The organism is Frankia sp. AgB32, from assembly GCF_023243045.1.
Lineage (GTDB): Bacteria > Actinomycetota > Actinomycetes > Frankiales > Frankiaceae > Frankia.
On the sequence record NZ_JALKFX010000029.1, the window covers coordinates 1 to 54711 of the forward strand.

61 protein-coding genes are annotated in these 54711 nt (G+C 72.5%); 17 read left to right on the forward strand and 44 right to left on the reverse strand.

Features of this window, described 5'->3' with window-relative positions; all coding sequences use genetic code 11:
* Positions 1-142: 142 nt before the first annotated feature.
* Together MXD60_RS29840 and MXD60_RS11365 are read left to right on the forward strand one after the other, a co-directional pair.
* Positions 143-406, forward strand: coding sequence for an HNH endonuclease signature motif containing protein (locus tag MXD60_RS29840; RefSeq protein WP_368861215.1), 264 nt, complete (start codon positions 143-145; stop codon positions 404-406).
* Positions 407-1005: 599 nt separating this feature from the next.
* The gene (locus tag MXD60_RS11365; protein ID WP_248818990.1) at positions 1006-1185 is read left to right on the forward strand and encodes a hypothetical protein; all 180 of its coding nucleotides are present in this window, start codon (positions 1006-1008) and stop codon (positions 1183-1185) included.
* Positions 1186-1199: 14 nt separating this feature from the next.
* Here MXD60_RS11365 and MXD60_RS11370 read toward each other — a convergent pair whose 3' ends face one another.
* From MXD60_RS11370 to MXD60_RS11385, 4 genes are all read right to left on the reverse strand, one after another.
* Positions 1200-2453: a hypothetical protein gene (locus tag MXD60_RS11370; protein ID WP_248818991.1), complete on the reverse strand. Its 1254-nt coding sequence runs from the start codon at positions 2451-2453 to the stop codon at positions 1200-1202.
* Between the two features lie 284 nt (positions 2454-2737).
* On the reverse strand, positions 2738-3961 hold the full coding sequence (locus MXD60_RS11375; protein WP_248818992.1) for an RCC1-like domain-containing protein: 1224 nt from the start codon (positions 3959-3961) through the stop codon (positions 2738-2740).
* Positions 3962-4302: 341 nt separating this feature from the next.
* On the reverse strand, positions 4303-4497 hold the full coding sequence (locus tag MXD60_RS11380; RefSeq protein WP_248818993.1) for a hypothetical protein: 195 nt from the start codon (positions 4495-4497) through the stop codon (positions 4303-4305).
* 138 nt (positions 4498-4635) lie between these two features.
* A complete protein-coding gene (locus MXD60_RS11385) occupies positions 4636-6201 on the reverse strand; it encodes a CYTH and CHAD domain-containing protein (protein ID WP_248818994.1) in 1566 nt (521 codons plus the stop codon).
* A 752-nt stretch (positions 6202-6953) separates the two neighbouring features.
* Here MXD60_RS11385 and MXD60_RS11390 point away from each other — a divergent pair.
* Positions 6954-7922, forward strand: coding sequence for an SGNH/GDSL hydrolase family protein (locus MXD60_RS11390; protein WP_248818995.1), 969 nt, complete (start codon positions 6954-6956; stop codon positions 7920-7922).
* A gap of 311 nt (positions 7923-8233) precedes the next feature.
* On the forward strand, positions 8234-8506 hold the full coding sequence (locus MXD60_RS30310; protein WP_248818996.1) for a nuclear transport factor 2 family protein: 273 nt from the start codon (positions 8234-8236) through the stop codon (positions 8504-8506).
* On the opposite strand, the gene MXD60_RS11400 is transcribed toward MXD60_RS30310, so the two are convergent.
* Positions 8391-9029, reverse strand: coding sequence for a GNAT family N-acetyltransferase (locus MXD60_RS11400; RefSeq protein ID WP_248818997.1), 639 nt, complete (start codon positions 9027-9029; stop codon positions 8391-8393). The genes MXD60_RS30310 and MXD60_RS11400 overlap by 116 nt on opposite strands.
* Positions 9030-9218: 189 nt before the next feature.
* Positions 9219-12179: an nSTAND1 domain-containing NTPase gene (locus tag MXD60_RS11405; RefSeq protein ID WP_248818998.1), complete on the reverse strand. Its 2961-nt coding sequence runs from the start codon at positions 12177-12179 to the stop codon at positions 9219-9221.
* Between the two features lie 285 nt (positions 12180-12464).
* Between MXD60_RS11405 and MXD60_RS11410 the strand changes: the two genes are divergently transcribed.
* Together MXD60_RS11410 and MXD60_RS11415 are read left to right on the forward strand one after the other, a co-directional pair.
* The gene (locus tag MXD60_RS11410; RefSeq protein ID WP_248818999.1) at positions 12465-12857 is read left to right on the forward strand and encodes a DUF4326 domain-containing protein; all 393 of its coding nucleotides are present in this window, start codon (positions 12465-12467) and stop codon (positions 12855-12857) included.
* Positions 12858-13407: 550 nt separating this feature from the next.
* Complete coding sequence (locus MXD60_RS11415) at positions 13408-14790, forward strand: pyridoxal phosphate-dependent decarboxylase family protein (protein ID WP_248819000.1); 1383 nt, start codon at positions 13408-13410, stop codon at positions 14788-14790.
* 136 nt (positions 14791-14926) lie between these two features.
* Here the strand turns inward: MXD60_RS11415 and MXD60_RS11420 are convergent, their stop codons facing one another.
* Positions 14927-15568 (reverse strand): NAD(P)-dependent oxidoreductase, encoded by a 642-nt coding sequence (locus MXD60_RS11420; protein ID WP_248819001.1) that lies wholly within the window; start codon positions 15566-15568, stop codon positions 14927-14929.
* A gap of 872 nt (positions 15569-16440) precedes the next feature.
* Here MXD60_RS11420 and MXD60_RS11425 point away from each other — a divergent pair.
* Both MXD60_RS11425 and MXD60_RS11430 read left to right on the forward strand, forming a co-directional pair.
* The gene (locus tag MXD60_RS11425) at positions 16441-16758 is read left to right on the forward strand and encodes a putative quinol monooxygenase (protein ID WP_248819002.1); all 318 of its coding nucleotides are present in this window, start codon (positions 16441-16443) and stop codon (positions 16756-16758) included.
* Positions 16755-17969: a helix-turn-helix domain-containing protein gene (locus MXD60_RS11430; RefSeq protein ID WP_248819003.1), complete on the forward strand. Its 1215-nt coding sequence runs from the start codon at positions 16755-16757 to the stop codon at positions 17967-17969. Before MXD60_RS11425 ends, MXD60_RS11430 begins: the two co-directional genes overlap by 4 nt.
* 19 nt (positions 17970-17988) lie before the next feature.
* On the opposite strand, the gene MXD60_RS11435 is transcribed toward MXD60_RS11430, so the two are convergent.
* The 12 genes from MXD60_RS11435 to MXD60_RS11490 form a co-directional block, all read right to left on the reverse strand.
* Positions 17989-18408, reverse strand: a complete 420-nt coding sequence (locus MXD60_RS11435; protein WP_248819004.1) for a hypothetical protein — start codon at positions 18406-18408, stop codon at positions 17989-17991.
* 32 nt (positions 18409-18440) lie between these two features.
* Positions 18441-19283 (reverse strand): hypothetical protein, encoded by an 843-nt coding sequence (locus tag MXD60_RS11440; RefSeq protein WP_248819005.1) that lies wholly within the window; start codon positions 19281-19283, stop codon positions 18441-18443.
* A 45-nt stretch (positions 19284-19328) separates the two neighbouring features.
* A complete protein-coding gene (locus tag MXD60_RS28725; protein WP_283098201.1) occupies positions 19329-19532 on the reverse strand; it encodes a hypothetical protein in 204 nt (67 codons plus the stop codon).
* 28 nt (positions 19533-19560) lie between these two features.
* A complete protein-coding gene (locus MXD60_RS11450; RefSeq protein ID WP_248819006.1) occupies positions 19561-21675 on the reverse strand; it encodes a P-loop NTPase family protein in 2115 nt (704 codons plus the stop codon).
* Between the two features lie 102 nt (positions 21676-21777).
* On the reverse strand, positions 21778-23358 hold the full coding sequence (locus MXD60_RS11455; RefSeq protein WP_248819007.1) for a hypothetical protein: 1581 nt from the start codon (positions 23356-23358) through the stop codon (positions 21778-21780).
* A complete protein-coding gene (locus MXD60_RS11460) occupies positions 23358-23981 on the reverse strand; it encodes a hypothetical protein (RefSeq protein WP_248819008.1) in 624 nt (207 codons plus the stop codon). The genes MXD60_RS11455 and MXD60_RS11460 overlap by 1 nt, the downstream gene beginning before the upstream one ends.
* Positions 23982-23995: 14 nt before the next feature.
* Positions 23996-24607 carry a lytic transglycosylase domain-containing protein gene (locus MXD60_RS11465; RefSeq protein WP_248819009.1) on the reverse strand — a complete coding sequence of 204 codons (612 nt, stop codon included), beginning with the start codon at positions 24605-24607 and terminating at the stop codon, positions 23996-23998.
* Positions 24604-25038, reverse strand: a complete 435-nt coding sequence (locus MXD60_RS11470) for a hypothetical protein (protein WP_248819010.1) — start codon at positions 25036-25038, stop codon at positions 24604-24606. Before MXD60_RS11470 ends, MXD60_RS11465 begins: the two co-directional genes overlap by 4 nt.
* A gap of 208 nt (positions 25039-25246) precedes the next feature.
* The gene (locus MXD60_RS11475) at positions 25247-25516 is read right to left on the reverse strand and encodes a hypothetical protein (RefSeq protein WP_248819011.1); all 270 of its coding nucleotides are present in this window, start codon (positions 25514-25516) and stop codon (positions 25247-25249) included.
* Between the two features lie 18 nt (positions 25517-25534).
* A complete protein-coding gene (locus MXD60_RS11480) occupies positions 25535-27199 on the reverse strand; it encodes a hypothetical protein (RefSeq protein ID WP_248819012.1) in 1665 nt (554 codons plus the stop codon).
* Complete coding sequence (locus MXD60_RS11485) at positions 27196-27993, reverse strand: hypothetical protein (RefSeq protein WP_248819013.1); 798 nt, start codon at positions 27991-27993, stop codon at positions 27196-27198. Before MXD60_RS11485 ends, MXD60_RS11480 begins: the two co-directional genes overlap by 4 nt.
* On the reverse strand, positions 27993-28610 hold the full coding sequence (locus MXD60_RS11490) for a WhiB family transcriptional regulator (protein ID WP_248819014.1): 618 nt from the start codon (positions 28608-28610) through the stop codon (positions 27993-27995). Before MXD60_RS11490 ends, MXD60_RS11485 begins: the two co-directional genes overlap by 1 nt.
* A 202-nt stretch (positions 28611-28812) precedes the next feature.
* On the opposite strand from MXD60_RS11490, the gene MXD60_RS11495 reads away from it, so the two are divergent.
* The 4 genes from MXD60_RS11495 to MXD60_RS11510 all read left to right on the forward strand — a co-directional run bounded on the left by MXD60_RS11495 (position 28813) and on the right by MXD60_RS11510 (position 32245).
* Positions 28813-29622 carry a GntR family transcriptional regulator gene (locus MXD60_RS11495; protein ID WP_248819015.1) on the forward strand — a complete coding sequence of 270 codons (810 nt, stop codon included), beginning with the start codon at positions 28813-28815 and terminating at the stop codon, positions 29620-29622.
* 178 nt (positions 29623-29800) lie between these two features.
* Positions 29801-30847: a hypothetical protein gene (locus MXD60_RS11500; protein ID WP_248819016.1), complete on the forward strand. Its 1047-nt coding sequence runs from the start codon at positions 29801-29803 to the stop codon at positions 30845-30847.
* Positions 30844-31581: a class I SAM-dependent methyltransferase gene (locus MXD60_RS11505; protein WP_248819017.1), complete on the forward strand. Its 738-nt coding sequence runs from the start codon at positions 30844-30846 to the stop codon at positions 31579-31581. The genes MXD60_RS11500 and MXD60_RS11505 overlap by 4 nt, the downstream gene beginning before the upstream one ends.
* Before the next feature lie 124 nt (positions 31582-31705).
* A complete protein-coding gene (locus MXD60_RS11510) occupies positions 31706-32245 on the forward strand; it encodes a hypothetical protein (protein ID WP_248819018.1) in 540 nt (179 codons plus the stop codon).
* Positions 32246-32353: 108 nt separating this feature from the next.
* On the opposite strand, the gene MXD60_RS11515 is transcribed toward MXD60_RS11510, so the two are convergent.
* Both MXD60_RS11515 and MXD60_RS11520 read right to left on the reverse strand, forming a co-directional pair.
* Positions 32354-33103: a hypothetical protein gene (locus MXD60_RS11515; RefSeq protein WP_248819019.1), complete on the reverse strand. Its 750-nt coding sequence runs from the start codon at positions 33101-33103 to the stop codon at positions 32354-32356.
* Positions 33103-33861 (reverse strand): ParA family protein, encoded by a 759-nt coding sequence (locus tag MXD60_RS11520; protein WP_248819020.1) that lies wholly within the window; start codon positions 33859-33861, stop codon positions 33103-33105. Before MXD60_RS11520 ends, MXD60_RS11515 begins: the two co-directional genes overlap by 1 nt.
* Positions 33862-34180: 319 nt before the next feature.
* Here MXD60_RS11520 and MXD60_RS11525 point away from each other — a divergent pair, with 319 nt between their 5' ends.
* Positions 34181-34642, forward strand: a complete 462-nt coding sequence (locus tag MXD60_RS11525) for a hypothetical protein (protein ID WP_248819021.1) — start codon at positions 34181-34183, stop codon at positions 34640-34642.
* A gap of 327 nt (positions 34643-34969) precedes the next feature.
* Positions 34970-35818: a hypothetical protein gene (locus MXD60_RS11530; protein WP_248819022.1), complete on the forward strand. Its 849-nt coding sequence runs from the start codon at positions 34970-34972 to the stop codon at positions 35816-35818.
* Between the two features lie 435 nt (positions 35819-36253).
* Here MXD60_RS11530 and MXD60_RS11535 read toward each other — a convergent pair whose 3' ends face one another.
* Both MXD60_RS11535 and MXD60_RS11540 read right to left on the reverse strand, forming a co-directional pair.
* Complete coding sequence (locus MXD60_RS11535) at positions 36254-36805, reverse strand: hypothetical protein (RefSeq protein WP_248819023.1); 552 nt, start codon at positions 36803-36805, stop codon at positions 36254-36256.
* Positions 36806-36830: 25 nt separating this feature from the next.
* Positions 36831-37082, reverse strand: coding sequence for a MarR family transcriptional regulator (locus MXD60_RS11540; RefSeq protein WP_248819024.1), 252 nt, complete (start codon positions 37080-37082; stop codon positions 36831-36833).
* Positions 37083-37211: 129 nt separating this feature from the next.
* On the opposite strand from MXD60_RS11540, the gene MXD60_RS11545 reads away from it, so the two are divergent.
* Together MXD60_RS11545 and MXD60_RS11550 are read left to right on the forward strand one after the other, a co-directional pair.
* The gene (locus tag MXD60_RS11545; RefSeq protein ID WP_248819025.1) at positions 37212-37673 is read left to right on the forward strand and encodes a hypothetical protein; all 462 of its coding nucleotides are present in this window, start codon (positions 37212-37214) and stop codon (positions 37671-37673) included.
* The gene (locus tag MXD60_RS11550; RefSeq protein ID WP_248819026.1) at positions 37670-37948 is read left to right on the forward strand and encodes a hypothetical protein; all 279 of its coding nucleotides are present in this window, start codon (positions 37670-37672) and stop codon (positions 37946-37948) included. The genes MXD60_RS11545 and MXD60_RS11550 overlap by 4 nt, the downstream gene beginning before the upstream one ends.
* Positions 37949-38428: 480 nt before the next feature.
* Here the strand turns inward: MXD60_RS11550 and MXD60_RS11555 are convergent, their stop codons facing one another.
* The gene (locus MXD60_RS11555) at positions 38429-39469 is read right to left on the reverse strand and encodes a tyrosine-type recombinase/integrase (RefSeq protein WP_248819027.1); all 1041 of its coding nucleotides are present in this window, start codon (positions 39467-39469) and stop codon (positions 38429-38431) included.
* On the reverse strand, positions 39466-40554 hold the full coding sequence (locus MXD60_RS11560; RefSeq protein ID WP_518467774.1) for a DNA-methyltransferase: 1089 nt from the start codon (positions 40552-40554) through the stop codon (positions 39466-39468). The genes MXD60_RS11555 and MXD60_RS11560 overlap by 4 nt, the downstream gene beginning before the upstream one ends.
* A gap of 230 nt (positions 40555-40784) precedes the next feature.
* Here MXD60_RS11560 and MXD60_RS11565 point away from each other — a divergent pair, with 230 nt between their 5' ends.
* Positions 40785-41270: a hypothetical protein gene (locus MXD60_RS11565; RefSeq protein ID WP_248819028.1), complete on the forward strand. Its 486-nt coding sequence runs from the start codon at positions 40785-40787 to the stop codon at positions 41268-41270.
* Positions 41271-41504: 234 nt separating this feature from the next.
* On the opposite strand, the gene MXD60_RS11570 is transcribed toward MXD60_RS11565, so the two are convergent.
* The 19 genes from MXD60_RS11570 to MXD60_RS11660 all read right to left on the reverse strand — a co-directional run bounded on the left by MXD60_RS11570 (position 41505) and on the right by MXD60_RS11660 (position 54570).
* Positions 41505-42077 carry a helix-turn-helix domain-containing protein gene (locus tag MXD60_RS11570; protein WP_248819029.1) on the reverse strand — a complete coding sequence of 191 codons (573 nt, stop codon included), beginning with the start codon at positions 42075-42077 and terminating at the stop codon, positions 41505-41507.
* 427 nt (positions 42078-42504) lie between these two features.
* Positions 42505-42849, reverse strand: a complete 345-nt coding sequence (locus tag MXD60_RS11575; RefSeq protein WP_248819030.1) for a hypothetical protein — start codon at positions 42847-42849, stop codon at positions 42505-42507.
* Positions 42846-43085, reverse strand: coding sequence for a hypothetical protein (locus tag MXD60_RS11580; RefSeq protein ID WP_248819031.1), 240 nt, complete (start codon positions 43083-43085; stop codon positions 42846-42848). The genes MXD60_RS11575 and MXD60_RS11580 overlap by 4 nt, the downstream gene beginning before the upstream one ends.
* Positions 43082-43669, reverse strand: coding sequence for a SprT-like domain-containing protein (locus MXD60_RS11585; RefSeq protein WP_248819032.1), 588 nt, complete (start codon positions 43667-43669; stop codon positions 43082-43084). Before MXD60_RS11585 ends, MXD60_RS11580 begins: the two co-directional genes overlap by 4 nt.
* Positions 43666-43872: a DUF6011 domain-containing protein gene (locus tag MXD60_RS11590; RefSeq protein WP_248819033.1), complete on the reverse strand. Its 207-nt coding sequence runs from the start codon at positions 43870-43872 to the stop codon at positions 43666-43668. The genes MXD60_RS11585 and MXD60_RS11590 overlap by 4 nt, the downstream gene beginning before the upstream one ends.
* Before the next feature lie 178 nt (positions 43873-44050).
* Positions 44051-44341 carry a zinc finger domain-containing protein gene (locus tag MXD60_RS11595; protein WP_248819034.1) on the reverse strand — a complete coding sequence of 97 codons (291 nt, stop codon included), beginning with the start codon at positions 44339-44341 and terminating at the stop codon, positions 44051-44053.
* A gap of 164 nt (positions 44342-44505) precedes the next feature.
* A complete protein-coding gene (locus tag MXD60_RS11600; RefSeq protein WP_248819035.1) occupies positions 44506-46911 on the reverse strand; it encodes a hypothetical protein in 2406 nt (801 codons plus the stop codon).
* A 110-nt stretch (positions 46912-47021) separates the two neighbouring features.
* Positions 47022-47399 (reverse strand): helix-turn-helix domain-containing protein, encoded by a 378-nt coding sequence (locus MXD60_RS11605; protein ID WP_248819036.1) that lies wholly within the window; start codon positions 47397-47399, stop codon positions 47022-47024.
* A gap of 1022 nt (positions 47400-48421) precedes the next feature.
* A complete protein-coding gene (locus MXD60_RS11610) occupies positions 48422-48685 on the reverse strand; it encodes a hypothetical protein (RefSeq protein ID WP_248819037.1) in 264 nt (87 codons plus the stop codon).
* On the reverse strand, positions 48682-49143 hold the full coding sequence (locus MXD60_RS29365) for a DUF4326 domain-containing protein (protein ID WP_248819038.1): 462 nt from the start codon (positions 49141-49143) through the stop codon (positions 48682-48684). Before MXD60_RS29365 ends, MXD60_RS11610 begins: the two co-directional genes overlap by 4 nt.
* Positions 49140-49811: a hypothetical protein gene (locus MXD60_RS11620; RefSeq protein WP_248819039.1), complete on the reverse strand. Its 672-nt coding sequence runs from the start codon at positions 49809-49811 to the stop codon at positions 49140-49142. Before MXD60_RS11620 ends, MXD60_RS29365 begins: the two co-directional genes overlap by 4 nt.
* Positions 49808-51229, reverse strand: a complete 1422-nt coding sequence (locus tag MXD60_RS11625) for a hypothetical protein (protein WP_248819040.1) — start codon at positions 51227-51229, stop codon at positions 49808-49810. Before MXD60_RS11625 ends, MXD60_RS11620 begins: the two co-directional genes overlap by 4 nt.
* Before the next feature lie 268 nt (positions 51230-51497).
* Positions 51498-51647, reverse strand: a complete 150-nt coding sequence (locus MXD60_RS11630; protein ID WP_248819041.1) for a hypothetical protein — start codon at positions 51645-51647, stop codon at positions 51498-51500.
* A gap of 268 nt (positions 51648-51915) precedes the next feature.
* A complete protein-coding gene (locus tag MXD60_RS11635) occupies positions 51916-52110 on the reverse strand; it encodes a hypothetical protein (RefSeq protein WP_248819042.1) in 195 nt (64 codons plus the stop codon).
* Complete coding sequence (locus MXD60_RS11640; protein ID WP_248819043.1) at positions 52107-52715, reverse strand: DUF6197 family protein; 609 nt, start codon at positions 52713-52715, stop codon at positions 52107-52109. Before MXD60_RS11640 ends, MXD60_RS11635 begins: the two co-directional genes overlap by 4 nt.
* A gap of 89 nt (positions 52716-52804) precedes the next feature.
* Complete coding sequence (locus tag MXD60_RS11645) at positions 52805-53449, reverse strand: hypothetical protein (protein WP_248819044.1); 645 nt, start codon at positions 53447-53449, stop codon at positions 52805-52807.
* A gap of 57 nt (positions 53450-53506) precedes the next feature.
* A complete protein-coding gene (locus MXD60_RS11650; protein ID WP_248819063.1) occupies positions 53507-53665 on the reverse strand; it encodes a hypothetical protein in 159 nt (52 codons plus the stop codon).
* Between the two features lie 54 nt (positions 53666-53719).
* The gene (locus tag MXD60_RS11655; protein WP_248819045.1) at positions 53720-54295 is read right to left on the reverse strand and encodes an NUDIX domain-containing protein; all 576 of its coding nucleotides are present in this window, start codon (positions 54293-54295) and stop codon (positions 53720-53722) included.
* A gap of 32 nt (positions 54296-54327) precedes the next feature.
* Positions 54328-54570: a hypothetical protein gene (locus MXD60_RS11660; RefSeq protein WP_248819046.1), complete on the reverse strand. Its 243-nt coding sequence runs from the start codon at positions 54568-54570 to the stop codon at positions 54328-54330.
* Positions 54571-54711: the final 141 nt, after the last annotated feature.

Genomic DNA, 54711 nt, shown 5'->3' on the forward strand with positions numbered 1-54711 from the left:
TTTCGGTAGTATGCGGAAATCTGTAAATCCAATCTTCGAGATGTATCGAGTGATTCTCGATGGCCTTTGGAATAGCTCATCGACAGAAGTAACCTTGCAGCGCCTAACGTCAAATCCGACCCTCAAGTCCTCGCTGAGGGTCATGACGGAAGACGATCGCATACATGGTCGAAACTATACGACGCAGACAAAGAATCTCGTGGCTCTCAATGAGATACTCGCTTCCGCTTCGACTTGCAACATCTGCGGCGCTAGGGGAATTCTGAGGTCGATGACGGTTGATCATAAGATTAGAAAGCAGGATGGCGGCCTGGCGTCCCCTCAAAACGCCCAGTTTACCCACCCCTATTGCAATTCTGGATACAAGGAAAGCATGCACGCCCGTGCATCGCAATCGTCGCAGTGAAAGAGTGCGGCTAGGGATGCGCTGGCGGACGAGCCCTACCAATTTTCCTAGGCTCAGCGGAACACCGCTAACATTCAGATATCTACCTAGATTTGACGCACCTCCGCCGTAGATCACGGCAAGCAGGCCGCAGCGGATGGCAGCCGAGCCCGCGAACATCGGCGGACGGTCACAGACTCGGTGTACGAGGTCGAACACGTGACCGCCCCCAGCGGACGTCCGCGGACATCGGCAGACGAACCACCTATGATCGCTTGGCGGCTCCTGTCAGGGCGCCGCACCACGGTCTCAGTTCTGGTCTCGTTCACCACCGTCCGGGCTCGTCCACCGAAGGTCAGTCAGCGGTTGCGTACCACGCTCGGACCACTGTGAACGGCCGCAAACGGAGCTCCGCAGACTTGGAAAGCGTGTTGGGGGCAACCCCTCGAGAGTTCGAATCTCTCATCCTCCGCAACGATCATCCTGGGCTTTCCGGAGTGGCCGGGCGTCAGGCGATCCCTGCCCGATCTTCCGCTTCGATGCGGACGTCGCGTCGAGTGAGGAACAGCCGCGGCGAGCGTCTCGGCCGCTCTGGTCTGCCGAGCGCAGCAGATGCGTGTATGAGGCTCCGAACTCTCGCCGGCACCAGCCGCCGCCGGCATCCGCTTCAGCTCCAGGAGCGCGGCGTCCAGCAGACACAGCTGCGGATCCTTCAAGAGCTCGCCTCGGTGGGATCCACGCGCTTCGACTGCCTCACGATCCTGGCCGTGTACGTCGTTGGCCGCGGCGGCGGAACCTGATCCACCAGGTCACGTCACTCTCGGGCGGCAAGGATGCGGCGGACCGCTTCGATGTCGGACGGCCGCTCTCGTCGAAGTCGACCCTGGCTGGTGCTCGCGAGATCGGACGGTCGGATGACGACCAGGCGCAGCCCATGCGCGGGGATTAGCTCATCGCGTCGCCGGTCGTAGATAGCCCGCTGCTCCCCGCGATGCACGCCGCTGACGGTCAGCCGGTCTGGCTTGTCGAAGTGCGCCACGGGCTGGTCATGCTGTATTTCGCGGTACTCGACCACGATCCGGTGCTTGGACCAGTAGCCGTCGACCTGAAGCCGCCGCTGCCTGCCTGCCCGATCCGGGTCGCCGAGCAGCCAGTCGAACGTGTGCTGTCGGGACACCTCTTCACCGAGCACATCGGCGCAGAGGTTGAGCACGTACCATTCATCGCTGTTTTCCCGGTTCATGGGGGGATTATGCCGACGTGGCGCTACCGCCCATGTGGCCGCCGATGATAAAGGGTAGGCACGGCGTGCGCGGATGAGGGGAACTGCTTCGCGTCCGGCAAGGACGGAGACGAGAACGAGAGATCCCGTATCCCGTAGCCAGGAGGGACCGAAGCGATGGACGGCGTTCCAGACGCGCTTCCCGTCGTCGTGCGTGAGGCGGCTGGGCGTCACCTTGGATCGGTGGACTTCGCCACGGCTGTTCAGGGCGGGCAGAACAACGACTTTGCCGCCGTTGTCCACGGCGGGGCCGGGCCGGTGTTCGTCAAAGCGGTCCGCGGGATCAGCCGGCGTATGCGCTGGCTGCGTAACGAGATCACGGCCGGGACGCTCGCCCCGGGCATCGCGCCAGCCGTGATCTTTACCGAGGACGTCGAAGCCGACGGCGACCCCTGGCTCCTCGTCGGTTTCGAGCACGTCCTCGGCCGGCCCGCCGACCTCGCACCCGGTTCGGCCGACCTCGCGGTCGTCGGACGGACGCTCGACCGGATCGGCGTCCTGCCGGCGCCTGAAGTACGTGGCCTGCGTGATCGGTGGACCGTTAGGGACTGGTGGCATCGCCTCAGTGACGTCGCCCCGGATGTCGTCACCGGCGTCGACGTCGAATGGATGGACCGGTTGGCGTCGCTGGCGCCTGAGGCCGTCCAGGGCGACCGGCTTGTGCACACCGATCTGCACGGTGACCAGTTCATCATCGGCGCCGCCGGTGAGGTTCACGTGATCGACCACCGCGTTCGCGGCGTTCGTCGCAGGCCTGTGGACGTACCGGGCTGTTACGGAAGGCATGGACGGTTCATGGGTTCGAGCCGCCCGTGACTACGCTGCCTGGCGAGTCGGCGCATCGCGTTAGGGACACGGTCATCCGCTGCCTTTGTCGCGGCATTCGCCAGCCTGCCGGCTTGCATCCGGCACCCAGCCGCAGGCTGGCGGTCGTGACCTGGCCCGATAGCATGGGCCAGGTCACGATCCTGTCATCTCGGTTCTGGTCTCACTCGACCTTGTGAAAGCGTTCTAACGCCCCCGGCGCAGTCGACCGGGCCTGGCGGCCACCTCCGTGAAAATCAGGTCGGTCAGTCCCAGGTTCCCAGGAGCGTGTAGCCGCTGAAACCGCCGCCGGCGATGGCCTCCGCCTTGACGACGCCGCTGACCTGGACCGGGCGCAGGCTGTAGGGCGGCGTGGTGGTGCCGTTACCCAACTGCCCGTAGTAGTTGCTTCCCCACGACCACACCGTGCCGTCCCAGCGTGTCGCGTACCCGCTGAAACTTCCCGCGGAGATCGCGGTGACGCCGACGAGGCCGGTGCTGCCGCTGACCTGGACGGGCAGCGAAGAACTCTCGTCGTCACCGTTTCCGAGCTGTCCTGTGTTGCCGAGGCCCCAGGCCCAGAGGGTGCCGTCCCGGCGCAGGGCGTAGCCGGTGTTGCCCTCGCTGCTGGCAGCGATGGCGATCACTTCGGTGAGGTTGTGGACCGGCGCGGGCACCAGATGCTCGGTGGTGGTCCCGTCGCCCAGCTGCCCGTCGTCGTTCGCGCCCCAGGCTCGGACAACGCCGTCCCAGCCCAGTGCGAAGCCGGACTCCTGGCCGCCCGCGATGGCTCGCACCCCGCGCAGGCCGCTGACCTGGACGGGCGTCATACGGTCAATGGTCGTTCCGTCGCCGAGCTGTCCCTCGTCGTTGTAACCCCAGGCCAGGACGGTCCCGTCGCCACGCAGCGCGTAGCCGGACTGGCCGCCGGCGGCGATGGCGATGATGTGGTTCAGGCCAGGGACCTGGACGGGCACCGTGCTGTTGACGGTCGTGCCGTTACCCAACTGGCCGAGGTTGTTGTACCCCCAGGCCCAGACGGTGCCGTCGCGGCGGAGCGCGTACCCGTTGATGGTGCCGCCGGCGACGGCCGCGACCTGGGTCAACCCGGTGATCCGGACGGGAACGGTGGTGTTCGCCGTCGATCCGTTACCGAGCTGTCCGTAGGCGTTGTATCCCCATGACCACGCGGTGCCGTCCGCGCGCACCGCATAACCGGAGTACCTGCCCCCGGCGATCCCCACCACCCGGTCGAGACCGGTGAGGCCGCTGACCCTGACGGGCACCGACCGGTTCGCGGTGGTGCCGTCTCCGAGGGCGCCCAGGCCGTTGTATCCCCAGGACCATTCGTTGCCGGACGCCGCTGCGAGGGGGTGTGGTTCGGGTGCCGCGGCCGCCGCAGGGGTCATGGCAATCGCGGCTGGCAGTGCCAACATGCCGGCAGCGGCCAGTGCCACCATCCCGTGTGGCAGCCGTCGTCGACGAAACATCGTTACTCCTCCTCGCGGGGGTACCCTTCCGGCACCAGATAGACACGAAGAGTAGTCGTCGGTCGACGAAATGACCTGAGATGCGAGGAATGCTTCGTACGCTGCGTGTCTCTTGATGCGTCGCCCGGCGGTTCCGTCGCTCGGCTTTCTGGATGCGGACGGAGCGGGTCCCCGACCCCTGGAAGCGCATCCGGTCGCTCTGGAGGGACAACCCCGACACCGGGGCCATACAGAGCGACCATCCGGCAACGCCGCCGGCCCCTCCGGTCGGGCGGCCTCCCGGCCGGGGCGACGCCCCGGGATGAGGGCGGTCGGCCCGGCCGAGGGAGAACCCGGGTCGGTCAGGAAGCGCGGTCGATGTTCGGCCGGTCGCGTTCCGCGTGCGGGAGGCCGGCGTCGACGCGTTCCTGCTCGGTCCGTTCGGCGAGGACGTCATCGTCAAGCGGACCCTGCTCCCCGCCGTGACGCGCGGGATCCCGCCAGCCCGCGGAGACCTTCGCGGCGGTGTCCTCCGGCCGACGGCTGTCGTTCCCCATGATCTCGCTCCTTTCCTTGACCTACCCGGGTGTCATACCCAGGTCGTCGCCGGCGCGGGGCGCACCGGCGGGGAAGCAACTCGCATCCCCCCGCGGTATCCGACAAACCGCCCGGCCCGCGGCCAGGCGCCGCCGCCCTCAGGCCAGCCAGCGGCGGTCGCGCCGGCGGGCGAGCTTCGGCCAGCGGGCGGCGAACGCGTCCCGGGTCTGGCGGGCCTGTTCCTGCTCGCGGCCGAGCAGCAGGCCGTAGGCGAACGAGGATTCCCCCGCGTGGTTCGCCGCGATCGCGAACTCGCGAAGCACGCTCTGGGCGACGACACAGTCCTGGTGCTCACCCAGACTGTTCTGGATCTTCTTGGCCCGGTTGGAGTGCTTCGCCGCGTCCTTGCCGTAGATCAGTGTGACGGTCTCGCTCGCATAACGCAGTTGCTTCGCGGCTTTCCGCGCGAGGTGCAGGGCGGCGTCCTGGTCGGCTCCGGCCGGGGTGCTCAGGGCGTGGTCGACCCGGCGACGCAGCTTACGGTCAGCCTTGCCGACCGGGGAGCGCAGGACCGACCCGGCCGGCTGGTGGCCGAGGGCCGAATACGGCGGCTCGGCGACGAAGGCGATCAGCTCGTCGAGGAAGTCCAGGTACTCCGAGTCCCGCAGCCAGACCAGGGCCTGCTCCCGGCCGCGAAGACGCTGTGAGCGCAGATGGCCCTGCACCCGGGCGGCGACCGGACCCAGTACGTCCCGGCCGTCAAGGGCGGCCAGCCCGGCGGTGAACCGCTCAAGCTGGACCTCGCCGTCGCGGGCGGCGTTGAGCAGGAGGTTCAGCTCCCGCAGCCGGGCCTGCAGCGCGCCCGCCGGGGCCGGCTCGAACAGCCGCTGGAACGTGCGCAGCGCACTGCGCAGCCGGCGGGCCGCGACCCGCATGTCGTGCACGGACTCGGGGTCGTCCAGACGCACCCGGGCGTCCGCGGCGAGCAGGGCCCGGGTGTGGGTCGCGAGATAGCGTCGGACGGCCTTGCCCGCGGTCTCCGGCCCGGTGGTTGCCTCACCCCTGGCGCCGTCGACGGGCAGTTCCGGACGGGCCGCCCGGGATCCCAGCGCGCGGGCCAGCTTGGACGGCCCCGCCGCCGGCCTGGCCCCGGCCCGGCGCAGCGCCTTGCCGGTCACCGGCAGGACACCGAGATCATCGCCGAGCGCCTCGACCTCGATCTCCCGCCACCGGGACAGCGTCGTCGACGCACCGAGGGTCTGGGCCCGGACCTCGTCGTCGGCGACCTCGGCCAGGTCCCGTCCCTCGAGGTCGCGCAGCGTCGTCGCCCGGCGGGTGGTTCGCACCCGCGCGACGGGGGCCAGCGGCCGGCCCCGGGTGGTGGCGGCCACGATGTCGGCGAGTTCGCCGGGGACCGTCCCTTCGGCGGAGGGGTCGCGTTCGATCGCGTCCAGCGGACGGCTGATCTCGTCGCGGCCGACCTCGGCGCTCGGCAGCTTGAGATGCCAGCCGGCGTCATGCCCGCCCTGACGGCGACGCAGCGTGATGCTGTTGCGAGCCAGCCGAAGATCGTCGGTGTCGTAGTAGATGGCTTCGAGATGTTCCTCGATCGGCTCGGCGGCCGAGGTGATCCCGGCAAGCCCGGTCAGGGTCGGCACGACGAAGGTCGAGTCGACGTCGAATTTGGTTTCGACCTCCCGGTGCCCGTAGGCCGGTGCGCGCATAGCACCCTCCGCATCTGTTCGAACGTCTGCTTTTCGGCCCTACCCGCTTCGATCGCCGTAACCCGGCCGGTGTGCACGGTGGCCTGCCAGCCCTTCTCTGCCCACGCACGCCAGTCACGCAACGCGAACGCGATGGTGGAACTTCGGTGTACGACGAGCCGTCGCACACCGACGCCTGTGGTTAGCCTGCGGCCACCTGTGCGGGACACACGTCCACCAACGGGTCTGGCGCTGGGAACCGGCCTAGTAGGTCGTGTCCGGCCGGTCATGGTGAGGGCATCCGGACACCGACCCCGGCACAGCGACCGGTCGGCAGCGCAGCCGGCCCCTCCACGGAACCCGACCGGCCAGCCTCTGGAGGGGGCCGGTGGTCGCTCTATGCGGGACATATCGGACGTCGAACGTTCAGTAGAACCGTCGTGGCCCGCCCAGCCACACCAACTCGCGAGCAATGTCAACTCGGCGTGAGGTTCGGCGGGCATGTCCGCTGCCGTCGGTGTTCCTGGCGGGGCACCGCCCTCCTCCCGGCGGTGCGGTCCGCGTGCGTCCAGTGCGGCGTCGGGCGGGCCGGTGAGCCGACCCTGGTCGGAGCCTTTTGGCGAGGTGGGCGGGGAAACCGGTCGCCGCGATCGGTCGCGCGGGGGGCGGGTGGCGGGGTGAAGTTGACGGCGGGCAAGCTGATCGGGTCTGGCAGGCTGTGGTCGGCCAGGTGCCAGCGGGACGCGGGCGACGCACGCGGGAGGGGTGGTGGCATGCGGTCACGGCCGTGCTGGCGGCTGGTCGTCGCGGCGCTGGTCGCGGCGGTCCTGGCAGCCGGCTGTGGGTCCGGCGGTGGCGGGGGCGCGCGGCCCACGGCGGCGGCCGGGCCGACCGGCGCCCAGTCGCAGCCGGTGGTGGGCACGCCACCGGACTCCGGGTCCTCTCGGGTGACCGGCGGTCGGTACGTGGCGATGGGCAGTTCCTTCGCCGCCGGACCGGGTATCGGCCGCGACATCGGGGCTGGTTGCGGCCGCTCGGCCCGCAACTACCCGCATCTGGTGGCACAGCGGCTCGGGTTCGCGCTCACGGACGTGACGTGCAGCGGTGCCACGACCACGAACCTGCTTACGACTCCGCAGCGGGGGCATCCACCGCAGGTCGACGCCGTCACCCCCGACACCCGGCTGGTGACCATCACGGTGGGCGGCAACGATCTGGGCTACTCCGCCGCGACGGCGGAGTGCGCGGGCGCGACGGCCGCGGGCCGGTCCTGCGCTGCCCTGCTCCCGAGCCCGGCGGCGACCGCTGCGGCGGCGGTCAGGCTGCGCGGCAATCTCACCCGGCTGCTGCGGGCCATCGACACCGCCGCGCCCGGCGTGCTGGTCTACCTGGTCAGCTACCCGCGGATCTTCCCGGACCCGCCGGTCACCTGCCCGGACAACGTCATCAGTACCGCCGACACCCGCACGCTCGCCGGGATGGGCGGCACGCTGGAACAGACCCTCCGGCAGGTCGCGACGGAGCGGGGCATCCCGCTGGTCGACGCGTACGCTGCGAGCGCCGGGCGGGACGTGTGCGCCGCCGCGAACGTCCGCTGGGTGGAGGGCTCCCACACCAGCGGCGTGCACTACCACCCGAACGCCGACGGCATGGCCGCGGTCAGCCGGCTGATCGAGAACGCCCTGGCCGGCGCCGGGCGGATCGAGCACCGCACGCCGCAGGCGACCGCGACGCGCGGCTAGGTCGGGTCCGGCCGATCATGGTGAGGGCATCCCGACACCGACCCCGGCACAGCGACCGGTCGGCAGCGCAGCGGGCCCGTCGCGCGGGCACACCGGGCACCGAGCCCCATCGGGCACCGGTCAGAAGCGCGCCCGGTCCCGCCGAGGGGCAGCCAGACCCTTGATCGCTACTCCCCGCAGCGAGGCTGAGGGGCTGAGGGGCTGAGGGGCTTTGTGGTCGCTTGGTATAGACAAAACGGGCGCCGAACCATGCAGAACGACAACCGTGGTCCCTCTGAACCGCGGCGGCCCCTGACGAACGGAGACGCACGGTGAGCGAGCGGCATGACCGGGACGAGATCGCCGACGTCCTGTTGCGTTACACCGTCGGCATCGACCGCCGGGACTGGAAGCTGTTCCGTACCTGTTTCACCGACCACTGCACCATCGACTATGGCGACTTCGGGGCGTGGCAGGGCGCGGATGCCTTCAGGTGCAGGGTAAGCCGTCGGTGCGTCGGCGGGCGGACTGACGGCTGTGGATCCGCAGCAGGTCGCCGGTGGGGGGCAGGGTGGAGCCGCACGCCTGCCACTGCTCGCGGCTGATCGCGTAGACGTTGCTCGCCCGCCACGGGCCGACGTCCGCCACCCCGCGAAACGTCATGCCGAGCCGGCGGGCGATCGCGTTCATGCCGACGTTGTCCCGGTGCGTGGTGGTGATGAGCTCGGCCACGGGGAGCCGTTCGAAGCCGAACTCCAGCGAGGCCCGGATCGCCTCGGTGCCGAGCCCGTGTCCCCAGCGGTCCCGCCGGATGGACACGGCGACATCGATCCCCGGCCAGCCCTCGGCGGCGTAGGAGCCGGCGCGCCCCAGGAACTCGCCCGTGCCGCGTTCCTCGACCGCCCACATGCCGTGCCCATGCAACATCCACATGCCCAGCAGGTGGGTGACCAGGCGTTCCGTGCCGACCTGCCCGAACGGTCCGTTGAGATAGCGCATCGTCTCCGGGTCGGCGTTCATGGCCGCGTAGGGGGAGAGATCCGCGGGGCGCCAGCCGCGCAGGATCAACCGGGACGTGAGGACGGTCGGGATCTCGGTGCGGCTGGGTGCCCCATAGGTCAACGTCATGTGAGTGATGGTCCGCTTGCGAAGGCCGGTCGGGAAGTACTCTGGGCGACGATTCCGTTCGTGTCTCCTTAAATGCGGAGATTTTGAGCATTACTTAACGCAGATGCGGCAAGAAAGTGCCGGATCGTGATGCTGGGGCCATTATGTGGTTACCTGGCTACGGTTCCTCTACCGCGATGCATGTGATCATCAATGGCAGGTCGCCCGGTAGGGCACCCCGGGCAGGTAGTACCGCCAGGACGACGCGTCCAGACCAACCTTGGCCATCCCGCACGCATAGGCGATGACCCGGCCCTGGCGAAACGCGTCGACCGCGGCGAGCCGCCACAGCCGGATCGTCCCGTCATAGCCGCCCGAGGCCAGCAGCGCGCCGTCTGGGGAAAAGGCTACGGACAGCACGGACCGGGTGTGCCCCGCCAGCGGTTGCCCGATCGCGCGCAGGACACCCGGCGACGCCGAGCCCGCGCCGCCACCGGTCGAGGCGGCCGGAAGGTCGGCGGCGGCGGTGCTCCACAGATGCACCCCGGGGCCGGAGTCGACGCTGGCGAGCAGGGTGCCGTCGGGCGAGAAGGCCAGGGCCCGGGTCGCGCCGGTGTCGGTGCCGGCCCGGGCGAGGATGCGCCGACCCCCCACCCCGTCGACCGTCGCCACCTCGATCTGGCCGTCCTCGCTCCCGCCGGTGCCTGCCTCGCCCGCCTCGTCGGCGTCGGTTCCACCGGCCGCGCCGGCAGGTTCGTCGCCGGACCCGGCGATGCCGCGGCCATCCGCCTCGATCAGGGCCGTCGGAGACCGGGCGAGGCGCGGGTCGGGTGGCGCGGAGCCACCGGTGGGCGGACCGGGCCGCCGGGGCCGGGCCGGGTCGGTCAGGTCCCAGACCAGCGCGATGCCGTCCGCGGTGGTGACGGTCAACTGCCGGTGGCCGAGGGCGAACGTCACCGACGTCGCCGGGCCCGGCAGACCTTGCAGCGGCCGCCCGACCGGGACGAGCTGGGCGTTGCGGATCGACCACAGCGTCACCGACTGGTCCGCGCCGCCGGCGCCGAGCAGGGTCCCGTCCGGCGCGAAGCCGATCGCGGTGACCGGGGCGCCGGGGCTGGCGAAACCCGTCGGGTCGGCCGCGAGGCTCTGTAGCAGGCCCTCCTCACCCACGGTGCCCGGCGAGACGGTCGCGGCGGCGATACCCAACCGCAGCGCCCGGTCGCGGTCGGTGGGGCGGGCGTCGCGCGCGGCGGCCAGCAGAGACTGGGCGACCGCCGCCAGCCGGGCCTGGTCGGCGGCCCGCTGGGCGCGCTGTGCCGACCGGTTCTGCACGCCGGCGATCGTCGCGGCGGCGACGGCCACGGCAAGCAGCAGGGACAGCACGGTGACGGTCTGGCGTCGACGCCGACGCGCGCGGCGGGCGAGGCCGTCCACGTGCTGGTGGCATTCGGCGAGGAACTGCCGGCCGGCCCGGTTGAGGTTGACGACCGGTTCGCCGCCCGCCCGGAACCGGTCGTAGGACCCCCACAGGATGGTGGTCGCGGCGGTGAGCCGGTCGACGTCCCACAGCGGGCCGCCGCGGGCGTGCAGGGCGGCGGCGCGTTCCACCTGCCCCTCGGTGAGCAGTGCGGCCTCCCGCTCGCGGATCGCCGAGTCCAGCGGCTGCCAGGCGGTCAGCAACGCCTCGTGCACGACGCCGACGGAGGTGCCGCCCAGGCTGTCGCTGGGCGTGGACAGCAGCCGTTCCTCGACGAACACCCCGAACGCGGTGCGCAGCGCGTCGGAGGACAGTTCCTCGAAGTCGATGCGGCGCCGCGTGCGCCGGCCTGCCTCGTCGAGGGTGGCAAGCTCCGCCATGCTGGCCAGGAGCACCTCCCGGGACAGGCCGGCGGCGGTGACCGCGTCGTCGAGCACCGCGTCGGCCCGCCGGGCGAGCGCGCCGCGCACCCCGCCGAGCTCCTCGTAGCGCACGGTGGACAGCCGTCCGCCGCGGACTTGGCCGCGGGCCAGTTCGTGCAGGGTGAACGCCAGCAGCGGCAGCGCCTCGCCGCCCTCGGTCTCCTCGACCATCCGGCTGACCAGCTCCGGGTCGACCGACAGCCCGGCGACCCGGGCCGGCTCACTGATCACCACCCGGAGCATGTCCCGCGCGAGCGGACGCAGCGGGAACGCGTGCAGATGGACGTCCCCCAGCTCGGGCACCGCGAACAGCTGGTCCTGGAACTCCGAGCGGACAGCGATGACCACGCGGATCGGCCCGTCGAGCCCGCGGGAGAGCACGGCGGCGAACCGGGACCGCTCCGGTGACGGCGTTCTGGTGAACAGCTCCTCGCCCTGGTCGACGACGAGCAGCAGCCGGTCCCGCACCGGACCGGGCGCGGCGGCGAGCAGCTCCTCCGCGAGCGTGGCCAGCGCGCCGGGCTCGTCCCGCAGCCGCCGGTGGATCTCGTCGGCCGCCCAGCGCACGCCGGCGAGCTGCGCGGCCTTCGCCAGCGCCAGGGCGAGTTTGCGCAGCGGGTCGCGGCCCGGCACGAACGGTTCGGCCACCAGCCAGCCGGGCTCACCGCCGAGCCGCGCGGCCAGCCCGGCGCCGACCAGGGAGGACTTCCCACAGCCCGAACCGCCGACGACGAGCAGTAGCCGCCGGTCGCTGAGCGCGCGCAACCGGTGGGTCAGCCGGCGCAGCTCGTCGTCGCGGCCGTAGAAGACGCGGGCCATGTCCCGGCTGAACGGCCGCAGGCCCGGGAAGGGCGAGCGGTCCCAGGCCCAGCCGCGCCCGCCGGACGCGTCGACGCGCCGCAGTGCGACGTCCAGGTCCTCGCCCCAGCCGCCGTTGCCGGCGACGATGACGTGCTGGCGATCGTCCAGCAACGGGGAGGTGACCTCCGGCTGCGCCCGCAGCGGCAGCAGCAGACTGCCGACCTCGTGGGCGATCCCGATCTCGTAGGCGCACCACGGCGAGGCGTTGTACGCGTCGGTCAGGAGGCAGATGACCGCGTCGGCGGCGCGCAGTTCCTGGTGCAGGCGTTCCCGCCAGACGTCACCGGGCTGGATTCCAGCCCGGATGTTCCTGGCCAGGAATGCGTCGTGGCCCAGGTCGGACAGCGTTCGGTGGACGCGGTCGGCCAGCTCCCCGTCGGAGCTGGCGTGACTGACGAAGGCCCGGGCCACGTCACCTCCCCCAATTTTCTAAACGTATTCATTGGATTGCCATGACGGAATTGATCCTACGTGTACGCCTAGTCAGTGGCCCGTAGGAATACGGGTTTCCGTGGCTTCGGTGTCGGTCGTGCACTGGGAAACTGTAAGCCTGGCAGTCGCGGGCGTTCTGCCGAGTCCGGTTCCCCGGCAGGTGAACTGATGATGTCCGTTGCCGCAGCCGACCATGACCATTCGATGACGGGGGAGTGGCGGCCGTGCGGTGGGCATAACGGTTCGCGAGGAAGGGTGCGGAAGATGATCGTTGCGCGAACCCATGTCCGGTTGTCCCGTGCGTCCGGATGGCGCAAGCCGGCGGACGTCGTCGTGGTCTCTCGGCCCACCCGCTGGGGCAATCCGTTCGACCAGCGGGAGCTGGGCCGGCCCGTCGCCGTCGCCCGGTACACCGAGTGGATCACTGGCGGCGGCCCGGACGTGCGCCACGACCGCGCCGGCCGCCGCTACTCGCGGTTGGAGCTGCTGGCCGAACTGTCGACGCTCGCCGGCCACCGTCTCGGCTGCTGGTGCCCGCCGGGGGAGCCGTGTCACGCCGACATCCTCGCGGCCCTCGTCGCCGAGCGGACGAACCGGCCGGCGCCCGCGGCGACGGGCGGCCCGGCGCCCGCGAGGTCGGACCGCGACCGCGGGTAGCGATCGGGACCGTGGCCAGGGCCGCGACCGTCGGTGATCCTCGCGCCGCCGTCCGGTGGCCCGAGGTTGCCGGCGCGCCGCGTCCCACCATGTCATCGCACGCGGAGCCGTCGGGGACACCTGTGGCCCACCACCGTCCGCGCCCGACGTGAAATCGTCGCACGAACGACACGTCCCGCGAAGAATGCCCGGTCATACGGCACCCGTCCGTGCCCCGTACGGGGGGCGCGGCGGAATTCCGGCGGTCCGGTCGCGCACGTCGCCGGCGTTCATGGCATGCTCGGAATCCGGCGGTGAGCGGACGCCCCGCCGGTGGCCGTTCTGATCAGATCGACGTCGACGGCGTCCACCGGAATGCGTCCTTCGCCCCGTGGATCAGACCGGATCGGCCGTTGTTGTTAGGTTGAACCCTCAACGTGGAGGTTTGTTGTGAAGCGTGTCGGTGCGATTGTCATGCTGCTTGCTCTCGTCGGTGGCGGCTTCCTGTTCCGGCGTCAGCGCAGCAGGCAGGACGGGTAGGTCCGCGTCTCGCGGCGGGTCCGCTCCGGCCGTGCATCGGTTCGACGCCGAGACGGCCGAGCTCATGCGGGCCGTCTTCGAGGTCACCAGGCTGCGGCTCGGCTTCGATCAGGTCCCGCTGGACGGCTCGGCCTCGCCTGCTGAGCTGTCCGCCCGGGCCGGTGAGACGATCACTGCCGAAGGCATCGGCGGCGCCCACGCGCTGAAGATCTTCGACGAGGTCCTCTCCCGCGCCTGCGTCTCGGCGGACCATCCGCGCAACCTCGCCTTCATCCCGGCCGCCCCGACCAGGGCAGCCGTGCTGTTCGACCTCGTGGTCGGCGCTTCGTCGATCTACGGCGGCAGCTGGCTGGAAGGCGCCGGCGCCGTGCACGCCGAGAACGAGGTGCTGCGCTGGCTGGCCGACCTCGCCGGGCTGCCGGCGCAGGCCGGGGGCGTGTTCGTCCCCGGCGGCACGGTCGGGAACCTCTCGGCGCTCGTCACCGCGCGGCACGCCGCCCGGGCGCGGCTGGCCGCCGCCGGGCGCCCGATGCCGTCCCGGTGGCGCTTCGTCTGCGGTGCGGAGGCGCACTCGTCCCTCTACCAGGCGGCGGCCGTCCTCGACGCGGAGATCGTGGCCGTGCCGACCGGCGCGGACGGCCGGCTGACCGGCCCCCGGCTCGCCGCGGCGCTCGACGAACTCGCGGCGGGCGGTGCCGAGGTGGCGGCCGGCATCTTCGCCGTGGTCGCGACGGCCGGGACGACCCAGTTCGGCATCGTCGACGACCTGCGCGGTATCACCGACGTCGCCCGCGCCCGCGACCTGTGGGTGCACGCGGACGGCGCCTACGGCCTGGCTGCCCTCGCCGCGCCGTCGGCCCGGCCGCGCTTCGACGGGATCGCCGAGGTCGACTCGTTCATCGTTGACCCGCACAAGTGGCTGTTCGCGCCGTTCGACGCCTGCGCGCTGGTCTACCGCGACCCGGCCCTCGCGCTGGCCGCCCACGGCCCGCAGCGGGCGGGCTATCTCGACGTGCTCGATCCGGCCGCCAACTGGAACCCGTCGGACTACGCCATCGGCCTGTCCCGGCGGGCCCGCGGACTGCCGTTGTGGTTCTCGCTCGCCACCCACGGCACCCGGGCCTACGCCGACGCGGTCGAGACCACGCTCGCCACCACCCGGTCCGCCGCCGCGCAGATCGCCGCGCGGCCCGAACTGGAACTGGTGCGGCCGCCGGAGCTTTCCATCGTCGTGTTCCGCCGCCGTGGCTGGACGGACACGGACTACCACCGCTGGAGCGATGCGCTGCTGCGTGCCGAATTCGCCTTCGTGCCGCCCACCCGTCATGACGGGGAGACCGTCGCCCGTTTCGCCGTCGTCAATCCGCGGACGACCCCCGACGACATCAAGGCGATTCTCGCCACGATGGAGTGATGGCCGGACGGCCGGACGGCCAGGTGCTGGGGCGGCCGGCTGGCGGCGTCCCAGCTGGGAATCCGGGCCACCGGAGACGTCAATGGCTCAGGTGGCGGTCCGGACGGTCAGGTGCCGCGTTGCACCTGAAGGACTTTCAGTTTCCGACGGTGATCCGACGGTTGCGGTTGCGCGGGTTCTCGATCTCGTCGATGACGGCGATCGCGAAGTCCTCGTGGGAGATGCCGACCTGGCCCTTGGCGTCCACCACGGGCCGGTCGGTGCCGGTGCGGTAGGCGCCGCGGCGCTGGCCGCCGCCGAGGTTGCGCGGCGGCGGGGCGATGGCCGTCCAGCGCACGTTGCGGGCGCCGCGGTACACGTCGAGCGCGTCCGCCTGGTCGAGCGCGTCCTTGCGCTCGGCGGCGGGGAAGTCCGCGGCGTCGGCGAGCCGCTGGCCGTTCTCGTCCTCCAGCGTGCCGCCGCTGGAGATGTGGACGATCAGGGGCGGCTGGTCGCCGAGGCGGGGCAGGACGTCAACGAGGTTGCGGGCCGCGTTCGCGTGCACCGGGCGGTCCACACCGCCCACGGCGACGATGATGGCTTCCGCGTCCTGGGCCAGCCGCTCGACCGAGTCACGCTTGGTGACGTCACCCTCGACGCCGTTCGCCTTCCGCGGCAGCTTCTTCACCCGAGCCTGCTCCGGCTCGACCGCGGTGACCTCGTGTCCACGCCTCACTGCTTCGTCGGTGATGCGGCGCCCGATCTGACCCGCGGCACCAAAAATGACGATCCTCGCCATGCCATTGCCTCCGACTCCCCGGTCATGATGACCGACGGATAGACGTGCAACTGATGGATGAGATGCGGCGGCGCGACGGTTCCGGTGCGTCGTTGCGCCGGAACCATCGGCCAGCGAACGAATTACCGTTCGCGTTGACTATTTCACGCTCCGCAGTCGCCGCAAGTTGACGTCGTCAGGCCGCGCATCGGGCGCCTTCGGATGATCGTTACGGTTCCTCTGTGTGGCTGGCCGCCCGAATCGTCCGCACAAAGGGACCGCGAAGGCTCCCTCGGATGATCGTTTGAGGCTCCGCTGATCGGAAATGACGCCGAAGCATGCGCGGGTGTGGCGCTCTCAGCGCAGCCGGGACCGGAAGTGAGACCGGGACGCATGCGCTGGGCCCGACGGGGTGACCGTCGGGCCGGGCGTACTGGCTGATCCAGGGCGGTGGAGGTGGGATTTGAACCCACGGAGGGGTTGCCCCCTCACACGCTTTCGAGATCTGCGCCCCGTCGTTCAGCTATGTCCGCCGACGTCCCGAGCATGCAGAAAGGGCACCGACTGGACGCTGGCGGACACCTGCGGACGGGGGTGAACGAGACCGGAACTGAGACCGGTCGGGGAGGCCTTAGCGTCTAGAAGCTGCTGATGACGCTCTGGCGAGCACGGCGCGCCATAGCCACGCATAGCTGCCGCCCGGCGCGGCGACGTTACTTGATCCTAAACTGTTGGTTTTGGCAACCACTGGGTGGTTCGCCTGGATGGCAGGTCAGCCGGCCTATGCGGCGCGCCAGGCAGCGTGTTGGTACCAAAAGTACTGGCTAGTTCTCGGAATCCTACCCGTGGGAGAATCGTTGTGGTGGTGACGTCGTCCGATGGGAAGAGGATTCATGTTCGGGTTGGTGGTTCGGTTCGATCTGCGGCCTGGCGCCGCAGACGGGTTTGACCGGCTGGTCGCGGAGACGTTGCCGCTGATCGTGTCGGTGGAGTACGGGACGCTGGTCTACGTGATGCAGGCGGTTGCGGGGGAGCCCGACGTTCGGATCTTCTATGAGCTGTATCGGGACCGGGCCGCGTTCGACGAGCACGAGCGCCAGGACCATGTGTGTCGGTTCCTGGCGGCGCGGGAGGAGTTCCTTGTCGGTCCGCCCCGTGTGGAGTTCCTCACCGGTATCTGCGGCAAGGGACTGCCGGGCGGTGCGCGATGACGGAGCCGACTCCGACGCTCGGTGAGCGGGTGGCGTTCCATCGCAAACGGCGCGGCCTGTCGCAGGTGGAGTTGGGCCGGCTGATCGGCCGGTCCGAGAGCTGGGTCTCTCAGGTCGAGCGGAACGCGCGCAAAGTCGACCGGATGTCCGTGCTCGCGCAGGTCTCCGACGTCCTGGGCGTTCCGGTGGCCGATCTCGCGCCCGACGCGCCAATGGAAGTAGCAGCATCGGAGCGTGAGCCGTGGCGGGACGCGCTGCGCCTGGCGCTCACCGGGCATCCGGCGCTGTCGGCCGTCGCCTCGACGCCGCCACCCGACGGCGGCTCCGGCGAGGACTTCGCCGAGCAGGCCGAGCAGGTGTGGACGGTCGTCCATGGGTCGCGGTACTCCGAAGCCGGGCCGGTGCTCCTGCCCTTGATCGCCGGGGCGGAACTGGCGTTGCGTTCCGTTCCGGAGGATCAGCGGCCGGCAGTCGCTGCGGCGCTGTCTCGGGCGTACCAGGCCGCTGCCGCCCTCCTCGGGAAAGTGAACGACACAGAAGCCGCCTGGCTTGCGTCCGACCGGGCGCTCTTCACCGCAGAAGCTGCGGGGGATGTCGCGCTCGTGGCCGCGGGGCAGTTTCGCCTGGTGCTGGCGATGCTGGGCGCCGGGCGGCTGGACCAGGCCCAGCACGCCGCCGCGACGGCGGTGGCTGCGCTTCGTCCGCGGCTGCCGGAACTGGGCGTCGAAGCGGCGTCCGTCGTGGGCGCGCTCTGCCTGGTACGGGCGGTAAGTGCGGCGCGTGCCGGTGACCGCCGGTCTGCCTGGCAGGCGATCGGCGACGCGCAGGAGCTGGCCGCGACGGTGGGCGCCGGGCGGAACGACTTCAACACGGAGTTCGGACCGGTGAACGTGGCGCTGCATGAGGTGTCCGTCGCGGTCGACCTGGGCGACGCGGGCGACGCCCTCGATCGCGCCGGCCGGATCGACACCTCGGGACTGTCAGCGGAACGCCGCGCCCGCTTCCTGGTCGACGTCGCCGACGCCCATGCACAGCGCCGCGCCCGGGGCGACGCTCTTGCCGCGCTCTTGGAGGCGGAGCAGGTGGCCCCCGAACAGATCCACGATCACTCCAAGGTCCGGACACTCATTCGCGACCTGCTCCAGGACGTCCACCAGCGCTCCGACCAGGAACTTCGCTCTCTGGCAGGCCGATGCGGAGTCCCCGCCTGAGGGGCCCGCACAGAAAGTACTAGACAACACTCAAAGTGTGGCCCATACTTCGAGTGCGGGTTGGGGGGGGCCCCCCCCCCCCCCCCCGCCCGGGGGGGGCTGCCGGTGCGGACCAGTCCCCGATGCGCGTTCCCACGCGGCGGTGGCCGCCAGGGCGGCCGGTCAGCAGGTAGACGCCGCCGTCCGTGCCGATGTGGAGGTCGTCGGCGTCCAGATAGGGGCAGGTGGCCGTGATCTGGGCGATGACACGGCGGCGGACCGCCGCGGGCACGTGGGCGGTGGCGCCCGGCCGTCGGGTCCCCGTGGTCTTCGCGGTGCTGCTGGTGCGGGCCGGCGTCGGCTTCTTCTTCGTGGTGCTGCTGGTGCGGGCCGGCGTCGGCTTGGTCTGCTTCGGGTTCGTGTTCGTGGCTGATGGCTTCAGCCAGCTGAGCAGGCCCATCAGGGTCCTCCGTGGGGTTGGGTGCGGGCTGGTCAGCGGCCTGTCTGGGTGGGCAGGTACAGCCGGGGCGCGCCCGCCAGATGCTGGCCGGCGGCCTGCCGGGGGAGGTACCAGCCGCGGAACGGGGTGGGCCTGCCGGCACTGGGATTCGTGCAGGAGCCGGTGCCGGGCGGCCGCGATATCGGATCGCCGGGCAGGCGCAGCACGGCCAGCGCCGAGTCGGACAGGGTGTCGAGGAGCCGCGGGTGGAGGGTGGTCGCGCCCGGGTTGGAGGCGGTGAGGAGCAGTCCGACGGCGGCCTTGCGGCCCTCGCGGGCGATGCGCAGCGCGGCCGTGGTGAACGGCGACGACGGGGCGGCGAACAGCCCCCCGAGGGTGTCCTCGACGATCAGCAGGAGGGCGGGGGCGTCGCTGGTGGGTACGTGCGTCGCGCGGTGGGACCGCCCGAGCATCGTCTGCCGCCGCTCGATCAGTGCGAGCGTGTCGCGCAGCTGGGTGGCGAGGTCGCGGCCGGTCAGGGCCCCGTGCGGGTAGCGGTCCAGGTAGGTGTGGAGGTCGCCGGCGCCGTCGGGGTCGGCTGGCCACGCGACGATGTGTCCGGTGCCGGCGGCGGTGATCCCGATCTGCGCGGCGAGCATCGTCGTGCCGCTGCTGGTGGCACCGAGGATCAGGCCGGAGCGCATGCCGTGGCCGGGGGTGTACAGCGGCCAGCGGGCCGGGCTGCCGTCGGTGTGCACACCGATGATGGCCGTGCCGGTGGTCGGGTCGTAGGCGGCCTGCGGGCCGGGGTAGGGGTGCACGGCCTGCGGTGCCGTGGACTGCCCGCCGGCACGCTCAGCGGCGGGGGTGGGGGTGCGAGATCCCCGAAACAACATGATCGGTGCCCTTCGTGTCGTGGATGTGAGCGAGGGGTGGTGCGGTCAGGGGGTGAGGGCGGGCCGGAGGGCGGTGGCCAGGCGCAGCCCGGCGTGGAGCAGGTCGGGGCCGGCCGCCCTGCTGGGGTGGGTGAGGTGGCGGTCGGCGGTGTCGGCGGCCAGGGCCAGGGCGGCGGCGGTCAGGGCGACGCGCAGGGCGTCGGCGCGCAGCCGGCGCAGTGCCCGGTGGGCGAGGGTGGTGGGGGTCATGGCGGCAGCTCCTGTCGGTCGGGGTGGGTTAGGAGGCGGGGCGGGCGCGGCTGGGGCCGGGGGTCCAGGTGCCGTGGATGTCGTTGTTGACCAGGCCGGCTTTTTTCAGGGCGTTGAGGATCGTGCGGGTCTGGGTTTCGGACAGGCCGGACGCGTCCTGGATGTCCTGTTTGCGGGTGATGCCGCTGCGGACCAGGTCGTAGATGGCCTGCGCCGAGGGGGTGCGCAGCACCGGATGGTCGGCGGCCGCCGCCGGCGTGGCCGTGGGTGTGGGGGCGGGGGCGGGGCCCAGAGACGGGGCGGGGGGGATGTCGAGCAGGCCGAGGGCCCGCTGGGCGGGCACCACCGGCGCCACCGCCACCGCAGCTGGGGCTGCGGTTGCTGGTGGGGTCTTGGGGCGACGGCGGGCCTGGTCGATGGCGGCGGCGAGTGCCGGGTCGGCGGCCGCGGCCGCGGCGACGAGGTCGGGGTCGAAGTCGGCGAGTTCGACGACGAGGTCGGCGTCGGCGGTGAGCCGGCGGGTGTGCCGGTCGCGGTAGCGGTCGCCGAGGTAGGCCAGCGCTGCGGGTTCCAGGGTCAGCTCGGGTGCGGCGGCGGCCAGGGCACCGACGACGTCCTGCTCCTCGAAATGGGTCCGGAACGGCGCGGTGCGCCGGTCCTTGCCGGCGAGGTAGCCCAGGCCGGCGACGTCGGGCAGGCCGTTGGGATCGAGCAGTTCCAGGCCGGGCAGCATCCCGCCGGTGGTCTTGTTCGCAATCCGCAGCACCGCGGTGTTCGCCGCGGCGAGGGAGTCCCGCAGCGAGATCTTGTCGCCGAAACTCGCGGCTTCGGGGTACTGGGTGGCGCAGATCAGGCCGACGCCGGCCTTGCGGCCCATGCGGGCGATCTCGTCCGCGGCCTTGGTCAGGGGGCTGGTGGGGGTGAGGACCTGGTGGCACTCGTCCAGGATGATCAACACCATGGGGGCGTCGGGGCTGATGGGGTGCGGCTCGCGCCGCAACAACTTGTTGATCTTCGATCGGAAGCTGATGAGCTGCTGGGCGGCGGCGAACATCAGGCCGATCTCGTCGCGGTCGCAGGCGGCCCAGTCGGCGTGGGGGGCCAGGGCGGGCAGGCTCGCGCCGTCCTGGGGGTCGGCGACCCAGACCAGGACGCGGCGGGAGTACATGCACGACACCCCCAGCAGCTCCAGCAGCCGACTCTTGCCGGAGCCGGAGGCGCCGATGACGATGCCGCCGCGGGCGCCGACCGCCGGGTTGTAGACCCGCCACAGGGCCTGGTCGAGGTCGGCGTGCACGCCGAGGCGGGCGTGGCCGGTCTCGGCGTCGAACGCCTCGTCGACGCCTGGCCACGGGTGGGTCTGGCGCAGCGGGTTGCCCGCACCCTCGTGGACGATCAGCAGATGAGCCTTGTCGCCGTCGCCGGTGTGGTGGCGGTCGACGGTGACGCGGTCCAGGGGCATGCCCAGACCGGAGGCGATCAGCGGGCCGGCGCCGATGGCGGTGGCGGTGGTGTGCCGGCCGGGGGTCAGGCGGATGGTCCAGGTCACCCCGGTCGGTGCGCTGCCCTGCTCGGCCAGCCGGCTGCCGGCCAGCACCCGGTCCTTCGCCGCGAGGGTCTCCGCCCACACCTCGGGGATCAGGTCCATCCAGTCCGGCGCGTCGAACTCCACGTCTGGTTCCGGCTCTGGGTCGGGCTCGGGTTCGGGGTCGGTGCGGGTGGGGATGTGGTGGCGCCGCCAGGTCGGCGCGGCCGCCGCGTAGCCGCCGGCGACCAGGATCACCGCGTGCCAGCCGCCGGGGCCGCCCTCGGCGGCCAGGACCAGCCAGCCACAGCCGCAGGCCATGACCAGCAGCAGATAGCGCCGGCGCCGGCGCCGTGCGGGACTGCCCGCGACGGTGTCCCGCCGCGCCCGCCAGCCCCCGACGGCCAGCACGGCGGTGCTCCAGCCGGTCACGGTCCAGCCCAGCGCGCCGGGCAGGCCCGCGGCCGCGGCGCCGGCGACCCACAGCAGCCCGATGACCAGCAGCGGGCGGGTCTGCGCGGCCAGGCGCAGCCCGCTGTCGGGTGGCTGGGGCAGCCGCGCGGCCAGGCGCCGCACGGGGCTGCGGGGACGGTCCGCAGTGATCGGCTCGAGGGTCACGGTGCTCCTTCCTGGGCGTCTGGTGTGCGGGGGGTCCTGGCGTCTTCCGCGCGGACCCGGCAGGCGCCGGGTCCGACGGGAGCCGTCAGGCTCGGGGTGGGATCAGGCGGGCCGGTAGAAGTCGGTGTTGGCCGCACCCGGGGTGCTGGCGACGGCCTCCTCCATCAACCGGTGGGCCTCCAGCGCGCTGACGACGCCGCGGGAGGCCGCCGCGAGCAGACCCGCGGTCTCCTGGGCGTGGGCGATCGCGGACAGCACGCCGGTGTCGGAGAGCTGCGCGGCGGTCATGTACGTCCGGGACATCTCGATCCGGCTCGCGATGTCGCTCTCGGCGTGGCCGGCGAGCTGCTCGTAGTAGGTCCGGGCAGCCTGGATGTTGGTGGTCTCACCACTGCCAGCAGTCATGATCGTTAGTTCTCCCTCGTGGGTTGGGATCCCCACCGCGGGTGCGGTCGGGGTGTGCGCCACCAGCGCCGGTGTCGGGCTGGTGGGGTCAGGGGACGACGAGTCGGCCTCGTCGTCGGGGGTGGTGCGGAACGGGGCGGGGGCGTCGGCCGGGTCGACCCGGCGGCCGTCCTGGTCGAGCCAGCCGGTGTACCCGGCCGCCCGCTCGGCGAGGAACCGGCCGGTCGGGCAGCCGAGGCGATGATCGGCGGCTCGTGCGCTGGCCGGCCGGCCGTCGCGGTCGGCCGCGGTGCACTCGGTGCAGCCCGCCATGGCCTGCGCGTCCTGGGCGGCCTGGGCTGCGGCCACGTCGGTGGCGGTCAGGTCGGTCCGGTAGGTCCGGCTGATCCAGTCGGCGATCAGCTGGTGCCGCTCGGCGTCGGGCAGGTCGGCGAGCTTGCGGCCGGTGGCCGCCGCACCGTCGGCGATCTGCTGCTGCTCGTCGGGGGCCAGCTGCGACCAGCAGCGCGGCGCGACGATCTCCGCGTCGACGATGTTGTCGTCGTTGCCGGCCGACGCCGACGCCGGGGCCGGTGTGGGGGTGGGTGGTGGGGTGGTGGGGGGCGGGCCGGTGCGCCACGTCGGGTCGTCGTGGCGGGCCTGGGCGGTGAGGATGTCGTCACGGCTGACCCTCCACAGGCCATGGCGGGCCCGCAGATGACGGCGGACCGCGTCCGCGGCCTCGGTGACGCTCAGATCCGCCCAGGACCGGCCGGACGCCCGGACCTGGTCGACGATCTCGAGCTGCTCGTCGACAGGCAGTTCCGACCAGCAGCGCGGCGCCACCCGGCCGCCGTCACCGTCGCCCGTCGCAGCGTCTGCCGGCCGTCGCCGGCCAGCACCGGTGGTCGGACCACCGGCCGCCGACGGCGGAGGTGGCGGCGTGGGGGTGGACGGCGGCTCGTCGCGGGGAGCGCGACCGGGGCCGGGGCCGGTGACCCAGACGGTGGGCTCCTCCCACGGCCGCCAGCGGCCCCGGGCCGCCCGGGTGGACCGGCCCTGCGCCCAGCCGGCCCGCCAGCCGTCCCCCAGCGCCTGCCAGACCGAGCCGGCGACACGGGCGGCGCCACCGGCAGCGGCCTGGACCCCGTCAGCGGCGCCGTCGGCCAGGCCGGCGGCGAGGTCCGGCCGCGCGTCGGGCTGGGGCTGGCCGAACAGCGCGGTCCGGCCGTGCCGCCACGTCTGGCGTGAGGCGTGGACGATCGCGTAGGTCAGCGCCCACAGCAGCAGCAGTTCCATCAGTGGATCCCGATGGTGTGCTGCAGGACGGTCGCGCCGGCACCCCCGATGATCGTGATCGCGGAGAGCACGATCGCGCCGACGCTGCCGGGGATCGTGGCCGCGACCGCGGGCAGCGTCAGCCCCACCCCGAGCGCGCCGAGCTTCTCCGGCCGGCGCGGGCGGTCCCGACCAACACGGTCCCGACCACCACCGCCGGAGCCGATCGCCCGCGGCCAGCTGTGCAGATCCTCACTGCGGCCGAGGCGGCCGACGCGCTGGCGGGCGCCGGCGAGGCTGGCGAACGTCTGCTCGTTGGGCACGATCTGCAGCACGTAGTAGATCGCGAGGATGAGGGCCAGGGCGCCGGGGACAGCGCCGCCGAGCGTCGTGCGGGTCACCGTGTCGATCACCACGTTGGTCCAATGGACCCCTGCGCGGATCGCGAGATGCAGCCAGCCGCGGGACAGTGCGGCGCCAGCGAGCAGGCCGAGCAGCGCGGTGACGCGGGGCAGGCGCCGCTGCCACAGCAGCAACGCGATGACGAACAGGGGGATCGCGGCGCTGACCGCGGTCGGGTTGGTCAGGTGCAGCGTCTGGGCCTGCATCGGGGCGAGTGCGTTGAGGGTGGGGGTCTGGGACATGAGGTCTCCTCGGGTCAGAGGTGGGAGGGGTCGGTGTAGGTGCCGACCAGGGCGGTGATCGTGGCGACGTAGTGGCGGGTCTCGGCGATCGCCGGGACCGCGCCAGCGCGGTCGACCGGGCCGGGCCCGCAGTTGTAGGCGGCCAGCGCCAGGTCGGTCTGGCCCTGGTAGCGGGCGGCCAGCGCGCACATGAACCGGCCCTGGGCGACGATCGCGTCGGGGGCATCCCATGGGGACGCGGTGCCGTTGCCGTCGGCGTCGACCGCCCAGTCCGCCCACGTGCCAGGCATGAACTGCGCGATGCCCTGCGCACCGACGGCCGACCGGGCGTTCGGATCGAACCCGGACTCCTGGGAGAGCTGGGCGGCGAGCAGCGCCGGGGTGACCTGCGGGCACTGGCTACCCGCCCGGTCGATCCACGGCCGCAGTGCCGCGGGGACCGGCGCGCCGGCGGCCAGCGGCCCACCCGCCGGGCCGCCGGTGGTGAGGGGGATCAGTCCGGCGACCGCGGCAACGGCGACGAGCAGGGCAGCCACGACCAGGCGCCGCCCCAGCCACCAGGCCACCACCGCAGCGGCGACCAGACCGACCAGCGGCCAGCCCGACGAGATCGTCAGCGGGCTCATCGCAGCACCGCCAGGACCACCAGCAGACCGAGTAGACCCGCCAGGCCGAGCCGCGCCGGGCGCTGGACAACCCACGCCACCAGGTAGGTCACGAGACTGATCGGGATCGCGACCGTCCACTGGTAGACCTGCCCGGCGCGGCGCCAGCCGTCGGCCTCCGCGGCGCACCACGGCGCCTCCCGGGCGTAGCGCACGAGGTCGGCCATGGGCGGCTGGGCGGCGGACCAGGGCGAGGGGGTGTCTCCCACCGCCACGTCCCACGCCCGCGCCACCCGCGCCCGCACCGGCAGCAACAGCGGCGCCTCCACCACCAGCTCCGTCGACGGCTGCGGCGTGGTCTGAGGCGTCCATCCCTCGGCCGGATCCTGCGCCGGGCAGCCCGCCCGGTGCACCTGCCCCGGGCCCGCCTGGCACACGCAGCTGCCCGTCACCGCCCCCCCCCCCCGTCACACCACGTGGCAACCAAGGGCGCGGCGGCGGGCGCGGTTTGACCGCGCCCAGCCCTCGCGTGTACGCGCGCGGGCGCGTCCGAGCGCGTGGTGACCCACCCCCGCCGGCTCCGCCCGGCGCCACGCAGACCGCGCAGCGCGGTTTCCGCCGCTGTTTCACTCTCGGTGGCCGTCAGGACGGCCGATCCGGTCAGGGTTGGGCGCGCAGTTCCGCGTCGTGCAGCCTCGCGACGGCTTCGCGGACCGTGCGGAGCAGCAGATCGACCTCCCGGCCGGCCGCCGTCGGCGGGGCGCTGGTCAGCGCGGCACGCAGATAGTCCACGGCCACCCCGACCTGATCGCCCGGCCGGCCCGCCCGCACCCGCGCCAGATCCCGATCGAACCGGGCCAGCCGCCGGGCATGCCGGGCCCGCACCCGCTCCACCCACGGCCGCGCCTGCCGCGCCTGCACCCGGGCCATCCACCCTCCACGTGATCGTCATGACCGTGCCCCCACCAGATCGGTGGAGCCGTCTACCGAGACAGCCGGCTCCACCGAGACGACGGCGGTATCCGACACCGCGGCAGTGGCGTCCCGCTCCCCCGACCCGACCGGGCCCACCTCGTCCTCGCGCACCGCAGGTGCGTCCGGGACCGGCTGCGCCGCAGCGGCGTCCCGGGCCCGGGCACGGGCGGCGTCCAACGCCTCCCGCGCCGTCCCGGCCGGCTGTGTCTCGCTGTCGCGCAGGGCCCGCAGCACCGTGCGGCCGTAGTCGCGGGTCCCGAACTTCCGATCAAGATCGGCGCCGGTCGGCGTGCGGCCCGCGGCCCGCTGCTCCAGCACCCAGGCGGTCATCTCCGCCCGCCGCGACGACGTCCCGCGAGACGTCCCGGCCGAGCGAGACACCACAGGAGACGTCTCGTCCCGCGCGGGCACCGTCTCGTCCCGCCCGGTGCGGGACACCGCGGTTCGAGACACCGCGGTTCGAGACACCGACCGAGACGTCTCGCTCTGACCGGACGTCTCGCCGAGCGCGGTTCGAGACACCGCGGACCGAGACGTCTCGGAACCAGCCGGGACAGCAGGACGAGACGACTGGCGAGAAACCGCGGCCGTCTCGTCCGCCGCCACCGGTGCCAGATCCGGCGCCTCGAACGTCTCCCCGGACACCGCGGCAGGCAGCACCGCGGTATCCGCGGGCAGCGCGGTATCCACGGCCGGCCGGGTACCCGCAGGCAGCGCCAGGTCGACGCGGCCCGCGGCCGGCAGCGCCGCGGTTTCCGGCTGCGCTACCGCGGCGGGCAGCGCGGTCTGCGCCGCGGGGACGCCCAGGGTGTGCAGCACCCGGGTGATGTCCGGGTCGGTCGCGGCCAGCACCTGCTGGCGCCATGCCCGCAGCTCCGGCACAGGAGACAACCCGACCCGCAGGGCCCGCAGCCGCGGCGCGGCCATCCCGCTGCGACCCGGCGTGTAGACCAGTTCCGCGCTGCCGTCACCCGCGAGATCCACCGCCGCGCGGCGGATCGCCACACGGCGAGCCTTGACCAGCTTGCGGTGCGCGAGCTGGTCGAGTCGGCGCTGCGCACGTTCGGCCCGCGACACCCGGGGTTTGGCGATGGCGATCTGGTGCGCGATCACACCAGCGACCGAGACGATCGCCATCATGATCCCGCGGGTAGCTCCATGGCCGTCCGCGCTGCCGTGCAAGTAGTTCATGACGGCGCCGACGCTGGCGAACACGAAGATGCCCATGGTGTAGCGAGACGTCGGCCGGTCGGGATAATGCTTCTCGGTGTGGGCCACCGCGGCCGCGAACGCCCACATGCCAAGCTCGGAGATCACGGGCAGGCCGTAGCCGGTGGCGTTCCCGTAGATCTGCTTGCCGTAGTGAGCCATCGCGGGAATCGAGATGACCCCGCAGACCACAGCCATCGGATAGACCATCAGGTCCACCGAGTGCTCAGCCCGCCACGCCTCCCGCTTCTCCCGGGCCTCGCCCCGGGCATCGTCCCGCTCCTGCTTGCGCTCCTTGCGCAGGTTCTCCCGCCGGGCCTCCCGGGCGTCGGTCAGGTCCGCCTGCAGCCGCAGCGCCCTCTCGCGGACCTCCGCCTGGATACGCAGCTGCGACGCCCGGTCCTCGCGGCGCTCCTCCGCCCAACTCACGACAGCCACCCCCCGCCCAGCGCGATCACCGCGCCGGCGAGCAGGACCGTCACCGCGCTGTCCTGCACGCCCTGCCAGACACGGACCCACCAGCGGCGCGGCGCGTCCTCAGATGGGTCCAGGACGTAGCAGGCGACGGCGCTGACCTCGCGGGCCAGCAGCGCGGCCGCGCCCAGCGCCAGCACGATCCGCGGCGGGCTCACCGCCATCACCAGGTCCAGCAGCCCGCCATGCAGCCGGCCCGTGCCGACCACCGGCACCCCCGCACCGACCAGCGCCGCCAGCGCCAGCGCCCACCCGGCGATGGCACCCGTCCAGTCCACGACCAGCGCCACCCAGCGCCGCCAGGCCGCGACCGGCACGGTCGGCGCGGGATGGTGGGTGGCCGTCAGCCGCCAGCCGCAATGCCACGACTCGGGCGCGCACCGGTCCGATGTCCACCGCCACACCACGCGCCGCTCGTCCAACCACACCGCGGCCTCGTTCAGGACGCGGCCGTGCAGGTGCGTGGTGTCCGCGGGGTCCTCGGCCTCACCACCGGTGGTGGTCAGCGTCGCGGCCAGACCACCGCCGGCCGCCGGCTCCACCACAAGACGGGCCGTCAACCCATCCCACAGCTCCCCGGCCACCTCCACCGAGGTGATCTCCGCGCTATCCGGCGCGAGCCGCGGCGGCACCGCCTGGTCCAGCCCGCCCGCCTGGGCGAGCTCGACCAGCAGCGCCCACGCATCCACGGATCCGCCGGTGATCTCGATCCGGGTCGTCTCCACCGCGACGTCCGTCGGGGCGGTCATCACGCCACCGCCGCGATCACCGGGACGGACGGACGGGTCGTGGTGGACACAGTGGTAGTCGGGGTGTGCACGGCGGCGGCCTGCGTGGCCGCGTCCATCAGCACGGTGACCGCCCGGGCCACGGACGGCAGCGGACGCAGGTAGAGCGCGGCCAGGGCATCCTCGGTCGCGTGCCGGGCATCCAGGGCCAGGGCGACCAGTTCCCGCAGCTCGGCCGGAGCGGCGCCACCAGCGGCCACCGTCAGCGCCAGCGCGCCGATCGTGTCGGCCTCCGCCTCCAGGGCGGCCAGGGCCTCACGCAACCCCTCGTCGCCGGCGGCGGTCTGGGCCAACGCGCCGTGAGCGTGGGCCACCGCGGTCCGGTAGGCGCCATAGGCACGGCCCAGCGGGTCACGGTCGTCCTCGGTCAGACCGGCACGGACGCCGTACGCCTCGCCCACACCGTCGCGCAGGCACGGACGCCGGGACGGGCAACCAGCGCAGACCGCGCGGGCCTCGGCGACCGCGCCCAGGTCGCCCTCGGCGGCCGCGTCGAACAGGTCGTACTCGCCGCGGCACGACGCCTGGTGGCGCCAGTCCGCGCGGTACGGAATGGGGGTCGGGGCAGGATGTGACATGGATTCACGCCTCCGGTGCTGTCGGGGTGTGTGGATCTAGACCGTCGGGCGGGAGTGGAGTCCCGACCCGGCGGTCGCCATATGTCTGCGCGTCTACCACTCTGCGCGCAGAATTGTGGGTGCGATGGGCAGCGTACGGGCGCCGGTCCGTGACCGCAAGAGTCTGCGCGCAGAATCTTGGATTCCTCGTACAGTGGTCCACGTGACCGGACCCATCGAGACCACGACGCACACCGCGCGCATTGCAGACGACATCCGGAGCAAGATCGAGGCAGGGAGCCTGCAAGTGGGCGACCGGCTGCCGACCTTGCCCGATCTCCAGACCGCCTACGGGTGCAGCAGCACCATTGCGCGCGAGGCGATTCGGCTTCTGCAGCAGCGCGGTCTCGTCGTGACCCGACAGGGATCCGGCTCGTACGTCCGAGCGATCCCCCGTCGACGGATCCTGCGGGGCCGCCTGATCCGACGGGACCCGGCGCGGGGCTACATCATGCCGGCGGCGGCCACAGCCCAAGAGCCTTGGCAGACCCACGGACAGCCGCAGGCCGCGACGGTTCCTGCACCTTCGACAGTGGCGGATGTCCTCGGCATCAACGTCGGTACTCCGACGGTGCGCCGCCGCCGTGTGACCTCTCCGGCCGGCGAGGTCCCCTTCCAGCTCATCGACACCTGGATTCACCCAGACGGCGTAGTGGACGCACCGCAAGCAGGGGCGCCGGATACCGGCCCAGGCGGCTACCTCGACCGGCTGGAGGAGGCTGGCCACGGCCCCATGTCGTGGTCGGAACGTCTGCGGATCCGAGTGCCGACCGCAGACGAGGCGCGGCTGCTCGGAATCTCGTCGGCGCTGCCGGTGGCGGAGTTGGCCCGAATCGGGTCGTCGGCACGATGGGGTCGGCCGATCGAGGTCACCATCTGTGTGATCCCCGGCGACCGGGTGGAACTTATGACGGATCTGGACCGCGACGAGACAGCCCGGTGGCCGACGTCGCCGGTGATCGTCGCCCAGTAGATGACTCATAGCGGCCGATAGTCGGCGTCTTTGGACGTTCCGTCACCGGCGCGTGCGTGCAGGTAGACGTCCTGCGTGGGTGGGAGGCGACTTGCGTGCACGCATCCCGCCTTGACCGGCGCAGAGGCCAGTGCGGACGATCGGCGCGAGACGTGCACGGATCGCAACGGAGGTGTTCGTGGTGCTGATACCGCCGTCTCGTCTGGCCCAGCTCGGCGACCGGGCAGGGCTCGGCATCGCCGACGTAGCGCTGCTCGCCGGAGTGGACGAGAGCACGATCAGTCGCCTGTGGTCGGCACCGGACTGGCTCGACCGGGTCCGCGGCCGGACGCTGCAGGCGCTGATCGCCGCGGTGCCGGGGGTCGCCGAGTACGTCGCGGACGCGCCCCAGCAAGCACGGTTCGCCGAACTCGTACGTGACCTCGCGCAGGAGGGCGCGACCGTCGATGTGGCCCGGGCGGCCAGCCTGCCCACCGAGGCCGGAATCCCCCGCCCCTACGTGCTGCACGCCCTGGACGCCTGCCTGCGGATCATCCGCGGGGATCTGCAGGCCGTCACCGACTACCTGCCACGGTTCTGGGGGCGCGCGCCCGACGGTGCGCTGTCAGCGCTGTTCCAACCCGCCGGTCTGCTCGTCGACGTCGCGCCCCTGCTCACCGCCGCCGCGGACCTGGTCCCACAGATGGTGCGCCGGTCGTACTCGTTCAACACCGTCCTCGCGCAGGCCCACCTCGCCCACCACGTCGCGAAGGCCACCGGCGAGCCGGTCGACCTCGGCGCCGGCGCGGCCCTCGACCGCCGCGGCGCCTTCGCGCTGCGCAGCAACACCATGGGCGCGCTCGCGACCACGGGAGACGTAGAACCCGCCGAGCAGTACCGGCGCCTCGTCGAGACCGAACCGGCCGTCCAGCTCGTGGAGGAATGGGCGTTCCCGTCCTGGATGCGGGACTGCCGGCCCAGCGCGGACATGAGCGTGCCCGGATCGATCCTGCTGCGACGCACCGCCGCGGAGGTCCTGCGCGAGATCGACTCCTACGGCGACGGCTACCTGTACTACCTGGTCACCACCTACCTGCCGCTCGCGCTCGGCCAGGACGCGACCTTCGGGCTGCGCGTCGACGACCTGCGCGCTGCCCTGATCCTGCGCCGCGACACCCTCGACAACCCCACCGTGCGACGCTCGGTCGACGAGCTGACCAGTCGCCTCCCGACGGGAGTCTCATGACCACGACCAGCCCCGCGTCCAGCTACAGCCTCAACGCCGACTACTGGACACGGATCATCCGCGGTGGCCTCGACCGCTACCGGACCGGACTGACGAACCCGGCGATGCTCGCCGCCGCCGGCGACGTCACCGGCCAGGCCGTCCTCGACGCCGGATGTGGGGAGGGCTACCTGGCCCGTCTGTTCGCCGGCCGCGGCGCCTCCTCCGTCGTCGGAGTCGACCTGTGCCCGGAGCTCGTCGACGCCGCCCGCGCCCAGGCCGTCGTCGAGGGACTCGACATCCGCTACGAGACCGCAGACGTCGCCGCGCTCCCCCTCGACGACGCCAGCGTCGACCTAGTCGTCGCCAATCACGTCCTCAACGACCTGGAGGACCCGGCACCGGCAATCGTCGAGTTCGCCCGGGTCCTGCGTCCCGGTGGGCGGGCGGTGGCACTGCTGCTGCACCCCTGCTTCTACGGGTCCCGTGGACGGCCGGTCGACCGGGATAGCTATTACCAGACCCGTCGCATCGAGCAGCACTTCGACGTCGCCGGCGAGGTCTCCCCTGCGCCGGTCGTCGCCTGGACTCGTCCCCTGGAGGACTTCGCCACGGAGTTCGTCAGCGCCGGCCTGGCCCTGGTCGGCATCAGCGAGCCCCACCCGAGCGAGCAGCAGCGCCGCGAAGACCCCTGGTGGGACCAGAACTTCAGCCGCCCCCTGTTCCTGCTGCTGACCGCCCGCAAGGTGCTCTGAACCCACCGCGCTGTCGCCCGTGTTCCGGCCCCCTGGTCCTCGGCCAGGGGGCCGCGTCATGTCCGGGCCAGCTCGCCACCGGCCGGCTGACCGGTGAGGCCAGGCCCCCTCAGATGATGGAGTCATGACTGATTGGGTGACGCTCGGCACGATCGATATCGCGGACCCGGGCCGCTACCAGATCGTGCATGACAACCGCATCGGTGTGGGTGTCCGAAGGATCGACACGGGCAGCGACGGCAGGCCGGTTGCCGGGGCGGTGCAGCACCCTTGCCAGCCGTGCTCGTGCTGCTCGCAATGCGGCTGCGAGCTACGTGGCCGGTGCCGAGGCTGCGCTGAACACGCCGAGTGGGCCGCCCATGCAGAGCCGCAGCTCCAGGAATATCTCGCCGCCGTGGCAGCCCCCGAAGGATGGTTCGTCCAGCGGGACACGCGGATCGTGCACGCGCCCGGATGCCCCTCGTTGAAAAGCACGGTCGACCAGGTGATCGCCGACATCGAGGCGGGATGCACCCACGTCGATCGGCAGGGGAACGTCCCCCGGTGTCCAGTCCCGATCCGGGAGGCGGAGGTACAGACCGGGAAGCGATGCCGTGTCTGCGCCCCTGCGATCACCCCGCCGTCCCGTAGCGGTCGCTACGCGGCGGGCGGTGGACGAGAGTGACATCAACGCCTGCGTAGCCCACCGGCCGAGGACGTTCACTGGGGCGGTCCCTCCCGATCCGTCCGCCGGAATCGATCTTGTCCCCCATGGGGGACAAGATCGATTGGGCTAGGTGTCGCTGGTGGCGGCCTTTTCGGCTTCGTCGAGGAGCGCCCGGAGCTCTGCGATGACCGCGCGGGCCTGTTCGGGGCGTTCGCGTGCGGCCGTCTGCCACGACGGGGCGGTGACGATGCGGCGCATCGTGAGCCGTAGCCGGGACGCCTCGGCTTCCCAGGACACGGACGGGTCGGCGCCGCCCGCCGGCTGGTGGGGGAGTCCGGCGAGGTAGGCGCGGATCTGCTCCACTGCCTGCTCCCGGTCCCACACTGGCGGCAGCACCTTGACGACGTCGTCCAAGACGGCGGCGGTGACACGGACGCCGTCCGCTTCGCTGACGGTTTGGTAGACGGTCACAGCAGCGTCCTGGCCGTGGCGGGTGGCGAGCGGCAGCAGCTCCCGCACCTGCCGCTCGCTGAGTTTGTCCCCCATGGGGGACAAACGCTCGGCGAGCGGCCACGCCTGGATGAGCCGGTAGGCCTGCGAGGTCTGCATGTCCCACCGGTCGGTCAGGTACTCCTCGAACGTCGCGTGGGTGCCCCGGTAGAGACGTGCGTCCCGGATGAGTTGCAGTGCTTTCCCCGCGGCCCAGAAGGCCACCCGTAGCGAGTCGATGGCGGCCTCAGCAAGTGCGAGGTCCTGCCGTTCGGTGTCGATCAGGTTCGGGCTGTCCCCGATCGCCTCGTAGGGCGCGGGTAGCGGCTGCGACCAGGTGACCACGGCCTCGCGACTGGTCTGCGTCGTTTCTCTGCGCCGGCCCATCAGTGCCGCACCTGCAGGCCGTCGAGCGCGATCGCGAGCTTGTAGAAGTCCTCCCGGGCACGCAGCGCCGTCCCCGACTCGGCGTAGCGGGTGACGACCAGGCCCTTCTCCGCCGCGTTGGTGTGGATCTTGTATTTGCGGATCGGCTGGGGTGCCCGCGGGTAGCCGTGCTCGTCGAGCCAGGCCTCGAGCTTGTCGAGGTCCTCACGGCCGTCACGGGGATCCCACCGGTTCACCGCGACCAGGAACGGGATGCCACGGGGGCGCAGGATCCGTTCGATCGTGTACTCCGTGGGGTCGTAGGCCAGCCACTCCGGGTTGATCGGCACGATCGCCCGGTCCGCGACATCCAGCACCGCGCGCAGCGCGTCGGCGGCGGCCCCGTGGCCGAGGGGGTCCCGGCTTCGTTCGGCAGCGGGATCGACGTCCATGAAACCGGGACAGTCCACGATGATCCGCCGCACCAGCGGATCTTTCTTCAGCTCGGGGATCACGCTGTTATCGCCACGGGTGGACACGTAGTCGAACGGCAGGGTGTCCTCGTCGACCTTGTCCGCCCACTTCTCCATCGACCCCTGCGGGTCGATGCCCGCGGCGACCACCGGGGCATCCTCGTCCGCCTCGTTCGGCCGGGTGTTCTCCCCGATCACGGCCGCCAGGTTGACCGCGATCGTGGACTTCCCGACGCCGCCCTTTTGACTCAGCACCACATCGACGATGGCGCCCGCACCACCAGACGCCTGCTCGACAGGGGTCATCTCATCCTCCGTTGGCTTCCCAGATCTGCTGGTACTCGGATGGATGCACCATGCCAGACACCCAGCTCGTCATGGGGGACGCCAGGTTCTGTCCGCACCACCATCAATGATCTTGTCCCCCATGGGGGACAAAGTCCATCCGTGAAGCGGAGGCGGCCGACGCCTCTGCGATCGCCTTGCAAACGAGCAGAAACGCCGCGCCAGGGGACGCACGCTGACGCGTCCGTAGCAATCCGCGCAATCGCTGATCGTCTACGCATACAGGCAGCGACGATCAATAGTTGTGCCTAGATCATGGATAGTGCGCGTCCGATGGGCTGTGCCCGGCCTGATCCTCGCCGGCAGCCTCCTGACCCTGACCGCCTGCTCGACCGCCAGCTATGACGAGCGGATGGCGTACCTGCGCAAGACCGCCGCCCGCGGCGTCGAGGCCCACCGGCTCATGGCCTCCCAGGGTGCTCGCATCGACGCCAAGCGGTGCCACGAGGCATTCGTGGCCGTCGGGAACAGCGACATCCCCAACGACGTCAACACCGGCCATGTGAGCGACGAATGGCGCGCCCAGGTCACCGCCTTCTACGTCGACAGCTGCGTGTCCGGCCTGCCGCGGCCGGTGCCCGGTGACCCGAGGCCCACATCGGGTCGTACGTCCCAGCCTGCGCCGACCAGCACCCTGTCCACGACAAGGGACGCGCCCGTCCCAGCACCGCGACCTGATCCGTCGCCGCCGTTGACGTTGCATCCGGCGCCTACCGGCACCCCGCCGCCCAGCGGCTCGTAGGCGGCAAAACGCACGTTTTCAACATGGTGAAGGGCCGGGCACACCACGACGGTGTTCCCGGCCCCGGGGGCCACGGCGGGCTCGTCGGCCCGCCGAACCACCGCTCACGGTAGGCCGGATCACTGCCGGGCGGGAGGTGTCCTGTCGTGGTCGCTGGCCGGTCCCGGTAACCGTCCCCGGGCCTGGACGGGCCGGCAGTGACCGTCACCAGGTATGCGGTGGGGCAGGTGCACAGGGCCGCGGTTGGGTACGCGGACGGGCGCGATCATCCCCGCAGGTATCCCGTGTCCTGTGACGATCGTGATGACCGTGGGTATGCTGCGTCCCATGGATGCTGTGACGACCGTGATGACCGATCCGCTGCCGGCGGCGACGTGTGGCTGTGGCTGTGGCCGGCCGCGGCCGGCGCCGCCCGCGGGCGGGGGCCTGGCCCCGGTCTATGCCTCCCGGGCCTGCCAGCAGCGTGCCTACCGCCAGCGCCAGGCCGCTCGTCCCGCCCCCGCCGCGGTGCCGGTCGACCCGCCGTCGGTGGCCGCCCTGATCCGGGACATCCGGGAGCTCGCGGGCGTGCTGGACGCCGGGGGCACGGTCCCGGATGGTCTGACCGGCGCGGTCCGTGCCGGCGTGCGGGATCTGCTCGCCCGCGTCTCCCCGACACCGCCCGCCTCCCGGCCCGCGGAGGACCAGGTCCCGGCGGGCGACACCGGCCGGGCCGAGGTGCCACCGCGGGCCCCGGCCGTGCCCACCCCGGAGACACGGTCGTCACGTGATGACCGTCAGGTCGTCCCCGCCCGGTCCCGGCGGCGGGCACCACGGCCGGTGGTGGTCCGCGGCGAGACCGGGGACCATCCGCTGTCCGCCGAGTTGTCCGCCGCGGTCCGGGCCGTGCACGCCGCCGGCCCGGACGATCAGCCCGTCCTGACCGCGGCCGAGGGGGGCCTGGTCACGGTCACCCTGGGCGGGGTGCTCCTGGGCACTGTGGGCCGCGCCCCCTACGGCCACCGCGGCTGGCAGGCCCGCAACGTCGCCGGCGGCGGCGGCGGTGTGGTCAGGGTGTGGCGGGCTGGCCGGATGCAGGACACCCATCCCACCCGCAAGGATGCCGTCCAGGCGCTCGCCTACGCCCTGGCGCTGCTGGCCGACCGGGCCCGCCGCGCCACCCTGCGCACCACCTGACCGTCGCGGGGGATGGTCTCAGCGGGCCGGGTCGGCGGCGCCCTGGCCCCGCCCGCCGGCGCGACCGCATCCGTATTACGGATGCATATCTTGCTCCCATGATCATCATGGTCTGAGCGGATCCGGCCCGTACATCATCGGGGCCCGCAGCCGCTGGCAAGCCTGCCCCACAGACGCCCAACCAGCGGCCGGGCGGGGCTCGCGCGGGCCGACTGTCAGGGGATCCACCAACAACCTGTCAGCCGGCAGACCCCCCTCCAAAAGCCCCTCCTTTAGCCCCTCCAAAAGGCCCTCCGCCACTACACGGAGGGGCTGCCCGCGCACGCTGGCACCGGTCAGGCGTGCCGTAGCACCCTCCGGCCAGCGCCCAGACTCACCGGCAGGAACCGCATTTCACGCCGGAAGCACCCGCCAGGGCCTCAGGACCGGGCCGATTTATGGAACGCCCGCCGCGCGCGTTCCGATAGGAGCGGGCTTCTCGAAGACGCGGTAGATCTCCAGCCTGTACGCCCGGTAGAGCTCCTGGAAGGGGCTGTCCCCGAGCCAGGCGAGCTTTGATGGGCCGTCCGGATCGATCCCGGCGCCGCAGAGGGCATCGGCGACCTCGCCGAGCGACACGTGCGGGCTGGCATCGCAGACGCGGGCGACGATCAGCTCAGCGGCTTCCTGACCGATCCAGGCGACTGCGAGCTGCTCGGCCGACGTCATCCGGTAGGACCACACCTTCGGCTTGTCGCCCCGGTTCGCGCGGCCCTTCGCGGTGCGGCCCTTGCGTTCCCACGCGGCGAGCGCGGCGGTGTGCTGGTCGAACTGGGTGCAGGCGTCGGTGACGAGGAACGGGATGCGGTCGGTCAGGAACGTGTCCCACGCGGCGTCGAGCCGAGCGATCTCGGCGTCCAGCTCGTCGTCGGTCATCTCCGGCTTCCCGGCTGGCGGCCGTGTGTCCGGGGTTTCGGTGAAGTTGTGGAACAGGTCGGCCTGGCCCATGGCGCGCTCTCCTGCCTGTGGCGATCTAGTTGGCGTCGTTCGTACGGGGGGGCTGGCGCCGGTCGGTGCGGGCGCCCTTTCCGGGCCGGCTGTCGAGCCAGGCGACGATCGTTTCCCGGCGCCAGCGGGGCCGGTCGGGTACGGGCAGCTCGTCGGGGGCGGGCATCTGCCCCATGCGTCGCATGGCGCGCAGGCTGCTGGCCTTGATGGTGTGGCCGCGGCTGGCCATGAGGGTGGCGATGTCGGCGTAGCTGAGGAGGTCGTCGGGGCTGTCCACGCGGACATACTAGCGCCCCGTTAGTTGTGGGGATGTTGATCGTCCCTCGCGCATTCCGTCATACGACTACTAGCGATGCGCTAGTAAGTTTCTACGTGTCAGCACATGACGACTCACGGGGGAGACATCATGATCCGATCCACACGGCACCGCGCCACGGAACTCGCCCGGCGCCTGCTCACCACCGCGGCGGCCCGCGTCCTGGCCGCCGTCCAGCCGGCACCCACCGCGGCCGCGCCCACGAAGGCGTCGACGCCGCTGTTCGCCGAGGCCGAGATGCCGGCCGTCGCCGAGATCGAGGCGACCGGCGACGTACACCAGGCCGGTGCCGAGGCCCGCCGCGCGGGCAACCGCAGCGTCGACCGGGCGAAGAAGCTCCTGGAGCGCCTGCCCGACGGCGTCTACGGCCGGGTGACGATCGCCCGGGAGGAGTCCTCCCGAATGGTCGTCGACCTCGACGCCGTCGCCGCGACCTACCGGCAGCACGGCCTCGGGGAGGTGCCGATGCGCCGGTGCGCGCCGACGCTGCGGGTCACCGTCGCCCCCGCCGTCGTCCTGCCCGCCGGCGTCGAGCTGGCGGTGGCGGCGTGACCCCCGACGACCTGCCCGCCGAGCTGCTCACCCTCGCCGGCCTGCCGGACCGCTACCAGCCCACCGACGCCGACCGGGCCGACGCCGACGAGACCCTCAGTGGGCTGCCGTTCGGCGTGCAGGGCGCGGTGTCCGTCGGCGCGATGTACACCGCGCTGTACCTACTCGCCACTGGGACGCCGCAGGCCGAGGTCGCCGTGCGCCAGGCCCTCGCCCGGGGCGCCGCCGTCCTGGGCCTCCTCGCCGACGACCGCCGGCCGCGGCCCGGCGCGTAGGGGAGCCGAGCCGCGTGGCCCGTCATCCGGAGACTCGGGTGGCGGGCCACGGTGCTGTCGGGACGAAGTCATCAGCAGCCGCATGCGGCCCGGCCGTTCTGTGCACCCAAGGACTGTGAACCTGGGCTGTTTCGGTGGGTCTCAGGTGGCCGTGGTGTCCCGGCGTAGGTCGGTGCGGGCGCCCTTCCCGGGGCGGGTCGTGAGCCACCGGTCGATCGCCCGGGAGTAGCCCACCCGCTCGGTGCGCCCCGAGTTGCCAACTGCCTCCCGTACTCGCGCGGAGCGATCTTGTTGGCGCCGACAAGATCGCTTTCCGGGTCGCAGCGCGAGCGCGGTCGATGCCCGGCGCCTCCGACCCGACGCACGGGTACGGGGGCCGCAGCCACGTGCAGGCCCGGTTGTCGTGTGCACCCAGAGGGCGTGCACATCGGCCCGAACCGTCCCTCACCACCGTGTGAGCCCAGGCCGTGTGCATATGGGTCAGAGGGCACCGTTCATGGGGTTGTCGCCCCAGCGGTCGACGGCGCGGACGTAGCCGTGGACGACGGGGGAGCCTAGCGACCAGCGGCCCTGCTCAGCGATAGCGGCGGTCTGCGCGCCGGCTTTCGCCGCGGCGGTGGCTCCGCCGGCGCGCAGGGAGTGGGCGGTGTACCGGTCCGCCCCGGGCAGGCCTGCGCGCAGGGCCGCGGCGCGCACGATCCGGTTGATGCCGTCGCCGCTCATCCGTCGGGGGGAGATCCGTCCGGCCCGGTCGACGGCGCGTAGCAGCGGCCCGTCGGTGATGCCGCGTTCGGTGAGCAGGGCCCGCCAGGCGCGGACCGCGCGCACCGGGCAGGTGTCGGGATGCGAGCCGTAGGGGATGGCGACCTCGGCGCCGACGGCGTCCTGGTCGGTTTTGGAGCGGCGGACGTAGACGAGCAGCCCCTCGTCGACCTCGTCGACGTCGGACAGGTCAAGCCCTGCGAGCTCCGAGCGGCGGCCCATCATCGCGACGCCGAGGACGAGCAGTGCCCGGTCGCGGATGCCGAGGGGGCCCTCGGGGCAGGCGGCGACCATGGCGCGCAGCTGGTCGCGGGCGGCCGGCGGGGCTTTGCGGGCGCGGCGTCCGGTGTCGGACTGGGCACGGCGGTGCGCGCGCAGGACGTCCCGGGCGCCGCGGGTGTCCGGGACGGTCAGTTTGCGTTGCCGGTGGATGGTGCGGATGGTCGCGATGGCCTGTTCGATGCTCGCCGCGCCGGCGCCGGCGGACACGAGCGCGGCGGCATACTCCGCGAGGGTGGCATCGGTGGCGGGTGCGGCACGACGTCCCTGCTCGGCGCACCAGGCGGCGAACAGGCGCCACTGCCGGTCGTAGGCACGGCGGGTGGCGGCCGCGGGTGCGCTGGCGATCAGGGTGGCGGTGGCGAGCGACACCTGGTCGTTGATGTCGATGTCGCCGGGGCGGACCAGCTCGCTGGTGGCCGACGGGGAGGCGGTGGGGACGAGGGCGGCGTGGGCCTGGCCGTCGTGGTCGGGGTTCATCCGGCGTCCGCAGCGGTGTCGATCTCGCTGTCGATGCCGGGCAGTGGCCGGTCGCGCAGTCGGGTGCGTAGGGCGAGCTGGTGGTAGTCGGGGTTGAGGTCGATGCCGATGTAGCGCCGGCCGAGCTGCCCGGCGACCATCCCGGTGGTGCCGGAGCCGCTGAACGGGTCGAGGACCACCCCGCCGGGTGGGCAGCCGGTCAGGATCGCCCGCCGGGGGATCTCCGGGGGGAACACAGCGAAGTGGCCGCCGTCGAAGGAGGCCACCGGCAGCGACCACACGTCGCCCGGGTTACGGCCGCCGCCGTGCGGGGCGACGTCCCGGTCGGCGGCGGCCACCGACGGGGCCGGGTCCACCCCGCGCCGCCCCGGCGCCCCGCGGGCCCGACGGGTAGTCCATTCGGCGCCGCCGGCGGGGTCGATCGGTGCCTCGCGGACGGGGTCGAGGTCGAACCAGTAGCGGGCCGAGCGGGTCAGCAGGAACACCGTCTCGGTGCGGTTGGCGAACCGGTCGGTGACCGATTCGGGCATGCCGTTGGTCTTGTGCCAGGTGATCGCGTTGCGGATCGTCCACCCGTCGTCCTGCAGGGCCAGCGCCACCCGCCAGGGGATGCCCAGCAGGCTCTTGTACGGCGCGTGCGCGGTGGTGTTGCGCCGCGGCGGAATCACCGAGGCCCGGTCCGCCCGGCGGCTCATCCCGACCGACGGGCCGCCGTTGGCCCGCCCCGCGTAGCTGTCGCCCAGGTTCACCCAGCAGGTGCCGTCCGCACGCAGCACCCGGCGCACCTCGGCGAACACCGCCGCCAGGCGCGCGACGTAGGCGGCGGGGGTCTCCTCCACGCCGAGCTGGTCGGGATGGTCGTAGTCACGCAGCCCGTAGTACGGCGGGGAGGTGACCACGCAGTGCACGCTCGCCGACGGCAGGCCGCGCAGCACCGCGGTCGCGTCGCCGGCGTAGAGCGTCACCGACTCGTCGGTGTGCACCGGCACCGGACGCGGCGGGCTGGCCAGCGCGCGGCGCCGAACCCGCTGTCGACACGCCGCCGTCGCGTACCGGCCTGGCCGGCCGGTCGCCGCCCGCGCCACCGGCTGGCCGCAGCCACACCCACACAGCGTTTCGTGACACACGGGGGGAGGTTTCGTGACATCAGCCTCGGTGGCCATCGCCGGTCCGCACCGCCCATCCGATCATGGTTTTGTGTCCTGAAACACTCGTGATAAGGCATCTTATCGCGAGTAACCGGGGCCGACTGCCACCGACTCCGGGCGACCGCGGCTGACCGGTCGAAACCACGACGCACCTAGGCTGTGCGTGCATGGAGATCACCGCGCTCATCGTCTCGATCATCTCGCTGGTGGTTGCGATCGGAAGCACCGTCTACGCCCGGCAGGTGGCCCGGATCGAGCAGGAGCGCCGTAAGGACGAGCGGATCCCGACGCTGGTTGGCGAGACCGAGCGAGTGAATGGGACGTGGTGCCGACTGCGCCTGCAGCTCACGAGCGATTGGCCGCTGGCAGGCATCGTCGCCGAGATCGTCGAAGGAGACGGTGTGTCCTTCACTCCCAGCCAGAACGGGGTGGAGCCGGGGGCGCAGTCGCCAATCACCACTGCCAGATGGGAAGCCCTCGGCCAAGGCGACTCTGCCGTCTGGCGGATCGAGCTCGCCGAGACATGGTCCACGAAGATCCGCTTACGGGTCGGATGCCGAGGCGAGGACGGCCGGGAATGGTCGGTGTCCGTGGAGGTCAAGACGCCGAACCGCCTTACAAGAATCTCTGTGCCGCGCGGACGGCTGTGGTGAGCGCGAGGGCCTGACTCGATCACTCTCAGCCAGAGGGACGCCGGCAGGTCGCCAAGTATCGGTCCACGTCGCCAGCGCTGACGTACACCCGCCGGCCGACCAGCCAACTCTGGATCGTCCGCGACTCCGTCAACCGCCGTGCCATCCTCGCGGTGATCGCCGGCCAGCGGGCCGGCACCGCAGTGCGGGCCACCAGGTCGCCCGGGACCTCGCCCGGTGCAGGCTGCTCGGTCGTCATCGGTCGAGTCCTCTCGTTATCTCGTCCGCCTGGTCGAGTAGCTGCCCGGCACGCTCCATCTCGGCGAGGGTCGCCCGCCGACGGTTCATGATCCGTACCGCCTGGTCGGTCAGGGCCTGCGCGGCCAGCCGGGCCTCCAGCTCCCGCCGCTGGGCGGCGGTCAGCCGCTGCGCCCGGATCCGCTCGGCGCGACGCGCGCGACGTCGGGCCCGGCGCCGGCGGCGGATCGACCGCTCGGTGTCCACCCGGGCGCTGTCGCCCGCGAGGGCCAGCAGCTCGCCGGCGACCCGGTCGGCCTCGGCGGGGGCCAGGACCTCGGCGAGGTGGGTCAGGGTCAGCGGCCGGGGCCGGCGCCGGCCGTCCTCGAGGTCACGCAGGTACCGGCGGGACACCCCGGACCGGGCCGCCACCATCCGCGTGGACAGGCCGGCCGCGGCCCGCAGCCGCCGCAGCTCCGCGCCCACACCGTCGCGCAGGAACTCGACCTCGGCACCGGTGGGCGGGCCAGGCCATCCGTCCGGGCCGGTGGGCGCCGTCGCGCGCACGCGGACGGCGTCGCGACTAGTCACAGCACCCCGCCCGCCTGGGCGCCAACACCCGCGCACGACCAGCCGGAAGGTCCGGACCTTCCGCGCGTCCGGTCACCGCGGGCAGATGGGCGCCAACCCGCGGGCGTGAGGACGCGATGAGTCCGAACTCTCGGCCGGTCGCACCGGGTGGGCGCCAACCCGCGCGCAGGAGCGGGCCGACGTTCCGGAACAGCCGCGCGTCCGGTCGCGGCAGTGGACGGTCTGGACCGTTCGCCCGCTGGCCGGGCGCCAACACCTGCACGCGGGCGTTTCTGCTCGTGAACGTTCGTGTGCGCGCTGCCGGGGCGCCCACACGGGTGCGCGCGTCGTGCGTCCGGTCGCAGGTACCGGGACACGGTCGCGCCGGAGTGGGCGCCAACGCCTGCGTGCGCGCTCGGGAGGTGGGCAACGTTGCGTCCGGTCGCGGTCATCGGAGCTGGGCCCGGTCGTCGTCCGCGGCGGCCAGGCGCCGGCGCAGGTCGGCCAGGGCACCGCGCGTGCCGGCCTGGACGGCATACACCTCGGCGCTGTCGAGGCCGTCGAGGATCATGTCCGGGCCGGTCCCGGTCTGCGTGCGGGGCAGGCACCACAGCGCGGCGAGGCGGTCCCCGCGTACGGCCAGCACGGTGGGCAGACCGGGGGCCTCCCCGCGGTCGCGGCCGGTGCCGTGCTGCCGGTAGGGGGTCCAGCCGTCCCGGCGCAGGGTGTCCATGACCGTGGAGGACCAGAGAATGTGGTCGGCTTCGGCCTGCAGCTGGTCGGCGCGGGTCATCGGCTCTCCTGGGCGGCGTCGATCAGCGCGGTGAGGCGGCGGACCAGGTCACGGGCTTCGTGGAGGTGGAGCGGGTAGACCAGCGTCTGCCCGTCGGGGGCGAGCAGGGTGTGTGCGTCGTAGACGGTCAGGTTGACCATCGCGGGGTGCTGACCGGCGGCGGGGACGGCGGTGGCGGCGAAGAAGCCGTTCTCGTCGATGAGCAGGTTGTCGAGCGTGGCGGGGATGTGGGTCATCGGTCCTCCCGGACGGTGAGGTTGGCGCCGGCGTAGTAGTCGGCGGGGCGGACGTTGTGCGGCCACTGCGAGCAGGACGGCAGGCCGGCGTCGGGGCCGCGCCGCTTCGAGGTGCGTACCGGGGGCAGGCCGAGGGCGGTGCCGATCCGGTTGGCCTGGTCCCGGAACACCGGGCCGTGGCCGTGGTAGCCGCTGTCGGTGTGGCCGTCGGCTTCGTGCTGCCACTGGTGGACGGCTTCGTGGAGCAGGACGTCGGCGACGAACCGGCGTCGTGTCGTCTCGCCGGCGGCGCGTAGATGCGGATGTGTTCCTGTCAGCAGAGACGGCCGGATCATGATCTGCCCGCGGCCACCGAGACCGCCGCGGGCGGCGAACTGGCCGTAGCGGCGAGGCGTGGACGGCTCGTCGAGCAGGATGTACGGCGGGATCATCACCCCGCCGAAGTGGGCGCTGTTGAACCCGGCCCACAGCTCGTGCAGCCACCGCAGGTCATCCCGGCCGGCCGCCAGGGCCGCGGTCGCGCGGCGGTGCGCGGCGTCGGTCTCCGCCAGCGGGGACGGCCCGGTGAGAGTCTGCGTGGTCACGCCGCCTCCCGGCCGTCGTCGCCCCAGTCGAGGGAGAGCTGCGCGGTCGCCGCGGCCGCGGTGGCGGCCAGTGCCTCGAGGCTGGACGGGGCGAGGGCATCCGCGCAGGACGGACCCAGACCGAGTGCCCGGCTGGTGATCGCGTGGAGGGGACGGCCGCAGCGGCGGCAGGCGGCGAGGTCGTCGACGGTGATGGTGGTCATCGGGTGGGGCTCCTGGTGAGGCTGCGGGGTTTGCGGCGGACCGTTGCGGGGTTACTGCGGGGTTTGACTGGAGGGATCGCCGCGCGCTTTTCCGCAGGTCAGACGGGCTGCTTGCGGGGTCTGCGGGGTTTGCGGGGTTGGTTTTTCACTCGCGGCTCTATAGGTGATGGCGGACCCCTCAGCGGTGGGCCGCCCCGTTGTCGCCGGGTGGGGTCCAGGCGGCGCCGAGGCTGTCGTACCGCTGGCCGGGTTCGCGGTCTTCTTCCCAGGGGGCGGCGGCGACGTCGCGGTTGTAGTGGCGGATCCCGGCGTCCTGGCGGGCCGCGTGCAGCAGGCTTTCCGGGGTGGGTTCGCGGGTGGCGCCGGCGGTCTTGCGGGGCGCGTCGCAGGGCTGGCCGGGGTCGGCCTTGCAGGTGGGGCAGCGGTGCGCCACGGCGTAGGCGTGTAGCGGCGGCCAGGGGATGGTCATGCGGTCTGACTCCTTCGTGGTCGTATGGCCTTGTCGTCACGTGCGAGGAGGAAAACGACCCCGCAAACCCCGCAAACCCCGCAGAGACCTTGTCTGACCTGCCGTTTTAATGGTTGATCTTTGCGGGGTTTGCGGGTTTTGAAGGGGTGGCTGCGGGGTTTGGTTCAGGGGCTGGGCATCAGGTCGATCCGCCAGGTGGCGATCTTTTTGTGGGGGTCTTCGCCGCGGCGCAGGACGTACGGGCCGTGGAACCGGCCGACCTGGCCGCGCAGCATCCGACCGAGGGACTTCGCGGTGGGCGTGCCGCCGCGGTCGTCGGCGAGGAAACAGCCCTCCCACCGGTCGATCGCCCGGCCCTTCGCGTCGACGTCGTAGTCGGCGGAGGCGCGGAGCTGGGCGGCGGTCTTCGGCTTGTCGCCGAACTGGCGGTGCCACTGGCCGAAGAACACCTCCCACTCGCTGTCCTCGTCGTCCAGCGCCCGGACCTCGGCGACGTTGCCGAGAAAGCCGCCGATGTGGTGGTGGGCGAGCAGTCCGCCGACGGCCTGGGCCCAGGGGGTGAACTGGCGCATGGTGTGCTCGGCGCGGGGCGCGCCGGCGGCGATCCAGTCCATGACCAGGATCAGCAGGTGGCGCAGCACGGTCCGCTGGTTGGCCGGATCTTTGATCCACAGGTCCAGGTCGGGGATGACGAACCCGGTGCGTTCCTCGGGATGGGGCATCCCGGGGTCCAGGCGGACCAGAACGGAGCGGGTGGCCATGTCCCCACCCAGGCGCAGGTTGTTGCCGGTCGCCAACCACAGCCGGTCGTTGGCCGCGCTCACGGTGATGTTGGTGCCGAGACGCCGGTCGGACCAGGTCGGGCTGGTGAGCAGCTGAGCGAGGACCGGGGCATCGACCGCGGTGCCTTCCCGCAGGTTGTCGAAGATGAGGACCGGGGCGGTCTCGCCCAGCGCCGCGGTAATCGCCTTGCGCATCTCGGCTTCGGCGTCGGGCCACGTCAGGGTCCGCTGCCCGTAGAGCAGGCCGATGCCCTCGGCGAGGATCGTCTTCCCGGATGCCTGCGTCGTCGCGGTGATCATCCCGAACGGGGTCACGGTGCGGACGTAGGGACGCAGGATGTTCGTCACCAGCAGGCCGAGGTAGTTCGCCCGGTCGGCGTCGGTCACCCAGGGGAACCCGGCGAGGAAGTCGCCGAGCAGGAACCGGCGGGCCGTGTCGACTTCGCCGCGGGCCGGGCGCGACGGCACCCGGGGGATCTCAACCTTCGGTGCGTAGAACAGGCCGGTCTCGGTGTCGTAGCCAGCCGTCTGTATCAAGGTGCCGTTCGGGCGCAGCACCGGCGAACCGACGATGCCGAGCAGCGGGCGCACCCCGGGCCAGTACCGGCCGGAGAGCACCGCGGCGAGGACCCGCGGCGCCGGCACCGTCTCCTCCTCGACCGTCACGGTCGCACCAGAGTCGCCGCGGCCTTTCCGGGTGCGGGTCCGGTAGACGTAGGCGTGGCAGGCCAGCGTCCGCGCCAGACCTGGCGGAGTGAGCACGCCCGGGGCGTAGGGCAACGGCGGTGGCTCCGCCAGGCCGAGCGGCGTGCCGATGTCCCCGGACACCCGCTGCAGGTGCACGACCTCGCCGTTGGTCACGTACAGGTCAGGCAGGGCGTTGCCCTCGATCGCCGCCCGCAACGTCCGGATGGAGGCGGCCTCCGTCGAGATCTCGATACGCGGCATGCCTGCGGTATCAACCGGCGGCGCGGCGGCGGGCGCCTGGCCCTCGCCGGCGACGAGGGGACGCAGCTCGTCGAGATCGTGGCCGGCGTTGAGATGGTCGGAGACGTCCTTACCGGTGGCCGCCAGCCACACCGACACCGTCCCCACCACCGGGCGCAGGGCGGCCGCGACCACGGCGGCGTGCGCGCGCCCCGGCTCGTCGTCGTCGGCCACGATCCGAACGTCCGCCGCGCCGGTGAGGCTGGCCGTATGGCCCGACAGCCACTTGCCGGTGCCCTTGCTCGCACCCCCCGGGTTACAGGTGGCGACGTGCCCCAGGGACCGGACCCGGCCGGCGTCCTTCTCGCCCTCGACGACGTAGATGGGCGTGCCGGTCCGCACGGCCTCGACGACGTCGGGCAGCCGGTAGAGCACCCGACGGACGTCGCCGAGTTTCCACGCCCAGCCGCGCGGCTTACTCGGGTCCGGCCGCCGTTGGCGGAACTGCTTGTTCGCCGTGCGGCAGACCTGGAACAGCAGGACGCCCTGCTCGTCGTGGTAGTCGTACACGGCCACCGCGGGCCCGGCCGGCGTCCACTCGCCGGCGGTGTCCGTGGTGGCCGTGGTGGGCGCCAGGTCCTCGGGGCGTAGACCGACCGCGGCGACGATGTCCTCGTACGAACACCCGACATGGCACTTCAGGAGCGGCCGGACGCCGTCGCGGCCGACGCGGACCGACAGCGACGGGTTGCGGTCCTCGTGCGCGGGGCAGCGCACCGACTGGTCGCCGCGCCGGGCAGCGTCGAGCCTCCGGCCGAGGCCGAGCGCGTTGTACCCGTCGGCGAACCGCTCCAGTGGCATCGCAGCGGCAACCGGTACCGTCGTTGTCGTTATCGGGGCCTTCGTAGGGGGGGCAGGATGGTGGCGTCGGCCGGGGGTGCAACCCCGGCCGTTCGCATGGAGAGGGACGCTCACGCGGCGTTGGCGTCGACCGGCTCGATGACGTGCCGGCCGCGGCGGTAGAGGGCGAGGTCGTCGGGGTCGACCCGCAGGTCCCGCGGGGAGCGGCGCACGTGCCGGATCCTCCGGGCCTCCAGCAGCCGCCGAACATGGCGTTGCGACACTCCAAGTTCTTTCGCGGCCTGCGCTGTGCTCAACCACTCACTGACCACTCCTACACGCTCCTGTTCGTTCGTTTGCTCAGTGCTCGGCGTATCAACAATCCGGCATGTGACCGTGATCGTCGGGACCAGCGTACGCCGTCCTGTCCCACTACGTCCGCACGCATCCCGCCCGCCGGCGCATTGGGTGACTCCCCGCCAATGAATTGCGAAACGCCCGGGGATCATGCTATGTGCCAGGCACTACGCCGTGCTGTAGCACCACCAATACACCTCAGTCACGCGCTGCGACATACATAAAACAATGCATTTTGATTCGGGGGAGTACGTATGACCGAATCGGCTCTCATGGCAGCGTTCAGGGGGCGCTCTATTCCGCGACCATTTCACCGATGATTTCGGGGGCGGACAGCCACCACAGCGACGCGGATTACACCGGGACATATGCCAGCGGTGTGCGTGGACGGCCGGATCCTCGACGTACGAGGGGGGATCCCGTCGGCCGCCGGCCCCGGCCGACGCACGGGCACACCCGTTCGAGCTATATCGGGATCCATTTGCACGAATCGTCACGACCCCGTCGCGGGCTGGCCCGCGACATCTGGTGTGCCACACCGAGACACACACCCAGATGATGTATCAACACCAATTCCGGCCCAATTCCTGACGGATCACACCACACGCAAATTGTCACGGAGTGTCACCGATCTCGGGTGGTGCGAGCCACCCGTGACGTCAGCACCCCTCCATAGGGTGTCGAGCTCCGTGGGGTCGACCCGATCCACCGTCATGACCCTGGCGGCCGGCGGCGGGTGTACCGGACCTCGCCGCACATGCGGCGCTCACCGGCGCGGCTCGCCGACGGCGGCGCACGCGCTCCTGGCCCTCGTTCCCGCCGGCAGCGCCGGCCGGGACCATCCAGATCGGCGGGGTGCGCCGGGCCGCTCCTTGCTCAGCCCGCGGCCGGCCGATGTGTCGCCCCTCATTCGTCTGGTTTCGATGGCTCCCGAAACATGATCCGGTTTCCATGGAGTCCGCTATCCACCAATTGCCAGGTCATTGCCGTTTCGATCGTTTTTTGATCATTCGAGCAAGATTGTCTACACCGTTGATTATCCCGAGATTTCATGATCGCCAGATGCTCGGGCGATGATCAAAACCGGCATCCGGGCGGACGGCTCGACATGATCGTTTCCGGTCGCCTGCTTTTGCAAGATCGTTAGAGGTGGACGGTCGTCACGTGATGATCGTCAGATGATGTACGACGTGGGGTTGTCGAGGTCGACGATCACCCCGGGCGCGTAACGGCTCGCACCGTCGCCCTGGCCGTCGGTCTCGTCGTCGTCCCACGGCTGCGACGTCGGCCCGTACAGGCAGTCGGCGCACTCGCCCACCCCGGTCGCGGTCGTCCCCGGGATCAACGCCGTCCCGCACCTCGCGCACCTCGCGCACGTCCCGGTCGCGCCGACCGCGTCCACGTCCTGGCCCTCGCCGCCGGCCTGCTGCTCGCTCATCGGGTCCTCCCCCGGTTGGTCCTGACGTTGCCGATGATCCTGTCTGCCCCGGCCGCGTTGGCGAGGCGGGCCAGTACATCCCCGTGGCACGACCGTGGCGCGCACCAACATCCGAGTGCGCGGCCGCGGAGCTCGGGCAGGCGGGCCAGCAGATCCGCCCGGCCCCGCAAATGCTGTTCGTAGGCGGCGATCACCTCGGCGCGCTCCTGGTCGCCGGCGCCGGGGCGCAGCCGGTGCTGATTGCCCCACACGGTGCCCCGGCCGATCCGCACCAGCAGACCGGCGTCGCGCAGGTGGCGCAGCAGCGGGCCGTACGGCTGGTACAGGCCGGGCAGGCGCACGACGACGGTCTCGCCGGCGGCCAGCCGGGCGAGCAGCACCGCGTCGGAGCCGAGCGGCTCGTCGACGAGCACGCCGTCGTCGAACAGGCCGGGCTGCACCGGCAGCGGGCGCGTCACGGGGCACCGATCCCGGCCGCGGCCCGCTCGTCACGCGTGACGAGCGCCCGGTGCACCTGCTCGGCGAGCCACCACCGGCGGGCCGTGACCCGGCGGGCCCGGTAGGGCTCCGGTGTCACCAGCACGTCGACCTCCGACTCGCTGACGACCACCAGGCCCACGCCGTAGAAGTCCGCCTCCACGCACGCCGCCAACAGGTCGCGCGGCGCCCGGGGCACCACGACCGCCCGGGCGCAGAACGGCGCGTACCGTCCCGCCTGCTCCAGTCCGGCCCGCCAGCCGCGGATAGCGGACACGACCGCGAGCGCCGGGGTCAGCGGCGGCCGCGCCTGGCGGACGATCCCGTCCGGACCGTGGTCCGCACAGCCCGCCGGGGCCGCGGCCAGGGCACGGCGGTCACGGTCCGACAGGGCACCCGGTGGCACGGGCAGGCCGTGGGGCAGGCCCAGCAGCATCTCCAGGACCGGCACGTCGGTGACCGCGCCCAGACCAGCCTGGGTGCGGCGCGCCGTCTCGGTCGGGTCCGGCGTGCCGGCGAGCGCGACCCAGCCGCCCAGCGGAGCACCCGTGCCGATCCGGGTGCCGGCCGGCGCGAGGTGCTCCGCGGCCCGAACCGCGGCCGACCGGGCCGCAGCCGTCGCCGGTGTCACCGGCCGGATGGCCGTCATGCGGCACCGACCCGTGCCGCGATCGCGGCCGCCAGCTCGGCCGCTGACGGCAGATCCGGGGTGTCCGGGTACGTCGGGGTGGGGGTGATGCTCTGCGTGGCGTTGGGGGTCGTCTGCGTGGCCGGTGCGGTCTCGGCCGGCACCGGCAGACCCTGGGCGTAGTCCCGGAGCCGGGCGACGTCGTGATCGTGCTCGGCGTAGACCTGCGAGGCGAGACGGCGCACCCGTTCGGCGCTGAGCGTGCGGGTCCGCAGGATCGGGTGGGCCTCGATCGCGGCCTGCACGATTCGGCCGTGCAGCACCGGGCCAAGCTCCTCGTCGATCGCGTCATGCCGCGCCGTCGCCAGGTCAGCCTCGGCGGCGACGGCCTGGTGCCGTTCGGCGGCACGGGCCTGCTCCCTCCGTGCCGCTGCCTGACGGTCGGCGGTCTCAGTGGCGGCGGTGTGTCGGCGGCACGGCGCACACGGGCACACCGCCGGGCCCTCGGGCAGCACCCGCGGCCGCGTCTGGTCGCCGAGGCGCAGCCGGTAGCGCATCAGCGCCTCGGCTGTGGTGCGGATGTCTGCGGGGCGGACCCCGGCGGCCAGATGCACACCGAGTGCCACCGGGTCCCAGCCGGACGCCAGCGCGTCGCGGACCGGTCCGGCGAGCAGCGCCCGGCCCCGCGCGGGCAGCGGCAGCACCGCGGCGATCGCGTCGAGCACCAGGCGGACGTCCGCCGCCGTCAGCGCGTCCGGGGTGGTGTCCGCCGGGGTGGTGTCCGTGGTCGTTGTGGATGTTGATTCACCACCACCGGGCACGGCGACCAACAGCCCGGTCTGCGTACCGGTGCCGGCGTCGGCCGACGGTGGTGGTATTTCCTCCCGAACCCCTCCCGGTAGTGGGGGGGTCACCTGACCCCCCCTATTTCCCGGATTCGGGGGGGTCAGGTGACCCCCCCGAACGTTGCCCGCCGGGTCCGGGTCCGGGTTCGGTTTCGGGGGGGCCGTGTGCCCCCCCCGAACCGTCGCGCCGACAGCCGTCGGGGGCAGCCCGGTGCCGAGACCGATCCGGCTCGGCCGGCCCTTGATCCGACTCGGCTGATAGCTGACCAGCCCCCGTCCGGCCAACGACCGGAGCCGGCGGCCGCACTCCTTGGCGTCCCCGGTGCCGTCCGCAGCCATGAGCCCGGCGACGATCGCGACGTCGGCCACATACACCTCGTCCCACAGCCGCGTCCACGACGCGGTGAGCGCCTGCACGGCCAGCAGGACGGCGTACTCCACCGGGGGCAGCCGCGGCCGCGCACCAGCCGCGGCGAGGCTCACCGCTCGCCATGTCCGCATCACCTCGGCGCCGTCATCCCGATCCCCAGGCGCCCGGCCGTGGAACATCAACCCCTGCGCCGTCGGGTCGACCGTGTTGGTGCTGGTGCTCACCGCGCACCCCCAGAGACCACGATGGTGTCCTGGTAGGCGGCGGGTGACCGGTACGACGCGGCATGTGCCAGACGTCGGGGGTGAGCGGTTACACGACCGACCGATCGGGCCGGGTCGGTGGCCAACGCGCGTGGGCGCGTGGCATCGTTGTTGGAGAGCACGATGCTTCCTTCGCAGGAGGGGCAACAAGCGGGATCACCCGAGCGCCAACTCGGGCCCCGCACACACGTAGGCGAGGGCCGCACTGACCGGTGCGGCCCTCGTTGCGTTAGGACGCCATCTGCGTCTCCTCCGGTGGCGCCTCGTCGTCCAGCCGTGGCGGCAGCGCGCGTTCGACGACGTCGAGGATCCAGGGCAGTACCGGCCGACCGTCGGCGGCCGCGGCCTCGCGGATCCGCTGTTTCAGGTCGGGGCTCATCAGCAGTTCCATCCGCGCTGAGCGCGCGTAGCTGCGCGGGGGCGCGTCGGGTCGTAGACCCGCTGGTCTCGGTGCTCTGGCCACGGATCATTCCTACCGCGGCCGGCGCCGATTGCCGCGTACGGACGCGCGGCGTGTCGGGCGTGTTGTGCCACGACACGCCGGAGCCCGGCTCTCCGGTGGGGAGAGCCGGGCCCGGGGTTGTGACGGTGGTGTTGGTGGTCATCTGCCTGTCTGGTGTCGGGGACGAGGGACGGTGGTGCGGGCGCTACTGGTGGGGTGTTTGGTTCCAGGCGCGGCCGTCGAGTTGCCGGCCGGCGCGGTGCTTGCCGACGGGCTGGACGGTGACGGCTCCCGCACGGGAGCCGTGCCGAGCGGGGCGGGTTGCTCCGTCGGTGTCGACGTAGAGGGCTCGGCCGGCGGAGGTGCGGGTCAGGGCCGCGGTGTCCTGCCGGGCGGTCATCGGCCGGCGCCCATCACGACGTCGAGCAGGAGGGCCTGGACCTCGTCGTAGCTGCGGGAGGGATGGTCCTGCCAGGCGGCGACGGTCTCGCCGGCGTCGACCTCGGCGGGGTCGTGGCCGAGAGCGGCGGCGAGGCGGTCCTGGGCGGCGAGCAGCGCGCCCAGGAGGTCGGGGGCGTCGGGCATCTCCTCGGGATGTGTGCCGGCGGCGGTGCGCAGGGCGCCGGTGATGTCGACCCGGCCGAGGTCGTCGACGTGCTCGCCCTGGGCCCAGTCGTGCTCGGCGAGAGCCACCAGGGCGCTGGCGATCAGGGTGATGTCGGTGACGGCCAGCTGGGTGTAGCGGTAGCGGGTGGCGCCGGTGCGCAGGTCCGGGACGGCGGTGATGGTGCCGGTGGGCCGGTCGGCGCCGACCTGCCCACGCACCCACGCCTCGGTCCGGCCGAACGCGGCCGCGGCGGCGGGGATCGTGACGCCGGCGGGGGTGTGCAACGCCAGCACGAGGCCGGCGGCGGCCGCGATCTCGTCGAGGAACGCGCCGTCAGCGGCGGGGAGGGTGGGCGTGTCCGGGCCGGGGTGGCTGCGCGGGGCGGTCGGGGCGGTCATGCTGGGGTCCTCTCGTCTCTCTGCTGGGAGCGGGTGAGACCCCGGCGCGGCGATGGCTGTCCAAGGCATGGGCGCCGCGCCGGGGATGCTCAGCTGGTGCTGTCGGCGTAGTCGTCAGCGGCCGTGGTTGCGGGGATGTCGGTGTGGTCCACCCGTCCGTCCTGCTCGCCGTCCTCGTCGACGTCGCCCTGGCTCAGTACCTCGTCGGCCTCGTCGAGCAGCGCATCGACGCCGACGAGCGGCGCTGCGGTGGGGGTGGTGCCCATGACGCGGGCGACCAGGGCGGCGGCCGCGGCCCGGCGGCGGCGGACCATCTCGATCGCGCCGGTGGCCCGACCGGCGGCCACCGTGGCGTGGTCGACGCCGGCGTCGACGTAGGCGACCTCGATGCGGCCGCCGGTCGGGGTGTACCGGCCGGCGCCGGCGAGGACCGCCGGGGCGTCCAGCGGCAGGATCCGGCCGTCGTCGCCCACGGCGATCCAGCCGCCGTCACCGGACTGGCGCGACGCCTCGGACGCGGCGGCCTCCTCGGCGGTGGCGGGCCGGACCCGACGTGTCCGGTCGCCGGCGGTCCCACCCAGGACCTGCAGCCAGCCGTGGCGGGCCGGGGGCATCGGCGCGTCGGTGCCGAGGGTGGGGTAGGCGGGCCGGCGCAGTTCCTGGGCGGCCATCGCGGTCAGGGCGAGGGCGCCGGCGGTCAGAGCGGTGTCCCGCAGGACGCTGATACGGATCATGATGATGATCTCTCCTGGTGGATGCGGCTGGTGGCGGTGGGGCCGGGTCGGGTCGGGTCAGCCGCGGGTCTGCTGCTGGGTCTGGCTGGTGCGGCGCAGGTCCTGGCGGATGGCGCCGGCGCGGTAGCCCTCCCGGAGGCGCTCGAGGCTCTGGTGGGTCTGGCGGTCGCGCTGCTGGGTCTGGGCCTGGCGCTGGATACGGCTGGTGGCGGCCATGGGATGTGTCCTCTCGCGGGTGCTGCTGGGGGATGAGATGCGGGTCGGGTGGGGTCAGGTCGCGGTGATGGTGAGGGTGGCGGTCCAGCGCACGGCCGGGCCGTGGGTGGGCTGGGTGCGGCCGAGGATCTGGCCGGCGCACACCTCGATGTGGTGCTGCGCGTCGCCGGCGCCGTCGAGGGCGTCGTGGATGGCCTCGACGGCGCCGGCGGGGACGAGCGCGCCGCGCAGGATGTCGCCGTGGTCGAACGCCAGGCCCTCGTGCAGGGCCTCGTGTGCGGGCACCCAGCGGGCGGCGGCCGCGTCGGTGCCTGCGGTCGGCGCCGGGGTGTCCGCCAGCGTGGTGGTGTAGGCCCAGGTGATGTACCGGCCGCGCGGGTCGCGCCCGGGCTCGGCGTAGACGCCCAGCAGCCGCAGCTCCGGCGCCCGCATCCCGGTCTCCTCCGCCAGTTCGCGTACGGCCGCGGTCTCGGGCCGCTCCCCGGCGTCCAGGTGGCCGCCGGGCAGCGCCCACATCCCGGCGTAGGGCGGCCAGCCGCGGCGGATCAGCAGCACGTGCGGGACACCGTCGCGCTCGGACAGGGCGACCACGTCGGCGGTCAGCCGGGCCGTCTCGTGGGTGTCGGTCATCGTGGGTCCTTTCGGGTGGTGGCGGGTGCTGGTCAGTCGGGCAGGTGGGCGAGTTGGACGGTGATGTGGCCGTTGCGGGCGGCGGTGGCCAGGGGGGCGACGCTGTGCAGATGGCTGTCGGGCAGGCGCCGGCCGCGCGGGTCGGGGGTGGGCATCTGCTCGGGCAGCGTGTTGATGATCGCGACGGCGAGCCTGTTCGCGGCGTCGCCCGGGTCGGTGCCGGGGACGTCGCCGATGACCAGGACGGCGACGCGGTGGGGCTGCGGTGAGGGCATCCGGGTTCCTTCGCGGTGGTGGGGGGGTGTCAGCGGCGTCGGGGGTTGGCTGCCGGTGCGGACCAGTCCCCGATGCGCGTTCCCACGCGGCGGTGGGGGGGGGGGGGGGCGGGGGGGCGGGGGGGGCCGGCCCCGGCCCGG

Coding starts and splice junctions, on each gene's coding strand:
- MXD60_RS11580 (WP_248819031.1), bottom strand. CDS start 43,085: ATGACCCACATCCCCGCCACGCTCGACAACCTGCTCATCGACGAGAAC.
- MXD60_RS11505 (WP_248819017.1), top strand. CDS start 30,844: ATGACCACGACCAGCCCCGCGTCCAGCTACAGCCTCAACGCCGACTAC.
- MXD60_RS11605 (WP_248819036.1), bottom strand. CDS start 47,399: ATGATCCCCGGGCGTTTCGCAATTCATTGGCGGGGAGTCACCCAATGC.
- MXD60_RS11365 (WP_248818990.1), top strand. CDS start 1,006: ATGAGGCTCCGAACTCTCGCCGGCACCAGCCGCCGCCGGCATCCGCTT.
- MXD60_RS11645 (WP_248819044.1), bottom strand. CDS start 53,449: ATGATCCGTATCAGCGTCCTGCGGGACACCGCTCTGACCGCCGGCGCC.
- MXD60_RS29840 (WP_368861215.1), top strand. CDS start 143: ATGACGGAAGACGATCGCATACATGGTCGAAACTATACGACGCAGACA.
- MXD60_RS11490 (WP_248819014.1), bottom strand. CDS start 28,610: ATGTCACATCCTGCCCCGACCCCCATTCCGTACCGCGCGGACTGGCGC.
- MXD60_RS11380 (WP_248818993.1), bottom strand. CDS start 4,497: ATGGGGAACGACAGCCGTCGGCCGGAGGACACCGCCGCGAAGGTCTCC.
- MXD60_RS28725 (WP_283098201.1), bottom strand. CDS start 19,532: ATGACCCCCACCACCCTCGCCCACCGGGCACTGCGCCGGCTGCGCGCC.
- MXD60_RS11635 (WP_248819042.1), bottom strand. CDS start 52,110: ATGACCGCCCGGCAGGACACCGCGGCCCTGACCCGCACCTCCGCCGGC.
- MXD60_RS11620 (WP_248819039.1), bottom strand. CDS start 49,811: ATGACGGCCATCCGGCCGGTGACACCGGCGACGGCTGCGGCCCGGTCG.
- MXD60_RS11430 (WP_248819003.1), top strand. CDS start 16,755: ATGACGGAGCCGACTCCGACGCTCGGTGAGCGGGTGGCGTTCCATCGC.
- MXD60_RS11590 (WP_248819033.1), bottom strand. CDS start 43,872: ATGACCACCATCACCGTCGACGACCTCGCCGCCTGCCGCCGCTGCGGC.
- MXD60_RS11375 (WP_248818992.1), bottom strand. CDS start 3,961: ATGTTTCGTCGACGACGGCTGCCACACGGGATGGTGGCACTGGCCGCT.
- MXD60_RS11370 (WP_248818991.1), bottom strand. CDS start 2,453: ATGCCTTCCGTAACAGCCCGGTACGTCCACAGGCCTGCGACGAACGCC.
- MXD60_RS11425 (WP_248819002.1), top strand. CDS start 16,441: ATGTTCGGGTTGGTGGTTCGGTTCGATCTGCGGCCTGGCGCCGCAGAC.
- MXD60_RS11630 (WP_248819041.1), bottom strand. CDS start 51,647: ATGAGCCCCGACCTGAAACAGCGGATCCGCGAGGCCGCGGCCGCCGAC.
- MXD60_RS11535 (WP_248819023.1), bottom strand. CDS start 36,805: ATGGGCCAGGCCGACCTGTTCCACAACTTCACCGAAACCCCGGACACA.
- MXD60_RS11575 (WP_248819030.1), bottom strand. CDS start 42,849: ATGACCCGCGCCGACCAGCTGCAGGCCGAAGCCGACCACATTCTCTGG.
- MXD60_RS11565 (WP_248819028.1), top strand. CDS start 40,785: ATGGAGATCACCGCGCTCATCGTCTCGATCATCTCGCTGGTGGTTGCG.
- MXD60_RS11520 (WP_248819020.1), bottom strand. CDS start 33,861: ATGACCCCTGTCGAGCAGGCGTCTGGTGGTGCGGGCGCCATCGTCGAT.
- MXD60_RS11475 (WP_248819011.1), bottom strand. CDS start 25,516: ATGGCCCGGGTGCAGGCGCGGCAGGCGCGGCCGTGGGTGGAGCGGGTG.
- MXD60_RS11435 (WP_248819004.1), bottom strand. CDS start 18,408: ATGGGCCTGCTCAGCTGGCTGAAGCCATCAGCCACGAACACGAACCCG.
- MXD60_RS11465 (WP_248819009.1), bottom strand. CDS start 24,607: ATGAGCCCGCTGACGATCTCGTCGGGCTGGCCGCTGGTCGGTCTGGTC.
- MXD60_RS11455 (WP_248819007.1), bottom strand. CDS start 23,358: ATGGAACTGCTGCTGCTGTGGGCGCTGACCTACGCGATCGTCCACGCC.
- MXD60_RS11640 (WP_248819043.1), bottom strand. CDS start 52,715: ATGACCGCCCCGACCGCCCCGCGCAGCCACCCCGGCCCGGACACGCCC.
- MXD60_RS11650 (WP_248819063.1), bottom strand. CDS start 53,665: ATGGCCGCCACCAGCCGTATCCAGCGCCAGGCCCAGACCCAGCAGCGC.
- MXD60_RS11610 (WP_248819037.1), bottom strand. CDS start 48,685: ATGAGCGAGCAGCAGGCCGGCGGCGAGGGCCAGGACGTGGACGCGGTC.
- MXD60_RS11595 (WP_248819034.1), bottom strand. CDS start 44,341: ATGACCATCCCCTGGCCGCCGCTACACGCCTACGCCGTGGCGCACCGC.
- MXD60_RS11530 (WP_248819022.1), top strand. CDS start 34,970: ATGGATGCTGTGACGACCGTGATGACCGATCCGCTGCCGGCGGCGACG.
- MXD60_RS11485 (WP_248819013.1), bottom strand. CDS start 27,993: ATGACCGCCCCGACGGACGTCGCGGTGGAGACGACCCGGATCGAGATC.
- MXD60_RS11660 (WP_248819046.1), bottom strand. CDS start 54,570: ATGCCCTCACCGCAGCCCCACCGCGTCGCCGTCCTGGTCATCGGCGAC.
- MXD60_RS11390 (WP_248818995.1), top strand. CDS start 6,954: ATGCGGTCACGGCCGTGCTGGCGGCTGGTCGTCGCGGCGCTGGTCGCG.
- MXD60_RS11400 (WP_248818997.1), bottom strand. CDS start 9,029: ATGACGTTGACCTATGGGGCACCCAGCCGCACCGAGATCCCGACCGTC.
- MXD60_RS11655 (WP_248819045.1), bottom strand. CDS start 54,295: ATGACCGACACCCACGAGACGGCCCGGCTGACCGCCGACGTGGTCGCC.
- MXD60_RS11385 (WP_248818994.1), bottom strand. CDS start 6,201: ATGCGCGCACCGGCCTACGGGCACCGGGAGGTCGAAACCAAATTCGAC.
- MXD60_RS11510 (WP_248819018.1), top strand. CDS start 31,706: ATGACTGATTGGGTGACGCTCGGCACGATCGATATCGCGGACCCGGGC.
- MXD60_RS11555 (WP_248819027.1), bottom strand. CDS start 39,469: ATGAACCCCGACCACGACGGCCAGGCCCACGCCGCCCTCGTCCCCACC.
- MXD60_RS11460 (WP_248819008.1), bottom strand. CDS start 23,981: ATGTCCCAGACCCCCACCCTCAACGCACTCGCCCCGATGCAGGCCCAG.
- MXD60_RS11440 (WP_248819005.1), bottom strand. CDS start 19,283: ATGTTGTTTCGGGGATCTCGCACCCCCACCCCCGCCGCTGAGCGTGCC.
- MXD60_RS11600 (WP_248819035.1), bottom strand. CDS start 46,911: ATGCCACTGGAGCGGTTCGCCGACGGGTACAACGCGCTCGGCCTCGGC.
- MXD60_RS11515 (WP_248819019.1), bottom strand. CDS start 33,103: ATGGGCCGGCGCAGAGAAACGACGCAGACCAGTCGCGAGGCCGTGGTC.
- MXD60_RS11410 (WP_248818999.1), top strand. CDS start 12,465: ATGATCGTTGCGCGAACCCATGTCCGGTTGTCCCGTGCGTCCGGATGG.
- MXD60_RS11545 (WP_248819025.1), top strand. CDS start 37,212: ATGATCCGATCCACACGGCACCGCGCCACGGAACTCGCCCGGCGCCTG.
- MXD60_RS11420 (WP_248819001.1), bottom strand. CDS start 15,568: ATGGCGAGGATCGTCATTTTTGGTGCCGCGGGTCAGATCGGGCGCCGC.